This window comes from Paenibacillus wulumuqiensis (genome assembly GCF_000971965.1).
GTDB lineage: Bacteria > Bacillota > Bacilli > Paenibacillales > Paenibacillaceae > Saccharibacillus > Saccharibacillus wulumuqiensis.
This window is the reverse complement of sequence record NZ_KQ040794.1, coordinates 2,235-59,400: the sequence shown is the minus strand read 5'-3', so window position 1 is coordinate 59,400 and position 57,166 is coordinate 2,235. Positions and strand designations below refer to the sequence as shown.

Below are 57,166 nucleotides of genomic sequence, written 5' to 3'. Positions count from 1 at the left end.
GGCGTTTTGGCTGCAGTTCCTGTTACAAGACATTTGATGACAAGCTGGACCCGCTGCTCAAGCGAGTACACGGCAGTACCGCTCATACCGGCAAACTGCCTGGCCGTGCAGGAGTCCAGATCAAGATCAGACAGCAGATGCATGAGCTCAAGCAGCAGCTGCAGAAGAGCATTGCTGATGAGGAATTTGAACAGGCTGCAGAGCTGAGAGATCAGATCCGCGGACTGGAAAAGCAAATTTCACAGGAGTCGTAAGGAGGAATGTCGTATGCCGAATCTCCGTTTTACCGAGAAGCCTTTGAGTGAATGGATGAAAGAAGGCGGAGATCATTCGGATGTTGTGATCAGCAGCAGGGTGCGTATTGCACGCAATCTGGTTCAGCACCCGTTTCCCATCGTAGCTTCTGCCGAACAGGCGGAAGAAGTACAGGGGCAGCTTATTGGAGCATTAAGCAGCGAGCCCGTACAGAGTGTCGGCCCGTTTGAGCCGATTATACTCAAGGAACTGGACGATGTGGATAAGGAAGTACTGATGGAAAAGCATCTGATCAGTCCGAGCCTTATTAATGACTCCAGAGCAGGAGCCGTGCTGTTGGCCGAGGATGAGTCGGTAAGCATCATGCTGAATGAAGAGGATCATCTGCGGATTCAGTGTCTGTATCCGGGATTTCAGCTTCAGGAAGCGTGGGAGCGTGCCTCAGCAATTGACGATGCTTTTGAAAAGGCCGTTAACTATGCGTTTGATACTCACCGCGGATACATGACCAGCTGTCCTACGAATATGGGAACCGGGCTGCGCGCTTCGGTGATGCTGCATCTGCCGGCGCTGGCAATCATGAATCAGGTGGGCCGCATATTGTCGGCAGTCTCGCAGGTCGGACTTGCCGTACGGGGGTTGTATGGTGAAGGCAGTGAGGCGATCGGTAATATTTTTCAGATTTCCAACCAGATTACACTGGGGCTGTCCGAAGAAGAGATTATTGATAACCTGCGCAGCGTAGTACTTCAAATTATCGAGTACGAGCAGCATGCCCGCAACCGTCTGCTGACCGAGTCAAGATTGCGTATTACGGACCGGATCATGCGCTCTTACGGAATTCTCTGTTATGCGACCATGATGGATTCCAAGGAAGCTTTTCAGCGTATCTCCGATGTCCGTCTCGGGGTGGATCTCGGACTGATTGATAAAACATCGGTTACGCAGATGAACGAGTTAATGATTATGACACAACCGGGTTTCCTTCAGAAAACTTTCGGTGTTAAAATGGGATCAGGAGAACGCGATATGTACCGGGCGCAGCTGATCCGCGATAAATTGGGTAATATACACGTAGAAGACTAAACCGTGGAGGTGCTTGAATATGATGTTTGGTAGATTTACGGAGCGAGCTCAAAAAGTTCTGGCTTTGGCTCAGGAAGAAGCAGTTCGTCTCGGTCACAATAACATCGGTACAGAGCATATTTTGCTTGGATTGATTCGTGAAGGTGAAGGCATCGCTGCCAAAGCACTGATCGGTCTGGGTCTTGGACTTGAAAAAATTCAGGATGAAGTGGAATCCCTGATTGGCAGAGGGCAGGAGCAGCCTACCAATATTGCGTACACTCCCCGTGCCAAAAAAGTGATCGAGCTGTCTATGGACGAAGCGCGCAAGCTTGGTCACACCTATGTAGGCACAGAGCATATTCTGCTCGGTCTGATCCGTGAAGGAGAAGGCGTCGCAGCCAGAGTGCTCAACAATCTGGGTATCAGCCTGAACAAGGCACGTCAGCAGGTACTGCAGCTGCTCGGCAGCAATGAAGCGGTATCCAGCCACCATGGTACACCTGCTAATGTTAGCACACCTACACTGGACAGCCTGGCGCGCGATCTGACTGCCATTGCCAAGGATAGCAATCTGGATCCGGTAATTGGCCGTAGCAAGGAAATTGAGCGTGTTATTCAGGTACTGAGCCGTCGTACCAAGAACAATCCGGTACTGATCGGTGAGCCGGGTGTTGGTAAAACGGCCATCGCCGAAGGTCTTGCCCAAAAAATTATCAACAACGAGATTCCGGAGACACTTCGTGACAAGCGTGTTATGACGCTGGATATGGGTTCTGTCGTAGCCGGAACCAAATACCGCGGTGAGTTCGAAGACCGCCTCAAAAAAATCATGGACGAGATTCGTCAGGCAGGCAATATCGTACTGTTCATTGATGAGCTGCATACATTGATCGGTGCCGGTGGAGCGGAAGGTGCAATTGATGCATCCAACATCCTCAAACCGTCTCTGGCCCGTGGCGAGCTGCAATGTATCGGTGCGACTACACTGGACGAATATCGTAAATATATCGAAAAAGATGCGGCTCTGGAACGTCGTTTCCAACCAATCACGGTAGATCAGCCTTCTCCAAGTGAAGCTGTACAGATTCTTATGGGTCTGCGTGATCGTTATGAAGCCCATCACCGCGTGAAAATTACGGATGAAGCGATCGAACAGGCAGTCAAGCTGTCCGACCGTTATATTACGGACCGCTTCCTGCCGGATAAAGCGATTGACCTGATCGATGAAGCGGGTTCCAAAGTAAGGCTGAACTCTTACACCGTGCCGCCTAATCTGAAGCAGCTGGAAAGCCGTCTGGAAGACATCCGCAAGGAAAAAGACGCTGCTGTTCAAAGCCAGGAATTCGAAAAAGCGGCTGCTCTGCGTGATACCGAGCAGAAAATCCGTGAAGAGCTGGATACTACCAAAAACCAATGGAAAGAAAAACAGGGTCGTACCGACTCTGAAGTAACACCGGAGGATATTGCGGATATCGTAGCCAACTGGACAGGTATCCCGGTAACCAAACTCAAGGAAGAAGAGACCGACCGCCTGCTCAATATGGAAAGTCTGCTGCATGAGCGTGTAATCGGCCAGGACGAAGCTGTTGTGGCTGTCAGCCGTGCGATCCGCCGTGCCCGTGCCGGCCTCAAAGATCCAAAGCGTCCAATGGGTTCCTTTATCTTCCTCGGTCCTACAGGGGTTGGTAAAACCGAGCTTGCCCGTGCGCTTGCAGAATCCATGTTCGGTGACGAAAATGCCATTATCCGGATCGATATGTCCGAATACATGGAGAAACATTCCACGTCCCGTCTGGTCGGAGCGCCTCCAGGATATGTGGGTTATGAAGAAGGCGGCCAGCTGACCGAGAAAGTTCGCCGTAAACCATACTCTGTTGTCCTGCTGGATGAGATCGAGAAAGCTCACCCGGAAGTATTTAACATCCTGCTGCAGGTGTTGGAAGATGGTCGTCTGACCGATTCCAAAGGCCGTGTTGTCGATTTCCGTAATACGCTGATCATTCTGACTTCCAACGTCGGTGCTGAAGCGATCCGCCGGAACACTACACTCGGCTTTACCGCAACACTCGATTCGGGTGCAGAGTACAACAACATGAAGGGCAAAGTGACGGATGAACTGAAACGCCACTTCCGTCCAGAGTTCCTGAACCGTATTGATGATGTGATCGTATTCCACTCTCTGGAAGAGAAACACATCGCCGAGATCGTAACACTCATGTCCGAAGAGCTGCGCAAGCGTCTGCGTGAGTATGAGATCGACTTTACCTTGACTGCGAGTGCCAAAGCATTCCTGGCCAAAGAAGGATTCGATCCTGCCTACGGTGCACGTCCGCTTCGCCGGGCGATCCAGAAGCATATCGAGGACCGTCTATCCGAAGAACTGCTGACCGGCAGCGTCACCAAAGGCGATACTCTGCTGATCGACGAGAAAGACGGCGCATTGACTGTAAACAAGGTAGATCCTGCCACTCAGGCGGACAGTGTATCTGCCAACGAAGCTAATTTATAAGTAGTGCAGGTGTCCATTTTTCGATGAAATGGAATTCTGCAGACGGATATAGCGTATAAATAAAGGTTGATTCCAAAGGCAAAATCGCCCGCGGAATCAACCTTTTTAATGTTATAATAGAATAGAATGTAAAATTCAAAACATTGCAATACGATAAAAAGATATGAGATGTTAACTGTACGGTTAACGTATATATAGAAAGGGACGTTCATGGCTAAGGTAAAAACGAAATTTTTCTGTACGGATTGTGGATATGAATCTCCAAAATGGTATGGCAAGTGTCCGGGATGCCAGGCCTGGAACACCATGGTTGAAGAAAAGGAAAGCGCTGCGGTAAAGACGCAGGGAATGAATTCCTCCCTGTTCCAGACCAAGCAAAAACCGCAGGCTATCACAGAGATTGAATCCGGCAAAGAGCCGCGGATTCAAACGGGAATCCAGGAGCTGAACCGGGTGCTGGGTGGCGGTGTTGTACCGGGCTCACTCGTGCTCGTAGGTGGCGATCCGGGTATCGGTAAATCCACACTGCTGCTGCAGACGTCTCATGCACTAACCCAGAAAGGGCTGCGGGTACTGTATGTGTCCGGTGAGGAATCCGTACGGCAGACCAAGCTGCGTGCCGAGCGGCTGGATGCGCTGTCGGATGAGCTTTTTGTACTTTGTGAAAGTAATATGGATCTGATCGAAGAAGCGATCGATAACCTGAATCCCAATTTCCTGGTCATCGACTCCATTCAGACAGTGTATCAGCCGGAAGTGACCAGTGCACCCGGCAGTGTATCGCAGGTGCGTGAATGTACTTCACGATTTATGCGGGTAGCCAAAATACGCGGTATTGCCACGGTTCTCGTAGGTCATGTGACCAAGGAAGGCGCGATTGCCGGTCCGCGGATGCTGGAGCATATGGTGGACTGCGTGCTGTATTTTGAAGGCGAACGTCATCATACGTACCGGATTTTGCGTGCGGTGAAGAACCGATTTGGTTCGACGAACGAGATGGGTATTTTTGAAATGCATGAAGAAGGATTGACGGAAGTATCCAATCCTTCGGAATTGTTTCTGTCGGAACGGGCAATGGGCGCAGCCGGTTCGACAGTGGTGGCCAGCATGGAAGGTACACGCCCAATGCTGGTCGAGCTGCAGGCGCTGGTTGCCGCGACCCATTTCCCGTCACCACGGCGGATGGGTACAGGCGTGGATAATAACCGACTCGCGCTGATTATCGCTGTACTGGAAAAGCGGATGGGTATGTTCCTGCAAAACCAGGATGCCTATCTCAATGTGGCCGGCGGTGTCAAACTGGATGAACCGGCTGTTGATTTGGCAATTGCGGTCAGTCTTGCTTCCAGTTTCCGGGATGCGCCTACCAAGCCGGATGACGTGATTTTTGGAGAAATTGGTCTGACTGGTGAGGTACGGGCTGTATCCAGAGCGGAGCAGCGGGTCAAGGAAGCGGCCAAGCTGGGATTCAAACGGGTTATTTTACCGGAGAAAAGCCTCAAGGGATGGAAGCATCCCAAAGACATTCAATTAATCGGTGTAAATACGGTAGCGGAAGCATTAAAGGCTGCGTTGGATTAGGGGGAACAGAGAATGAAGGAAATCAGTCAAGCAGAGAAAATTAATCGCCTGCTGAAAATGGTAGCGCCGGGAACGGCTTTCCGGGACGGACTCGACAACGTGCTTCGTGCCAAAACAGGCGGACTTATCGTAGTTGGTTCAACTTCTCAGTTAATGGAAGTGGTGGATGGCGGTTTTTCCATCGATTGCGAATTTTCTCCCAACTATTTGTACGAGCTGGCCAAGATGGACGGCGCTATTATTCTAAGTAGTGATTTAAAGCGAATCCTGTATGCGAATACGCAGCTGATTCCTGATTCTTCGATCTCCTCGATCGAGACGGGGATTCGCCACCGTACGGCAGAGCGGGTAGCCAAACAGACGGGAGAGCTGGTCATTTCCATCTCGCAGCGCCGTAACATTATTACTTTGTATAAAGGCAATTTGCGTTATGCGCTCAAGGAGATCGGCGTCATCCTGACCAAGGCCAACCAGGCGATTCAGACACTGGATCGTTATCAGGTAGTACTGGGTCAGGCGCTGACGAACCTGACCGCTTCCGAATTCGAACAGATGGTCACCATTTCCGAAGTGGCTGGTGTGATTCAGCGGGTGGAGATGGTACTGCGTATTCAGACGGAGATCAGCCGCTATATTACAGAGCTCGGAACCGAAGGCCGGTTGATCTCCATGCAGATGGAAGAGATGGTCGGCAATACGGAAGAAGAATTCCGCCTGCTGCTCAAGGACTATGGACGCGACTGCAGTGAAGACAAGCTGAATGATATTGTGAATAACCTTAAGCGGATTACCGATAATGAACTGATGGATGTCACGCAGGTTGTCAAAATGCTGGGTTATCCCGTGGCGATTGCACAGTCCGAAGAAGTGGTACATGCTCGCGGATATCGTGTGCTGAGCAAAATTCCACGCTTGCCAAATGTAATTATCAATAATTTGGTCGAACGTTTTGAGGCATTGCATCAGGTCATCGGTGCAAGTATTGAAGAACTGGACGAAGTGGATGGCATTGGTGAAGTACGGGCAAGAACGATACGTGCAGGCCTGGAGCGCATTCAGGAGCAAGTATTTATTGACAGACAAATCTAAACACGTTAGAATCGTAAAGTTAATTGGTTAATATATCCATCTTTGAGGTGACAAAATGATAACAAAATCAATTCCAAACCTGTGTACGCTGTTTAACCTGGGACTTGGAATGGTGGCTATTTTACTGTCGTTGAATGAGAACTATAGTCTGGCAGCGATCATGGTAATTGTAGCAATGTTAATGGACGGTCTTGATGGCCGTATGGCAAGAGCGCTGAATGCCCAGAGTGAGCTGGGAAAAGAGCTTGATTCGCTGTCTGATCTTGTATCATTCGGTGTAGCGCCTATTATTATCATGTACAGTATTTCCTTTCATGATATTAATCCGGTGCTCGCAGTCTCTGCTTCGCTGATTTTCCCGATGTGCGGCGCGATGCGTCTGGCACGATTCAATGTAAAAGCAGGGGTGCCCGGCTATTTCACCGGTTTGCCGATTCCGGCAGCAGGTGGCGTACTGGCGACCTTATCACTATTTCATAATGAAGTCTCTACACCGTATATGGTGATCAGTACATTAATCCTGTCCTATCTGATGGTCAGCCGGGTCAAATACCCGAATTTCAAAAAAGTCGGTATTCCGCGCAAAGCACTATGGCTGGCACCTTTTGTGGTCGCAGCAGCAGTCATCATTGCGATCATGTTCCCGGATCAGGTCTCCAAACTGATCTTTGTACCGCTCGCAGTGTATGCGTTATACGGATTTCAACAAAATATTCGTCGGCTGATCCGCCGTCGCAATCATCAGGACGATGATAATTCTTCCAAAGAATCACTTCGTTAAGATGATCGCATGATATGATGAATAAAGAAGCATTTATTTCTCTGGTTTACCGGGGGATAAATGCTTTTTTTTATGCCTGAATCACTATAAAACGATCAAAAGGAGAGAGAGATATGCTGGAGCAATGGATGCAACAGGGCGGCAGTTTATTTTACAATGAAGGGCAGCCAGCCCAGACGGCAGCTAACCTGATTATACTGGCAAGCGTCATTGCCGGATTGTGCTGGGGAGCACGAAGGCTGCTAATTCGGGTCAGCAGTAGACCTGCATCCGGAGAGAGAATATCGACCATACAGCTTGTCCTGATGACAACAGGTCTGCTGATCGGCTGGACAACAGGCGTGTTGGGTTCGTTTCTTGTCTCCTGGTGGGAGCCCGGTTATGAGATCATCCGCTCTCTGCTGATGCTGGTATTTGGCTATGTCGGACTGCGGATAGGCAGTGACAGAGCGGCAGAAGTAACACAGGGGCTGCATAATATAATGCTCATCAGGTCATTGCAGCCTGAACCCACTGAATCCACAGAACCGAAGACGCAGCAGGTACAGCAGAAACAGTTGAGCAGCCTCATTCCTGCCAAAATCACGGATACCAATATCATAATCGACGGCAGAATCGAGCATATTATTCAGGCGGGATTTCTGGAAGGTAAGCTGCTGATCCCTGATTTTGTTCTGTATGAGCTGCAGCTGCTTGCCGATTCTGCCGATATCCTGCGGCGCCAGCGAGGCAAAAGGGGACTGGATATGCTCAATCGCCTGCGTCAGATAGGCGGAATCGAGATGGAGATGACTGCCACTGATTTTCCGGATAATCTGGGTGTGGATGATCGGCTCGTCCAGCTGGCGCTTACCCGGCAGGCCGTATTATTGACCAATGATATCAACCTGCAAAAGATCTGTGAGCTGCATCAGATCCGCGTACTCAATGTGAACCAGCTGGCTTCCCTGCTCAAGCAGCAGCTCGTCGCCGGTGAGCTGCTGCTGGTCCATGTGACCAAAGCGGGCAAGGAACAGGGACAGGGGATCGCTTATCTGGATGATGGCACCATGATTGTCGTAGAGCATGGGCGTGAATATATAGGGAATACTGTCGAAGTGGTCGTTACCAGCGCCCTGCAGACAGCCAATGGTAAAATGATATTTGCCAAACCACATATTTCGGGCCAGTAGTTGCACAGGACTCTTGTCCCTATCGGTACCGGGGGGTATAGCGCTCCCATTCCTAATAATTGTTGTGCTGCGAGTGCAGACGGGTATATTATTAAGAAATGGGATTTGAGACGCCTGGCATCGATGCAGCAGGTGGCGGACTGGAAGGATAAGGATGGGGATTATGACGAATAAGGCTGGTGTAGTAGTTGTAGCAGCGGGCAAAGGCTCACGTATGGGCACGACAGAGAGCAAGCAGTACCTGAGACTTCAGGAAAAGCCGATTATCATACATACGCTGGAGGTTTTTGAACGTTCATCCGTAGTGGATGAGATCGTCATGGTTACAGGTACAGAGGATGTTCAGCGCTGCGAGGATTGGATCAGACAGTACAAATTGAGCAAGGTGGTCCATGTGACAGCAGGAGGCCATGATCGCCAGGAATCTGTCCTGCGCGGCCTCCAGCATCTGACCACCGAGTGGGTGATGGTACATGATGGTGTACGTCCTTTTATAACGGAGGAACATATCCGTCAGTGTTATGATACGGCAGTGTCAGCAGGAGCTTCGGTACTGGCAGTGCCAGTCAAGGACACGATCAAGCAGGTGAATGCAGACAGGCATATTACCGGTACACCGGATCGCAGCAGTCTGTGGGCGATTCAGACACCGCAGACTTTCCGCCGCAGTCAGCTGCTGGAGGCTCATCAGCAGGCTGAACAGCAGGGATTCCGTGGAACGGATGACTCGATGCTGGTGGAACGTCTGGGAGTGACGGTAGCTGTCGTGGAAGGCAGCTATACGAATATGAAGATTACCACGCCGGATGATCTGGATTATGCTGCTTATTTACTGGAACGCAAGGGAGAGGGACAGATATGATTCGTATAGGACAGGGATTTGATGTACACCAACTGGTGGAGGGAAGACCGTGCATCATCGGCGGTGTAACAATCCCTTATGAAAAAGGACTGCTCGGTCATTCGGATGCGGATGTACTGCTGCATACGATTACCGATGCGATTCTGGGTGCACTCGCCATGGGCGATATCGGCAAGCATTTTCCCGATACCGATCCGGAATTCAAGGATGCGGACAGCCTCGAGCTGCTGCTTCATATCTGGCAAATGATCCGTGAACGCGGTTATCGCCTGGGCAATGTGGATGCTACGATTATTGCCCAGAAGCCCAAAATGGCACCTTATATTCCGCAGATGGTCGAAGTGATCGCCAAAGCACTGGATGCAGAGATCGACCAGGTGAATGTCAAGGCAACAACAACCGAACAGCTGGGCTTCACCGGTCGTGGTGAAGGAATCGCTGCCCAGGCGGTTGTTTGTCTGATCAAAGAGTAATCAAGCAAAAGCTATCAAGCTTAAGGAGGAATACTATTATGTCTACTGAAGTTCGCGTACGTTATGCGCCGAGTCCAACCGGACATTTGCATATCGGTAACGCTCGTACCGCATTGTTCAATTATCTGTTTGCCCGCAGTCAGGGTGGTAAATTTGTGATCCGGATTGAGGATACGGATGTAAAACGCAACGTGGCCGGCGGTGAAGAGAACCAGCTGTCCTATCTGAAATGGCTCGGTATCGACTGGGATGAAAGTATTGATATCGGCGGCGAATACGGACCTTACCGCCAGACCGAGCGTCTGGATATCTACCGTCAGTACTGGCAGGATCTGCTGGATCGCGGTCTGGCCTACAAATGTTACTGCACCGAGGAAGAGCTGGAGCAGGAACGCGAAGAGCAGATCGCCCGTGGCGAGACGCCGCGTTATTCCGGCAAGCATCGCGATCTGACACCGGAGCAGTGCGCTGCTTTTGAAGCGGAAGGCCGTGTACCGAGCGTGCGTTTCCGTGTACCGGAGAACAAAACGTATACGTTCAACGATATCGTCAAAGGCGAGATCTCCTTTACTACGGAAGATACCGGAGACTTTGTTATCGTGAAGAAAGATGGCATCCCGACATACAACTTTGCCGTTGTACTAGACGATTATCTGATGAAAATCTCGCATGTACTACGCGGGGAAGATCATGTATCCAATACTCCTCGTCAGCTGATGATCTATGAAGCGCTTGGCTGGGAACCGCCGCAGTTCGGTCATATGACCCTGATCGTCAATGAGAATCACAAAAAGCTCAGCAAACGCGACGAATCCATTATCCAGTTTATCGAGCAGTATGATCAGCTGGGCTACCTGCCGGAAGCACTGTTTAACTTTATCGTGCTGCTGGGCTGGTCTCCGGAAGGCGAAGAAGAAATCTTCTCCCGCGAAGAACTGATCAAGATCTTTGATGCCAAGCGTCTGTCCAAGAGCCCGGCGGTATTCGATACCAACAAGCTGGCTCATCTGAACAACGTGTACATCAAAAAAGCCGATACCGACCGTATCGCAGCGATGGCTATCCCGCATCTGCAAAAAGCAGGACGCCTGCCGGCAGAGCTGAGCGAAGAGCAGCAGCAGTGGGCGCATGATCTGGTTGCCCTTTATCAGGAACAGATGGTATCGGCTTCCGATATTGTGGAACTGTCCGAAATGTTCTTCCGTACACACGTGGAACTCGGCCAAGAAGAACAGCAGATTCTGGCTGAAGAGCATGTCAAAACCGTTCTGGAAGCCCTGCTGAATAAAATTCGTTCTTCCAGCGAATTCAGCCCTTCCCACGCCGCTGCCATGATCAAGGAAGTGCAAAAAGAGACCGGCTATAAAGGCAAGCAGCTGTTCATGCCGATCCGTGTGGCACTGACAGGCGAAATGCATGGACGTGACCTGAATCATACCGTATATCTGCTGGGCCGCGACCGGGTGATCGAGCGTCTGGAATCCCAGATCAAAGGATCATAATTTCCAAATGGCATCAAGCCGCCGCAATAATTCATATTGTTTAATCAGGTAGAGTCCGTTATAATGATCACCTGACAGATAATTTAAAACTTAAATGTATAACATATGGATATAACGGCATTGAGCAGGAAAAGTAAGCCTGAATATGAAGTCCCAGAGAGGATGACCCTGTGAGCAAGAACATTCACGGGTGGCTGGAAATCATCCACTTCAAACAGGCTGAACATGCACCTGTGAGCTGCAAAGTCGAACCTTTTCCGCTTGCTTTCATTCAATTTGAACGAAAGCATAGGGATAGCAGTAGATTTTGCCGTCTGGTCTTACGTTACAGACTGCACAAGTTGGACGATTCTGCCTGGCCTTTTCCGGTTCGGGAGTACAGATTCTGCCCAAGCAGAGTGGAACCGCGTAAGAAGACGCCTCTGCAGCCTTAACTGGCTGTGGAGGCGTTTTTTAATGAGGCGCAAGCAAAGAGGGGAAGAATTCATGCTGAAAAATATGAGGTCCGATATTCGCGCTGTATTCGATAATGATCCGGCAGCGCGCAGCTGGTTTGAGGTCATATTCACCTATTCGGGATTGCATGCGATTTGGGCCCACCGTTTGGCCCACTGGTTTTACTGTAAAAGATGGTTTACCGTCGCTCGTATCATTTCCCAGGGAAGCCGATTTATGACGGGGATTGAGATTCACCCGGGTGCAACCATTGGCAGTCGTCTGTTTATCGATCATGGCATGGGGGTCGTGATTGGAGAGACCTGCGAGATTGGAGACGATGTGCTTATTTATCAGGGTGTCACACTCGGGGGTACAGGCAAGGAAAAAGGCAAGCGTCACCCGACGATCGGCAATAACGTCGTAATCGGCTCCGGCGCCAAGGTGCTCGGTTCCTTTACCGTCGGCTCCAATTCCAATATCGGCTCCAATTCGGTGGTTCTGCGGGAAGTGCCGCCCAATAGCACGGTAGTCGGAATCCCCGGCAAAATCGTGATCCAGGACGGCAAAAAAGCCGACCGGCTCAGCCACCAGATGCCCGATCCGGTAGCCGCCAGACTGGCTGAGCTGCAGATCGAGATCGAACAGCTCAAAAAGCAGCTGGAACCGGAAAATGGAATCAAGCCGAATAGCAGCAGACATTCTTCGTAATCATTGCAATATACATGGACACAGAGAAGGGATGAGAGTATGCCATTGCAAATTTATAACACAATGACTCGCATGAAAGAACAGTTCGTCAGCCTCACACCAGGTGAGGTCAAAATGTACGTGTGCGGACCGACCGTATATGACTACATCCATATCGGTAATGCCCGTCCGATGATCTTCTTTGATGTAGTGCGCAGCTACCTGGAGAACCAGCAGTACAAAGTGGATTATGTAGTCAACTTCACCGATGTGGATGACAAGCTGATCCGCAAAGCGGAAGAAATGAACACAACCGTGCCCGAAGTGGCAGAGCGCTTTATTGCAGCTTATTTTGAAGATCTGGAAGGTCTCGGTATCCGCCGTGCCACCATTCATCCGCGTGTAACGGAGAACATGGATATTATTATCCAGTTTATCGATAAGCTGGTCGAACTCGGCTATGCCTATCCAAAAGAAGGCGATGTATACTTCCGTACCCGCAAATTTGCTTCCTACGGCAAACTGTCTCATCAGAAGCTGGATGAACTGCAATTTGGTATCCGGATCGAAGTCGACAAGCGCAAAGAAAATCCGGAAGACTTTGTACTGTGGAAAGCGGCCAAGCCGGGCGAGATCTTCTGGGAAAGTCCTTGGGGCCAAGGGCGTCCGGGCTGGCATATCGAGTGCTCCGCGATGGCACGCCACTATCTGGGAGATACGCTTGATATTCACGGTGGCGGACAGGATCTTCAGTTCCCCCATCATGAGTGCGAATGCGCCCAGTCGGAATCCGTTACCGGCAAGCCTTTGTCCAACTATTGGATGCATAACGGCTTTATCCGGATTGACGACGAGAAAATGTCCAAGTCGCTGGGCAACGGGATTCTTGTCAAAGACCTGCGCAGAGACCACAAGCCCGCTGCGATCCGCTATCTGATGCTGTCCACCCATTATCGCAATCCGCTCAACTATACGGACGATACGATGACACAGGCCGAGAATAGCATTGAGCGTATCGCTAACGCAGTCAGCAATGTGAAGCACCGTCTGTCCGCATCCGATACTTCTTCTCCGGCAGATGCTGAACTGATCAGCCGCATAGAGAAAATCCGCGGTCTGTTCCATGAGAAAATGCAGGATGACTTCAATACACCGGATGCGATTACGGCAATTTTTGAATGGGTCAACGAAGCAAACCTGCTGCTGCAGCGTGAAGTCGTACAAAAAGCTTCTCTGGAAGCCCTGCTTCAGGCATTTGACGAAATGAATGAAGTGCTGCGTCTGTACTGGGAAGAAGAACAGCTTCTCGACGAAGAAGTGGAACAGCTGATTGCCGAGCGCATCGAAGCGCGCAGCAGCAAAAACTGGGCAAGAGCCGATGAGATCCGCGATTTGCTGTCTGCACAGGGCATTGTTCTGGAAGACACGCCGCAGGGCATGAGATGGCGTCGTAAATGAACAGGAGGCAATATCTATGAATCCTCCAGAAAATGATTATCAACACGGATGGTTTCCGTTCGCTCCGTCCAAGCCGGCGGAGCAGCTGCCACCGCTGGCACTTGCGTATATGGGAGATGCAATCCATGAAGTGGCTGTCCGGCAGTACCTGATTTCCGGTAAAAATCTGCGTCCAAACCATTTGCACCGCATGTCCACCGGATTCGTCTCGGCGGGTGCACAGGCGCGAATGCTGCAGCATTTGGAACCCGAACTTACCGAAGAAGAGGCCAATGTCGTCCGTCATGGACGCAATGCCAAATCCGGCAGCGTACCCAAAAACGCCAGTGTTATCGATTACCGGTATGCCACTGCCTGGGAATGCCTGCTCGGCTACCTGTATTACAAAGGCGAACAAGCACGAATTGAAGAACTGATTACCCGAGGCATTCAACATCTGGAGCAGAAGACTTAAACTGCTGCATTCATCTATTCAGACAGGAACCCTATGATACAGAAGCAATTCCCTCCAAAAAGGGTAATGGACATGTAGGCATAATGCGTTCTACAGGAGGAAACACAATGGAAGAAGAATACATCGCCGGCAAGCACTCGGTTACCGAAGCGCTTCGGGCCGGCAGAAGCATTAATAAAATCTGGATCGCCGAAGGCTCCCAGAAAAATCTCGTACAGCCGATTCTCGCAGAAGCCAAGCAGCGCGGAATCGTAGTCCAGTACGTCGACAAGCGCAAGCTGGATACTTTCGTACCGGGTGTACAGCATCAGGGCGTTATCGCCCAGGCTGCTCCTTACGAATATGCAGAGGTAGAGGATATCCTGGCAGCGGCAGCGGCCAAGGGAGAACCTCCGTTCATCCTGCTGCTGGACGAGATCGAAGATCCGCATAACCTCGGTTCGATACTGCGTACGGCAGATTGTACGGGTGTTCACGGCGTGATTATTCCCAAGCGGCGTTCAGCAGGTATCACAGCAACGGTATCCAAAACATCTGCCGGTGCTGTGGAGTATGTGCCTGTAGCCCGTGTAACCAATATCGGCCAGACGATCGACCGTCTCAAGGAACAGGGAGTATGGGTAGCCGGAACCGATGTGGATACCGACAGCAGTCTGTACGAGGCGGATATCTTCAATGGACCGGTAGCGATTGTGATCGGTAACGAAGGCAAAGGCATGGGCCGATTGATCCGGGAGAAGTGCGATGTACTCGTTCAACTGCCGATGAAGGGTAAGATCAACTCGCTTAATGCTTCAGTAGCTGCAGGAGTGGTCATGTACGAAGTACTGCGCCGCCGGCAGTCGCTCGGTTAGACCGTATGGCCGATCTGCGGGATGTTCTTCTGGTCGATGGTTATAATATGATCGGTTCCTGGCCTGAACTTGTGGAATTGTCGGAGATCGGGCTGAACGAAGCACGCAACCGGCTGCTGGAACGTCTGGCTAATTATCAGGCCTACTCGGGAAGAAGAGTCATCGCGGTTTTTGATGCCTACCGTGTTCCGGGGCTGGGCAAATCGTATGAGCAGGGTAAAGTCGAGATGTACTTTACCAAGGAAAAGGAAACCGCCGATGAAGCGATTGAACGTTTTGTCGGCGAGTTGTCCCACCGCCGCCGGCAGATCTATGTCGCTACCAGCGATCTGGCTGAACAGCACGTCGTATTTGGACAGGGAGCGCTGCGGGTGTCTGCCAGAGAGCTGCTGATTGAAGTGCAGATCAGCGAAAGGGAAATTGCCCAGCGAATTCGGGAACAGCGGGAGCAGGGTTCACGCAATACACTGGATGGAAAACTCAGTCCGCAGCAGCGGTATTTGTTTGAAAAATGGCGCAGGGGAGAGTGAGTTGTCACCGCAATGACAGCTTACTTGCGAACCTGCGTTCTCTTTTATCAAAAAAAGATGAAAAATGCTGCTGCTACAGCGTTACAGGCGACAAATACGGTTGACTATGTGAGGTTACATAATATATACTTGGGCTATATTTTATAGGGTAACGGAGACCTTGCGTTGCAACCGGAGGGATTGTTTGTGAGTGTCGACCTCAAAGATATTATGGTGTCACCATACGATTACCAGAGCGATGAAGATCTTGTAGAAGCCGTCCGGCAAGGCGATTCCGAAGCCTTGGAGTACTTGATTACCAAGTACAAAAATTTTGTGCGTGCAAAAGCCCGATCTTATTTTCTTATTGGTGCGGATCGCGAGGATATTGTACAGGAAGGCATGATCGGCCTGTATAAATCCATCCGCGACTTCAAGAATGACAAGATGTCTTCGTTCAAGGTGTTTGCCGAGCTGTGCATTACCCGTCAGATCATTACGGCAATCAAGACGGCTACACGGCAAAAGCATATCCCGCTGAACTCGTATGTGTCCCTGGACAAACCGATCTATGACGAAGATTCCGACCGTACGCTGCTTGACGTCATTTGTGGCTCACAGGTATCCGATCCGGAAGAACTGGTTATCAACAAAGAGGAATTCACCGGTCTCGAGGACAAAATGTCCGAAATTCTGAGTGAGCTGGAACGCAAAGTTCTGATGCTTTATCTCGATGGACGCTCCTATCAGGAGATTGCTGTCGATCTCTGCAGACATGTCAAATCTATCGATAATGCACTTCAGCGTGTCAAACGCAAGCTTGAGCGTTACCTCGAAGTACGTGATAACTAGACTCCTGGCAACCAAGTGAAGACTCTGCACATAGAGTCTTTTTTATTTTGTGCAGTCTGTCGTTTACCCTATAATCCGGCAAGAAACAACGATCAGCAAAGTATTCGATCATGTCCGGAAAAGCTGCCGAAAAGAATTGTTATTTTTTTGCAAAACATCATGAATATTCGTTGACACGGTCAGGGGCCTATGATAAAGTGTTTTAGGTAGGCCTAAAATCGCCTGTTCTTAGGTGTGTCAATCTTTATGGCGATCAAGGCAGCTATATGAGCAAGTGTAACCACCCTGACCGCATGGGGATGAAGAATGGAACAGGCTCTTGGTCTGAAGCCTTTTCTTCGTTTAACCAGATCGTCTTTTGGAGGTGTAGTCGTGGCACGAAGCTTTAAGTCTATGTTTTCCTTTTTCTCCGAAAGCTGGGCTGAACTTAAAAAGGTTCGCTGGCCTAATCGTAAAGAGCTGACCAACTATACTCTTATCGTTATCGGTACGATATTGTTTGTCGCCGTTTATTTTTGGGTTCTAGACATCGGCATTTCCGCTGTGATCGAAGCGATAATTTAAGAAGGGTTCCAGGTGGCTTGATATGGAAAAAAGATGGTACGTAGTTCATACTTATTCAGGGTATGAAAACAAGGTCAAGGCCAATTTGGAAAAACGCGTTGAGTCGATGGGCATGGAAGACAAGATCTTCCGCGTTCTTGTTCCTATGGAAGAAGAACTGGTAAACAAAGACGGCAAGAAAAAGACCGTCATGCGTAAAGTTTACCCGGGATACGTTCTTGTTGAAATGATCCAGACCGATGATTCGTGGTATGTAGTTCGCAATACGCCTGGCGTAACCGGCTTTGTCGGTTCAACAGGTTCAGGCTCCAAGCCGACTGCGCTGCTGCCCGAAGAAGTCGAACAGATTCTCAAACACATGGGTATGGAAGAACCGAAGGAGCATATCGACTTCGAGGTCAAAGAATCCGTACGCATCAAAGTTGGACCGTTTGCGAATTTTGTGGGCTCCGTGGAAGAAATCTTGGTAGACAAGAGCAAGCTCAGAGTACATGTTAACATGTTCGGACGGGAAACCCCGCTTGAGCTGGATTATACTCAAGTGGAAAAGATATAGCAGGTTTCTAGGATGACACGGGGATTTGGAGTGAGCAATCATTTCAGATTCTAACCGGTGCTTCCGGTTTCACCGCATAGGCTGAAGACAGATGTTTTGAGTCATATGCGTCGTTTTACGTGGGAGGGCAGCGATGTCCGTCTACCACTATTCGCAAGGAGGTGTTTTACATGGCTAAAAAGGTAATCAAAATGGTAAAACTGCAAATCCCGGCTGGTAAAGCGAATCCGGCTCCTCCAGTAGGTCCGGCATTGGGTCAAGCAGGTGTCAACATCATGGCATTCTGTAAAGAGTTCAACGCTCGTACAGCAGATCAAGCAGGTTTGATCATTCCGGTTGAGATCACAGTGTTTGAAGATCGTTCTTTCACTTTCATCACAAAAACTCCACCGGCTGCAGTTCTTCTGAAAGTTGCTGCTAAGATCGAAAAAGGATCTGGCGAACCGAACAAGAAGAAAGTCGCAGTTGTTAAACGTTCCGCAGTTCGTGAAATTGCAGAACAAAAAATGCCTGACCTGAACGCAGCTTCTATCGAAGCAGCAATGCTGATGGTTGAAGGTACAGCACGTAGCATGGGTATCACAATCGAAGACTAATTTTTATTAGTTTTTACTGGTATCCGCCAGGAACCAGTCTATGCAGAATCGTGAGATTCTGTATATGTGGGAGGAATATCCGCTAATACCACAAAGGAGGAATAACAAATGGCTAAACATGGTAAAAAATATTTGGAAGCTGTTAAGCTGATTGACAGCGAAGCAACTTACGAGCCGGCTGAAGCAGTTGCTTTGGTTAAAAAAGCAGCTACTGCAAAATTCGACGAAACTGTTGAAGCAGCAGTACGTCTGGGTGTAGACCCTCGTAAACAAGATCAGGCTGTTCGTGGTGTCGTAGTACTGCCACACGGTACTGGTAAAACTCAACGTGTTCTCGTATTCGCAAAAGGCGAAAAAGCAAAAGAAGCGGAAGCTGCTGGTGCTGACTTCGTTGGCGATCAGGACATGATCAACAAAATCCAACAAGGATGGTTCGAGTTCGATGTCTGCGTAGCTACGCCTGACATGATGAGCGAAGTTGGTAAACTGGGTCGTCTGCTTGGTGGTAAAGGTCTGATGCCTAACCCTAAAGCAGGTACAGTTACTTTCGACGTTACCAAAGCTGTTCAAGAAATCAAAGCTGGTAAAATCGAATACCGTCTGGACAAAGCAGGACAAATTCACGCTCCTATCGGTAAAGTATCTTTCTCTGAAGAGCAATTGAACGAGAACCTGCAAGCTCTGGTTGAAGCTCTTAACCGTGCTAAACCAGCTGCAGCAAAAGGTATCTACCTGAAAAACATTGCGGTATCTTCCACAATGGGACCAAGCGCACGCGTAAACGCAGCAACTTACAGATAATTAAGGGTTGACAACAACCTTTAGATTTGATAATCTGTGAAAGTTGTAATTACGTTTGAACTTTGTACTTGCAATTACACTTGAATATGTTTAACCGTAGACAGTAGGTGCCTTTACCGGCTTAATTTCCTACCGAGGTGTTATGATAGAATATCGGATACTCAGTGCGCAGCTTGCTGCGCCTGCTGAATCCGCTCCGTCAAGCCTTCGTCATTCTGCGGGGGCTTTTTTAATGCCCGTAGGAACTCTTTTCTCCCGAATCCCGAGAGGACGGAGAAAAGCAAGAATACGATCAGGAGGTGTCCAATTTGGCAAACGCAAAAGTAATCCAGGCAAAACAGGAAGCGGTAGAAGTGGTTGCAACGAAACTGCGCGAGAGCGTAACTACAGTTGTTGCTGACTATCGTGGTCTGAATGTAGCTCAAGTTACAGAACTGCGCAAGCAACTGCGTGAAGCTGGTATCGAGTTCCAAGTATTGAAAAATACACTGGTTCGTCGTGCCACTGAGTCTGCTGACCTGACTGAACTGAACGAAGTACTTAGCGGTCCTACCGCTATTGCTTTCAGTAAAGACGATGCAGTAGCACCGGCTAAAATTCTGAACGATTTCGCTAAAACGAATGACGCTCTGGAATTGAAAGGCGGCGTTGTTGAAGGACGCGTAGTAAGCGCAGAAGAAATCAAAGCACTGGCAGCTCTGCCATCCCGCGAAGGTCTCTTGTCCATGCTGCTTAGCGTACTTCAAGCTCCAGTTCGCAACTTTGCACTGGCAGTTAAAGCAGTATCCGAGAAAGAAGAGCAAAGCGCGTAAGCGACTAGCCCATTCTGCTCACGCCCATGCGGCGTAAAAAAATGGCTGTGATCAGCCAAAACCAAAATACAACCAATTATGGAGGGTTTATAAATGAGTCAAGAGCAAATCCTTGAAGCCATCAAAGGCATGACTGTACTGGAACTGAACGATCTGGTAAAAGCAATCGAAGAAGAATTCGGCGTAACTGCAGCAGCTCCAGTAGCAGCAGCGGCAGCAGGCGGCGCAGCTGCAGAAGCTGAGCAAACTGAATTTGACGTAGTACTGACATCCGCTGGTGCTTCCAAAATCAACGTAATCAAAGCTGTTCGTGAAGTAACTGGTCTGGGTCTGAAAGAAGCTAAAGAAGTAGTGGACAACGCTCCTAAAGCAATCAAAGAAGGCGTTGCTAAAGAAGAAGCTGAATCCATCAAAGCAAAACTGGAAGAAGCAGGCGCATCTGTAGAATTGAAATAAGAGATTTTCTCTTCTTTCTTACAAACCCCTTGAATCCGTTCAAGGGGTTTGTTTTATAAAAAAGACAGTAATTTAGGTGAATTCAAGAAAGGGTGAAGGAATGATATGGGAGATCATTATTATTCCAGCCAGCCTGGCGCGGCGCACGAACGCCGAACGATCGAAGCGGAGTTGCGCGGCAAAACTTTCAAATTCATAAGCGATGCCGGTGTCTTTTCCAAAACCGGAGTGGACTATGGCAGCAGAGTACTTATTGATGCTCTGACACTGAATGAAGATTCCAACGTGCTGGATGTAGGATGTGGCTATGGGCCGATCGGTTTGTCGGCAGCGTACCTTGCTGCAAAAGGCCATGTGACGATGGTTGATGTGAATGCACGGGCAGTACAGCTTGCCAGAGAGAATGCCAAACTTAACCAGATTGAGAATATTACGATCCTGGAAAGTGATTTGTTTGCAGCGGTGCAGGGGCAGATGTTTGACGTTATACTGACCAATCCGCCGATCCGGGCAGGTAAAGCGACTGTACATGCGATCTTCGAACAGGCAGCAGCCCATTTGAAAGAAGGAGGCTCGCTCTGGGTCGTTATTCAAAAGAAGCAGGGTGCACCTTCAGCCAAAGCCAGATTGGAAGAACTGTTTACCAGCGTGGAAGAGGTTACCAAGGACAAAGGATATCGTATCTTCCAGGCGATCAAATAAAAAAGGCCTATTCATCGGCGAGGATGAACAGACCTTGACGTAAAATGAAATAGATGAAATCGGTGAATACGCCTGTTGACTTAAATAGGCTAACGTGTTATTATTACAAAATGTCAGTATTAAGATGCCCTTTTTGGCTTTAGTTTTCTGTGAATTACGAAAATTATGTACCATAAGGGTGTTTAATCTTGTCCTTAAACGTATAATAATCGGTATTTCAGTTAATTTCAACTGAAATATGAGTCTGAGCTGCTGGGTCACATCCGTTGATAGCTGATGGTGCTCTTTTTTCGAGAAGATTCGATAAGAGCTTTTCTCTATTTGTGGGTGTGCACTTCTATGTATGGACCTATTATACGTGATCCAAACAGCAGTTCGCAATGAAATTTTTAAGTGAGTAGACATTAAGGGGTGAGTATAAGTTGGCAGGACATCTTGTTCAATATGGTCGACGCACTCGGCGAAGTTATGCACGAATTAACGAAGTTCTTGAAGTACCTAACCTGATCGAAATCCAACAGAAATCTTATCAGTGGTTTTTGGATGAAGGATTGCGTGAAATGTTCCAGGATATCTCGCCAATTCAAGATTTTACAGGGAATCTGGTACTCGAGTTCATCGACTACAGCCTTGGTGAGCCGAAATACACAGTAGACGATGCGAAAGAGCGTGACGTTACGTATTCAGCTCCATTGCGAGTAAAAGTCCGTCTCATCAATAAGGAAACGGGTGAAGTCAAAGAGCAGGAAGTATTCATGGGTGATTTCCCGCTGATGACGGAAACCGGCACCTTCATTATCAATGGTGCAGAACGGGTTATTGTCAGCCAGTTGGTTCGCTCTCCCAGCGTCTATTTCAGCACTAAAGTCGATAAAAATGGTAAAACATCATATACTGCTACCGTTATTCCTAACCGTGGCGCATGGCTGGAACTGGAGATGGATGCGAAAGATATCGTCTATGTACGTATCGACCGTACCCGTAAGATCCCGGTAACCGTACTGCTACGTGCTCTCGGATTCGGCAGCGACGCTGAAATTCTGGACCTGCTTGGCAATGACGAATATATCCGTAATACATTAGATAAAGATAACACCGACTCTACCGAGAAAGCGCTGATCGAGATTTACGAGCGTCTTCGTCCGGGCGAGCCACCAACACTCGATAACGCCAAAAGCTTGCTCGTAGCACGTTTCTTCGATCCAAAACGCTATGATCTCGCGAATGTAGGTCGTTACAAAATCAACAAAAAGCTGCATATCAAAAACCGTCTCTTTAACCAGCGCCTTGCTGAGACGCTGATTGATACCAATACAGGTGAGATTGTTGCCGAAGCTGGACAGGTAGTGGATCGTCGTCTCCTTGATGAGATCATGCCTTACCTTGAAGGTGATCTGAACTTCAAAACTTACCATGTAGCTGGCGGCGTACTGGATGCCAATGATATTCCAATGCAGACGATTAATGTCTTCTCTCCACTGGAAGATGGCAAAGTCGTATCGGTGATTGCCAACGGCACCATTGATAAATCTGTTAAGAACATTACACCGGCTGATATTATCGCATCGATCAGTTACTTCCTGAACTTGCTTCAGGGTATCGGCGATACTGATGATATTGATCATCTGGGTAACCGTCGTCTGCGTTCCGTAGGAGAGCTGCTGCAGAACCAGTTCCGTATCGGTTTGTCCCGTATGGAACGTGTAGTACGCGAGAGAATGTCCATCCAGGATGCGAATGTTATTACTCCACAGGCACTGATCAACATACGTCCTGTTATTGCATCCATCAAGGAGTTCTTTGGTAGCTCCCAGCTGTCCCAGTTTATGGACCAGACCAACCCGCTTGGCGAACTGACGCACAAACGTCGTCTGTCTGCCCTCGGACCCGGCGGTCTGACCCGTGAGCGCGCAGGCTTTGAAGTCCGTGACGTACATCCGAGTCACTATGGCCGTATGTGTCCTATCGAGACTCCAGAGGGACCGAACATCGGTCTGATCAACTCCCTGTCCACGTTCGCACGCATCAATGAGTATGGCTTCATCGAAGCACCATACCGTCGTGTAGATCCGAACACCAACCGGGTAACCGATCAGATTGATTACCTGACTGCGGATGAAGAAGATAACTATGTAGTAGCACAGGCGAATGCAGTCCTGAACGAAGACGGTACTTTTGCAGAAGAAATGGTAATCAGCCGTTATAACAAACAGGCTGATAACATTCTCCCTATGCCAAGAGAACGTGTTGATTACATGGACGTATCTCCAAAACAGGTCGTATCCGTTGCAACAGCGCTGATTCCGTTCCTGGAGAATGATGACTCCAACCGTGCGCTGATGGGTTCCAACATGCAGCGTCAGGCGGTACCTTTGCTTATTCCAAAGGCACCACTGGTTGGTACAGGTATGGAACACAAAGCTGCTAAGGATTCCGGTGTATGTATCGTAACCAAATACGATGGTATTATCGAACGCTCTACAGCAAGCGAGATTACACTGCGCCGTATCGAGACTGTAGACGGCAAAGAAGTTAAAGGTGATCTCGTTAAGTATAAATTACACAAATTCATGAGATCTAACCAAGGTACTGCCATCAACCAGCGTCCAATCGTGAAAACGGGCGACGTTGTGAAGAAAGGCGATATCCTGGCAGATGGTCCATCCACTGAAATGGGTGAGATCGCTCTGGGCCGTAACGTAGTCGTAGCATTTATGACCTGGGAAGGTTATAACTACGAGGATGCGATCCTACTGAGTGAAAAGCTCGTTAAGGAAGATGTGTACACTTCCATTCATATTGAAGAATATGAATCCGAAGCTCGTGATACGAAGCTCGGTCCGGAAGAAATCACACGCGATATTCCTAACGTGGGTGAAGATGCACTGAAAAATCTCGACGAGCGCGGTATTATCCGTATCGGTGCCGAGATTGCTGCTGGTGATATCCTCGTTGGTAAAGTAACACCAAAAGGTGTAACCGAGCTGACAGCAGAAGAACGCCTGCTGCACGCCATCTTTGGTGAAAAAGCACGTGAAGTTCGCGACACCAGCCTGCGCGTACCTCATGGTACAGACGGTATTGTCGTAGACGTCAAAGTGTTCACCAGAGAAAATGGCGATGAATTGCCACCGGGTGTAAATCATCTGGTACGTGTGTACATCGCGCAAAAACGTAAAATCTCCGAAGGCGATAAAATGGCGGGACGCCACGGTAACAAGGGTGTCGTTGCACGTATTCTGCCGGAAGAAGATATGCCGTTTATGCCGGATGGCACACCGGTACAGGTTGTACTGAACCCTCTGGGCGTACCTTCCCGTATGAACATCGGTCAGATTCTCGAAGTCCATATCGGTATGGCAGCGATGAAGCTTGGTATTCACGTCGCTACACCGGTATTTGATGGAGCGAATGAGTATGATGTATTCGATACGATGGAAGAAGCCGGCATGCAGCGTAACGGTAAGACGATCCTTTACGATGGAAGAACCGGTGACGAGTTCGAACGTGAAGTTACAGTCGGCGTTATGCACATGATCAAACTGGCGCACATGGTTGATGATAAAATCCATGCTCGTTCCACAGGTCCTTACTCTCTCGTTACACAGCAGCCGCTGGGTGGTAAAGCTCAGTTCGGTGGTCAGCGTTTCGGGGAGATGGAAGTATGGGCGCTGGAAGCTTATGGCGCTGCTTACACCCTGCAAGAGATCCTTACTGTCAAATCCGATGATGTCGTTGGCCGTGTGAAAACGTACGAATCCATCGTGAAAGGCGAAAACGTTCCTGAACCGGGCGTTCCTGAATCTTTCAAAGTATTGATCAAGGAGCTGCAAAGCTTGGGTATGGACGTTAAGATTCTCAATGAGGACGAAAACGAAATTGAGATGAGAGAGCTGGATGACGAGGAAGAGAACACCAATGATAAACTGAGCCTCAACCTTGAAGGTTCAGAAGTCGGCGTAGATTAATACACTTATTCATGATTCCCAACATTGTCTGATGAAGGTAGACCGGAGCTTTTCCGGTCTATCCTCATTCATCAGACGGTGCGTTGGGATTTGTGCGGAATACAGAGCTTTACAATAAATAGGATTTGGCCTTAGGAGGGGTGTCTCTTGATAGACGTTAACAATTTCGAATTTATGAAAATTGGGCTTGCTTCCCCAGACAAAATTCGTTCTTGGTCCCGCGGAGAAGTTAAAAAACCGGAGACAATCAACTACCGTACGCTTAAACCAGAGAAAGACGGTCTGTTCTGTGAACGTATTTTTGGACCAACCAAAGACTGGGAATGTCATTGCGGTAAATATAAGCGCGTACGTTACAAAGGTGTAGTCTGTGACCGTTGTGGCGTTGAAGTAACACGTGCCAAAGTACGTCGTGAACGTATGGGACATATTGAGCTGGCAGCTCCTGTATCCCACATTTGGTATTTCAAAGGTATCCCGAGCCGTATGGGTCTTGCACTCGATATGTCTCCACGATCCCTGGAAGAAGTTATCTACTTCGCATCTTATGTTGTTACAGATCCAGGCGAGACACCACTGGAGAAGAAACAACTTCTCTCTGAAAAAGAATACCGCAGCTACCGTGAGAAATACGGCTACGGATTCCATGCAGGCATGGGTGCGGAAGCGATCAAAAGACTGCTTCAGGATCTTGATCTGGACAAAGAACTGGAATTCCTGCGTGAAGAGCTGCGTACCGCTCAAGGCCAACGTCGTAACCGTGCGATCAAACGTCTTGAAGTTATCGAAGCTTTCCGTAATTCCGGCAATTCTCCGGATTGGATGATCATGGACGTTCTGCCGGTTATCCCGCCAGAAATTCGTCCAATGGTTCAGCTGGATGGCGGACGTTTTGCAACATCCGACCTGAATGACCTGTACCGTCGTGTCATCAACCGGAATAACCGTCTGAAGCGCCTGCTGGATTTGGGTGCTCCTGATATTATCGTACAGAACGAGAAACGTATGCTGCAGGAAGCAGTAGATGCTCTGATCGATAACGGTCGTCGCGGACGTCCGGTAACCGGTCCTGGTAACCGTCCTCTGAAATCCCTCAGCCACATGCTGAAAGGTAAACAAGGTCGTTTCCGTCAGAACTTGCTCGGTAAACGCGTCGATTACTCTGGTCGTTCCGTTATCGTCGTAGGTCCTTACCTGAAAATGTACCAGTGCGGTCTGCCAAAAGAAATGGCACTGGAACTGTTCAAGCCATTCGTAATGAAAGAGCTGGTTAACAAAGGCCTTGCTCATAACATTAAGAGTGCAAAACGCAAAGTTGAACGTGTAAGTCCGGAAGTATGGGATGTACTGGAAGAAGTAATCAAGGAACACCCAGTTCTTCTGAACCGTGCACCGACGCTGCACAGACTCGGTATCCAGGCATTCGAACCAATTCTAGTTGAAGGCCGTGCGATCCGTCTGCATCCGCTCGTATGTACAGCGTACAACGCTGACTTTGACGGTGACCAGATGGCCGTTCACGTACCATTGTCTGCTGAAGCACAAGCGGAAGCACGCCTGCTAATGCTGGCATCCGGTAACATCTTGAACCCTAAAGATGGCAAGCCGGTTGTTACACCTTCCCAGGATATGGTCCTCGGCTCCTACTATCTGACTATGGATAACATGGAAGCCAAAGGTTCGGGCATGATCCTGCGTACAGTCAACGAAGCCGTATCCGCTTATCAGCGTGGCACAGCTTCTCTGCATGCACGTGTAGCGATCCCTGCCAAAGCTCTGGGCAAAACCAGCTTCACCGAAAAACAACAATCCGGTATGTTGATCACAACTGTCGGACGGATTATCTTTAACGAGATTTTCCCTGAATCTTTCCCTTATATTAATGAACCGACTCGTGCCAACCTGTATCAGGGTATCCCGGATCACTACTTCATTTATGAAAAAGGTACCAACGTACTTGAATTCATGAAGGCTGTTCCGCAAACCGGTGCGATCGGTAAAGAATATCTTGGTACGATCATTGCACGCTGTTTCGAAGTCTACCATACAACACTGACTTCCATGATTCTGGATAAAATCAAGCAGCTGGGCTTTACGTATTCCACTCGTGCGGGTATTACCGTTGGTGTGGCAGACGTTGTGGTTCCACCGGAGAAAACAGCACTGCTGGCTGAATCCGACAAAAAAGTTGCAGTTATCACGAATCAGTACCGTCGTGGTCTGATTACCAACGAAGAGCGTTATGATCGTGTTATCGAGATCTGGTCCCGTACAAAGGACGAGCTGACGGACATTCTGATGAAATCGATGGATCGTTACAACTCCATCATGCTCATGGTTGATTCCAAAGCGCGGGGTAACAAATCCCAGATTACTCAGCTGGGCGGTATGCGTGGTCTGATGGCCAACCCATCCGGTCGTATCATCGAGCTCCCAATCAAATCGAACTTCCGTGAAGGTCTGACAGTCCTCGAGTACTTCCTGTCTACTCACGGAGCGCGTAAAGGTCTGGCGGATACAGCACTTCGTACCGCTGACTCCGGTTATCTGACTCGTCGTCTCGTTGACGTAGCCCAGGACGTAATCGTACGTGAAGATGATTGTGGAACCGACAAAGGATTTATCGTTAGCCGTATCCAGGATGGTAAGGAAGTTATCGAAGATCTGTACGATCGTCTGGAAGGACGCTACTGCTTCGAGACTGTTCGTCATCCGGAGACTGGCGAGATCCTCGCTAGCCGTAATGAACTGATTGATTCTGACAAGGCTGAAGCTATCGTGGCTGCTGGCGTCAACAAAGTACAGATCCGTTCCGTACTGAGCTGCCGTACAAGACACGGGGTATGTAAGAAATGTTATGGTCGTAACCTGGCGACTGGTAAACACGTTGAGATCGGTGAAGCGGTTGGTATTATCGCTGCTCAATCCATCGGTGAGCCAGGAACACAGCTGACGATGCGTACGTTCCATACCGGTGGTGTAGCCGGAGACGATATCACTCAAGGTTTGCCGCGTATTCAGGAGCTGTTTGAGGCCCGTAACCCTAAAGGTCAGGCTACAATCAGTGAAATTGATGGTGTCATCAAAGAAATCCGTGAAGCCAAAGACCGTCGTGAAATCGAAGTCGAAGGTGAAGCGGAAACCAAAGTCTACTCCGTTACCTACGGTTCCCGCCTGCGCGTAAGAGAAGGCATGGAAATCGAAGCAGGGGACGAGCTGACAGATGGTTCCATTGATCCGAAAGAAATGCTGCGTATCAAAGGTATCCGTGGTGTACAGAACTACATTCTGCAGGAAGTACAGCGCGTATACCGTAACCAGGGTGTAGAAATCAACGATAAGCACGTTGAAGTTATGATCAGACAAATGCTGCGCAAAATCCGCATTGTGGACAACGGCGAGACTACGCTGCTGCCAGGTTCATTTGTGGACATCTACGAATACGAAGATGCCAACAAAGTGGCCATTATGGGAGACCGTGAGCCTGCTGTTGCCAAACCGGTACTGCTCGGTATTACCAAAGCATCCCTGGAGACAGATTCCTTCCTGTCTGCTGCATCCTTCCAGGAGACTACTCGTGTCCTGACCGATGCTGCAATCAAAGGTAAAGTCGACAAATTGCTGGGTCTGAAAGAGAACGTTATTATCGGTAAACTAATCCCTGCAGGTACAGGTATGAACCGTTACCGCAGCGTGAAATTTGAAGAGCCGGAAGCAGTGGAAGGGAACGAAGAGAACCTGGAGACTGTGACGGTAGAGTAGCATCCAAATGCTTTAAAAAGATTGACTGCGAGAGCAGTGAATTGATATGATATAAAGTAGGGTTCATACCGGGAGAGTTGTACTTTCCCGGGTGGACTGCTGCTTTATCCATACACTTATCCACATAATTTTTTATTCAACATTCAACTTATCTATTGACACTGGCTTATGGTAATGCTAATATAGCAAAGGTGCGTGAATAGAGCGCTGATCCCTGATCTTTTGGAGGGAATCGGAAGATGACTAATGATAAAGGATTACAGGATGCCCGTATCAAGATCGGCACCAAGCAGACAATGCGAATGGTCGAAGCGGGGCAAGCCACTGAAGTCTATGTTGCGCAGGATGCAGAGCAGCATCTCATTTCAAAGATCGTGCAATTATGTTCCAAGCACTCTGTCAGAATCACTTATGTAGATACGATGAAGGAACTGGGCAAAGCATGTGGAATCGAAGTGGGAAGTGCAATGGCTGTTGTCCTTAAATAATGCAATAAGGAACGTTTTTGCTAGTCAGAACGGCAGGCAAAAACTTTTCATTTGTTCTTTTATGAACCGCCTGGGTCTGTGGGCTTAACAAACGGTTTACAAAAGAACTGAAAATATGGGAAGGGGGTGGCAATACAATGCCAACTATCAATCAATTGGTCCGTAAAGGACGTCAAGCGAAAATCGAGAAATCGAAATCTCCTGCACTGCAAAAAGGGTTTAACGCTCTGAAACGTCAAGAGACAAACCTGAGTGCTCCACAAAAACGTGGTGTATGTACTCGTGTAGGTACGATGACTCCGAAAAAACCGAACTCCGCGCTTCGTAAGTATGCTCGTGTACGTTTAACTAACCGTATCGAGGTTACTGCTTACATTCCAGGTATCGGTCATAACCTTCAAGAGCACAGCGTAGTACTCGTACGTGGTGGCCGGGTTAAAGACTTACCAGGGGTTCGTTATCATATCGTTCGTGGCGCGCTGGATACAGCAGGCGTTAACAACCGTATGCAAGGTCGTTCCAAATATGGTACAAAACGTCCTAAAGAGAAAAAGTAATTCGATAGTGCAGAAATCTGCACTGCACATTTAAGAAAGGGGGATAACCATGCCAAGAAAAGGTCCAGTTACCAAAAGAGACGTGCTGCCTGATCCGGTGTATAACAGCAAACTTGTTACTCGCTTGATCAACCGCATCATGATCGACGGAAAACGTGGAGTTGCTCAAAGCATTCTTTATAACGCGTTCAACCTGATTCAAGAACGTACAGGAAATGATCCTATGGAAGTATTCGAGGCGGCAATCAAGAACATTATGCCGGTTCTCGAAGTTAAAGCTCGCCGTGTCGGTGGTGCTAACTATCAAGTACCTATCGAAGTTAAGCCGGAGAGACGTACTTCCCTTGGTCTGCGTTGGCTCGTTAACTACTCCCGCAACCGCGGCGAGAAGACAATGGAAGAGCGTTTAGCAGCTGAAATCATCGATGCATCCAATAACACTGGCGCATCTGTGAAGAAACGTGAAGATACACACAAAATGGCTGAAGCGAACAAAGCGTTTGCTCACTACCGCTGGTAGGATTCAAGCCAATTTTCAAAAATTCCTATTTTTGAAGGGAGCACCTATTCATGGCAAGAGAGTTCTCCTTGAAAAATACACGTAATATTGGTATCATGGCACACATTGATGCCGGTAAAACAACCACTACAGAACGTATCTTGTTCTACACAGGCCGTACGCACAAAATCGGTGAAGTTCACGAAGGCGCTGCGACAATGGACTGGATGGAGCAAGAACAAGAGCGCGGTATTACGATTACATCCGCGGCTACGACTGCTCAGTGGAAGGGCCACCGCGTTAATATCATTGATACTCCAGGTCACGTTGACTTCACTGTTGAAGTTGAACGTTCCCTGCGTGTATTGGACGGGGCCGTAGGCGTATTTAGTGCGAAAGAGGGCGTTGAGCCACAATCCGAGACTGTTTGGAGACAAGCAGACCGTTATGGTGTACCTCGTATCGCTTATGTCAATAAGATGGATATTATCGGTGCTGATTACCTGAACGTAGTTAAAGACATGCGCGATCGTCTGCAAGCGAACGCAGTAGCGATTCAATTGCCGATCGGTGCAGAGAACGACTTCGTAGGTATCATCGATATTATCGAAATGAAAGCCATCCAGTACAAAGATGATCTGGGTAAAGATCCGGTAGATATCGAGATCCCAGCCGATCTGAAAGATACTGTTGATGAGCTTCGTATGGAATTGGTAGAGAAAGTATCAGAACTGGACGAAGAACTGATGATGAAATACCTTGAAGGAGAAGAGCTGACGGTTGATGAAATCAAAGCTGCTCTGCGTAAAGGTGTTTGTGATGTTAAGATCTTCCCTGTAATCTGTGGTTCCTCTTACCGCAACAAAGGTGTTCAGCCGATGTTGGATGCTGTTATCGACTACCTGCCGTCTCCACTGGATGTACCGGCGATCAATGGTCAGCTCGAAGACGGTACAGAAGAAATTCGTCATTCTTCGGATGAAGAACCATTCTCTGCACTGGCATTCAAAATCATGACTGACCCTTATGTTGGTAAACTGACATTCTTCCGTGTATACTCTGGTGTACTGCAATCCGGTTCTTACGTTCTGAATGCCACTAAAGGCAAACGCGAACGTATCGGTCGTATCCTGCAGATGCACGCTAACAGTCGTGAAGAAATCAGCGTAGTATACGCTGGTGACATCGCAGCAGCTGTTGGTTTGAAAGATACAGGAACTGGTGATACACTGTGTGATGAGAAGAATCCGGTTATCTTGGAGTCCATGAACTTCCCTGATCCGGTTATCGAAATCGCAGTTGAACCAAAAACCAAAGCAGACCAAGATAAAATGGCAACTGCTCTGGGTAAATTGACGGAAGAAGATCCTACTCTGCGCGCTTCTACTAACGAAGAAACAGGACAAACCATCCTGGCAGGTATGGGTGAGCTTCACCTTGATATCATTATCGACCGTATGCGTCGTGAATTTAAGGTGGAAACTAACGTAGGTCAACCACAGGTTGCTTATCGTGAAACATTCCGTCAACCAGCTCGCGTCGAAGGTAAATTCGTACGTCAGTCCGGTGGTCGTGGTCAATACGGTCACGTCTGGGTTGAATTCGAACCTCTCGAAGCAGGTACTGGTAACCAATTCGAAAGCAAAATCGTCGGTGGTTCCGTACCAAGAGAATACGTTGGTCCTGCACTGCAAGGTATCGAGGAGCAAATGAAGAACGGTGTTCTCGCAGGCTTCCCGGTTGTAGACGTAAAAGCTACAATTGTAGATGGATCTTATCATGATGTCGATTCCAACGAAATGGCGTTCAAAATCGCCGGTTCGATGGCATTGAAATCCGCAAAAGACAAGTGTAAGCCTGTCCTGCTGGAGCCAATCATGAAAGTTGAAGTTACAGTACCAGAAGAGTACATGGGTGACGTAATGGGTATGCTGAACTCCCGTCGCGGCCGTATCGAAGGTATGGATTCCCGCAGCGGTACTCAAATTATCCGTGCAAAAGTACCTCTGTCCGAAATGTTTGGATATTCCACTACACTTCGTTCCGGTACACAAGGACGCGGCGTGTTCTCCATGGAACTTTCTCATTATGAAGAAGTACCTAAGAGCATTGCTGAAGCAGTTAGTGCAAAAGCTAACGGCTAAGTCCAATATTCGTTTTCACCTATGGGGTATGCAGGAGGCGGTCTGACCGCTTTCTGAACCATGCTCCATACCAAAAATAAACAACACTACCTTCAAGGAGGAACTGTTTAAAATGGCAAAGGCTAAATTTGAACGTAATAAACCGCACGTTAACATCGGTACTATCGGTCACGTCGATCATGGTAAAACAACTCTGACTGCTGCAATCACAACTGTACTGTCCAAAACTTACGGTGGTGCTGCTGTAGCATTCGATCAAATCGATAAAGCTCCTGAAGAGCGCGAGCGCGGTATCACTATCTCTACTGCACACGTTGAGTACGAAACTCCTAACCGTCACTATGCACACGTTGACTGCCCAGGTCACGCTGACTATGTTAAAAACATGATCACTGGTGCTGCACAAATGGACGGAGCGATCCTGGTTGTATCCGCAGCTGATGGCCCTATGCCACAGACTCGTGAGCACATCCTGCTGTCCCGCCAAGTAGGCGTACCTTACATCGTAGTATTCCTGAACAAATGTGATATGGTTGAAGACGAAGAGCTTCTGGAACTGGTTGAAATGGAAGTTCGCGATCTGCTGAGCGAATACGATTTCCCAGGCGACGACACTCCAATCACTCGCGGTTCTGCTCGTGAAGCATTGGCTAACCCTGATGGCGACTGGGCTAAGAAAATCGTTGAAATGTTCGAAACAATCGATACTTACATCCCAACTCCAGAGCGCGACACAGATCGTCCTTTCCTGATGCCTGTCGAGGACGTATTCTCCATCACTGGTCGTGGTACAGTTGCTACTGGCCGTATCGAGCGTGGTACTGTTAAAGTCGGCGATGAAATCGAAATCGTTGGTATCCAAGAAGAAACTAAGAAATCCGTTGTTACGGGCGTAGAAATGTTCCGTAAACTGATGGATTCCGCTCAAGCTGGTGACAACATTGGCGCCCTGCTGCGTGGTGTTGATCGTACTCAAATCGAGCGTGGACAAGTACTGTCCAAGCCAGGTTCTGTTAACCCGCATACTGAGTTTTCCGCTCAAGTATACGTTCTGACAAAAGAAGAAGGTGGCCGTCACAAGCCTTTCTTCACTGGTTACCGTCCACAGTTCTACTTCCGTACAACTGACGTAACTGGCGTTATCTCCCTGCCAGAAGGTACTGAGATGGTTATGCCTGGTGATAACATCACTGTTAGCGTATCCCTGATCAACCCAATCGCGATTGAAGAAGGTACTCGCTTTGCGATCCGTGAAGGCGGACGTACAGTAGGCGCTGGCGCGGTTGCTACTATCTCCAAATAATTAATCTTCCTGCGTGATCTTCAGGATCCGGAAGATTTAAATAAGCAACATTGTATTGTAACGAAGCAACATTGTATCCTAATCGAAAGTTAAGATAAGGCCTGCTTCCTTTGCAAAAGGAGACAGGTCTTATTTTATTATGGAAAAGTTTCAAAAAAGACTTGCACATCTACCAGCTTATCATATATAATAACTAATGTTGTGCTGAGACGTTGCGATGATGTGAGAGGTTACTGACACACCCGGCTCCTTTGCCATGAGCGGTGAGTCGGAAAATTTTCACGGAGTATGTCCGATAATAAATTGGGCGATAAAAGGAGGGACTAAAATGGCAAAGCAAAAGATTCGTATTCGCTTGAAAGCTTACGATCACAGAATTCTTGATCAATCCGCAGAGAAAATCGTTGAAACGGCTAAACGTTCCGGCGCAGGAGTATCCGGGCCGATCCCGCTTCCGACTGAGAAACAAATCATCACTATTCTCCGTGCGGTGCATAAATACAAAGATTCTCGTGAACAATTCGAACAACGTACACATAAACGTTTGATCGACATTGTTAACCCAACTCCACAAACTGTGGATGCTCTGATGCGTCTGGACTTACCGTCTGGCGTAGATATCGAAATTAAATTGTAATCCACATAGATGTGGTAACACGTAAAATGAAAAGAGGTGTCAACATGAAAGGTATCTTAGGAAGAAAACTGGGTATGACTCAAGTCTTTACCGCGGAAGGTAACGTAATTCCTGTAACGGTTATCGAAGCTGGACCATGTGTGGTTCTGCAGAAGAAAGACCTGGAAAATGACGGATACGAAGCGGTACAAATCGGTTTTGCTGATAAAAAAGCAAGCAGATCTAACAAACCGGAAGCAGGACACGCTACTAAAGCGAATACTGTGCCTAAGCGCTACGTTCGCGAAATTCGCGGTGTTGACCTCGCAAATGTCGAGGTTGGCCAGGAACTCAAAGCAGACTTGTTTGCTGAAGGTGAGTTCGTTGACGTAACGGGTATTTCCAAAGGTAAAGGTTTTGCCGGCGTTATCAAACGTTGGGGCCAAAGCCGCGGACCAATGTCTCACGGTTCCCGTTATCATCGCAGACCAGGTTCCATGGGTTCTATCCAAGCGAACCGTGTACCGAAAGGTAAACGTCTGCCAGGTCACATGGGTCATGATACAGTAACGATCCAACGCCTCGAAGTTATCCGCGTGGATGCTGAGCGTAACGTAATCCTCGTTAAAGGCTCTATTCCAGGCCCTAAAAATAGCTTCGTTAAAGTTAAAGAAACGGTGAAAAAATAATCAAAAAAGAAAGGAGGAACATGAAATGCCCAAAGTAGCACTTTATAGTATCGATGGTAGCCAGGTTGGCGAAATCGAATTGAGCGATTCCGTATTCGGTATCGAACCTAATACTAGCGTGCTCCACGATGCAGTAGTTATGCAACGCGCTTCCCTTCGTCAAGGTACTCACAAAGTAAAAGGACGTTCTGAAGTACGCGGTGGTGGACGCAAACCATGGAAACAAAAAGGAACTGGACGTGCTCGTCAAGGTTCTATTCGTTCTCCACAATGGAAAGGCGGCGGCGTAGTATTTGGACCAACTCCACGTAGCTATGCTTTCAAACTGCCTAAAAAAGTTCGTCGTCTGGCGATCAAATCTGCTTTGTCTTCCAAAGTAGTAGCCAACGAAATTATCGTTCTGGATACTCTGACTCTGAACAGTCCAAAAACTAAAGAGTTTGCAGCAATCCTGAACAACCTGAAAGTAGACCGTAAAGCATTGATCGTGGCTTCCGAGTACGACAATAACGTAGCTCTTTCTGCTCGTAACATTCCAGGTATCAAATTTGTTGCAGCTGACGGTGTGAATGTTCTAGACGTGCTTGTGCACGATAAACTGATTCTGACGAAGGAAGCAGTTCAGAAGGTAGAGGAGGTGTTCGCGTAATGAAGGATCCACGCGATATAATCAAGCGTCCGGTAATTACTGAGCGTACTGCTGACTACATGAGCGAACTGAAATATGCTTTCGAAGTTGACATTCGTTCCAATAAAACGGAAATCAAAAAGGCAATTGAAGAAATCTTCAAAGTGAAAGTGTCTAAAGTTAACACTCTTCGCATGCCAGCTAAACCAAAACGTTATGGACGTTACAGTGGCTATACTTCCGAATGGAAGAAAGCAATCGTAACATTGGCTCCAGAGAGCAAACCGCTCGAGTTTTTTGAATCTGTAGAGTAAGGAGGACAAACCGTGCCTATTAAAAAGTATAAACCGACATCCCCGGCTCGTCGTAATATGAGTGTTTCTACATTCGAAGAGATTACAACGAATCAACCGGAGAAAACGTTGCTGGCTCCGCTTTTCAAAAAAGCAGGCCGTAACAACCAAGGTAAAATTACTGTTCGTCACCATGGCGGCGGACACAAACGTAAGTACCGTATTATCGACTTCAAGCGTAACAAAGATGGAATACCAGGTCGCGTTGCTACAATCGAGTACGATCCAAACCGTACTTCCAACATCGCGCTGCTCCACTACGCTGATGGCGAAAAACGCTACATCATCGCTCCAAAAGGACTGAAAGTTGGAGATCAAGTATTCTCCGGTCCAGAATCCGATATCAAGATTGGTAACTCACTGCCACTGGAAAACATTCCTGTAGGTACAGTTATCCACAATATCGAACTTAGACCAGGTAAAGGTGGTCAGCTCGTTCGCGCAGCTGGTACGGAAGCCCAATTGCTTGGTAAAGAAGAAAAATACGTGTCTATCCGCCTGTCTTCCGGTGAAGTACGTCGTGTACTCAAAGTATGCCGCGCTACAATCGGTTCTGTAGGTAACGAAGATCACGAATTGATCAAAATCGGTAAAGCTGGTCGTAACCGCTGGTTGGGCAAGCGTCCACAAGTTCGAGGCGTAGTTATGAACCCTAACGATCACCCACACGGTGGTGGTGAAGGTAAAGCTCCTATCGGTCGTAAATCTCCAATGTCACCTTGGGGTAAACCAACTCTGGGTTACAAAACTCGTAAAAAAGGTAAAGCTTCCGATCAATACATCATTCGCCGCCGCACGAAGTAAGATTTGTGCTTGAATGCTTGTAAAGTATGAAGTGACGAAAAGATGAAGGGAGGATTCAACCTATGAGCCGTAGTCTTAAAAAAGGTCCTTTCGTGGATGGATACTTGCTGAAAAAAGTGGAAGTTCTGGATGCTGACAACAAAAAAACAGTGATCAAAACTTGGTCCCGTCGCTCCACAATTTTCCCGCAATTCATCGGACACACTTTCGCTGTCTATGATGGACGCAAACATGTACCTGTATACGTAACGGAAGATATGGTCGGACACAAGCTTGGTGAGTTCGCACCAACTCGTACGTACAAAGGTCATACTGACGATGACAGAAAAACAAGACGTTAATATAGTGTTGTAAAAGTAAGAGAGGAGGTCACGCAATGCAAGCGAAAGCACATGCAAAGTTTGTACGCATCGCTCCGCGCAAAGTTCAACTGGTTGTTGACCTGATCCGCGGAAAGCAGGTTGGTGAGGCGATCGCAATTCTGCGTCACACACCAAAGTCTGCATCTCCGGTAGTTGAGAAGCTTCTTAACTCCGCAATCGCCAATGCTGAGTTCATCAGCACTGAGAAAAACGAATCTCTGGACGTGAACAGCCTGTTCATTTCTGAAGCTTACGTTAACCAAGGTCCTACTTTGAAACGGTTCCGCCCTCGTGCAATGGGACGTGCAAGTAAGATCAACAAACGCACCAGCCACATTTCTTTGGTGGTAACTGAAAAATAAAAGGAGGGAAAACGTGTGGGCCAAAAGGTAAATCCCATCGGATTGCGTGTAGGTATTATCCGTGACTGGGAATCTAAATGGTATGCTGGTAAAGACTTCGGCGATCTTCTTCTGGAAGACGTTCGAATCCGTGAATACCTGAAGACGAAACTGAAGGAGTCCGCTGTCTCCCGAATCGAAATCGAGAGAGCGGCTAATCGCGTGAACGTTACAATCAACACTGCGAAACCTGGTATGGTTATCGGACGCGGTGGTTCTGAGGTTGAAGTACTTCGTAACGAAGTTACTAAAATCGCAGGCGGTAAAAAAGTTCACATCAACATTTCCGAAATCAAAAATCAGGAACTGGATGCTATCCTCGTTGCTGAAAGCATTGCACAACAACTGGAACGTCGCGTTTCTTTCCGTCGTGCTCTGAAACAATCGATTCAAAGAACTATGCGCTCTGGCGCAAAAGGAATTAAAACAGCCGTTAGCGGACGTCTTGGCGGAGCTGAAATCGCCCGTTCCGAAGGTTACAGCGAAGGAACTGTTCCACTGCATACACTTCGTGCTGATATCGATTATGGTACAGCTGAAGCTCATACAACTTACGGCCGTATCGGCGTAAAAGTATGGATCTATCGTGGCGAGGTTCTTCCTACGGCTAAGAAACAAGCTGCTCAGGAAGGAGGCAACTAATCATGTTGGTACCTAAACGTGTAAAACACCGTAAACAGCATCGTCCAGGAATGGCTGGTCGCGCTAAAGGCGGTACTGAACTGAACTTCGGCGAATTTGGCCTGCAAGCTACTGAGCCTGCTTGGATCACGAACCGTCAAATCGAAGCTGCCCGTATTGCTATGACTCGTTATATCAAACGTGGTGGTAAAGTATGGATTAAAATTTTCCCGGATAAGCCAATCACTCAAAAGCCTCTCGAGGTTCGTATGGGTAGTGGTAAAGGTAACGTAGAAAAATGGGTTGCCATCGTTAAACCAGGAAAAATTATGTTTGAACTTGCTGGCGTATCTGAAGAGATCGCACGTGAAGCGATGCGTCTGGCTTCTCATAAATTGCCGGTAAAAACTAAGTTTGTGAAACGTGAAGAATTGGGTGGTGAAGCAAATGAAGGCTAATGAATTGCGCAACCTTACCACTGCTGAAATCGAGCAAAAGATTGCTGGTTTTAAAGAGGAACTCTTTAACCTGCGCTTTCAACTTGCTACCGGTCAATTGGATAACCCTACTCGTATTAGCGCAGTCCGTAAGCAAATCGCGCGTGCTAAAACAGTAGTTCGTGAAAGAGAACTCGGAATTACTTCATAATCCAATATTTGACGAGCTTGTGATTGCCGTCAGCTGAGGGAGGAGGCCCACTATGAGCGAACGTAATGCCCGTAAAGTACAGGTAGGCAAAGTTGTCAGCGACAAAATGGATAAAACTATTGTAGTTGCTGTAGAAACTTACAAAAAGCATGATCTGTATCACAAACGCATTAAGTACACTAAGAAATTCAAAGCTCATGATGAAAACAACACTGCGAAAATCGGTGATATTGTTAAAATCATGGAAACTCGTCCACTGTCCAAAGACAAAAACTGGAGACTGGTGGAAGTTGTAGAAGAAGCAATCATCATTTGATGATTTGATATAAGTTGCCTGGAAGGAGGAACTAGAAATGATTCAACCATTTACACGTTTGGCTGTAGCCGATAACTCCGGCGCAAAAGAACTGATGTGTATCCGCGTATTGGGTGGTACTGGACGTCGTACAGCTGCTATCGGCGATACAATCGTTTGTTCTGTAAAACAAGCAACACCAGGCGGCGTTGTCAAAAAAGGTGATGTAGTTAAAGCAGTAGTTGTTCGTACGAAGAGCTCTGTACGTCGTAAAGACGGTTCTTACATCGCATTTGATGAAAATGCAGCAGTGGTAATCAAAGACGATAAAGGCCCTCGTGGTACTCGTATCTTTGGACCAGTTGCTCGTGAACTGCGTGATCGCGATTACATGAAAATCGTTTCCCTGGCTCCGGAAGTCATCTAAACGATACCGATATAAGGCCCTGTGCCTGAGTGAGTTATAGGAGGTGTACAGAAATGGCGAAAGTGAAAAAAGTGTTGGAGTCTCACAACAACAAACTGCACGTGAAAAAAGATGATACGGTTATCGTAATCAGCGGTAAGGACAAAGGTAAAAAAGGTCGTGTAATCGCTGCGTATCCTCGTGAAAACCGCGTGCTGGTTGAAGGCGTGAATATGATTACCAAGCATCAAAAACCGACTCAGCTGAACCCGCAAGGTGGACGTATTGAGCAAGAAGCACCTATCCACGTTTCGAACGTAATGCACGTTGATCCTAAGGACGGAAAAAAAGTAACCCGCGTTGGTTACAAAACACTGGATAACGGCAAAAAAGTTCGCGTAGCTAAGCGCTCCGGAGATACAATCGATTAATACTAATTGTTAAGGAAAGGAGGACCTTCCACAATGGCTTCAAGAATGAAAGAGATGTACCTGAACGAAATCGTTCCTTCCCTGACTACGAAATTCAACTATACGACTGTTATGCAAGTCCCTAAAGTTGAAAAAATCGTTATCAACATGGGTGTGGGCGAAGCGGTATCGAACTCCAAAGTATTGGATTCTGCTGTAAACGATCTGCAACTGATCTCTGGTCAAAAACCAGTTATCACTCGCGCTAAAAAATCCATCGCTGGATTCAAACTGCGTGAAAACATGCCAATCGGTGTTAAAGTAACACTGCGCGGCGATCGTATGTACTACTTCCTGGACAAACTGGTTAACATTACACTGCCTCGCGTACGTGACTTCCGCGGTGTATCTTCCAAAGCGTTCGACGGTCGTGGTAACTACACACTGGGTCTGAAAGAGCAGCTGATCTTCCCAGAGATCGAGTACGATAAAGTTGATAAAGTACGTGGTATGGATATCGTTATCGTTACTACAGCTAAAACGGACGAAGAGTCCCGTGAACTGCTGACTCAACTCGGAATGCCTTTCGTAAAATAAGTTGTGAAATGTACGGGGTTCGAATATAAGCCCCTTTTTCTCCGAAAATCTTTAGGAGGTGTCAGGCGAAGTGGCTAAAACTTCAATGAAAGTTAAACAACAACGTACACCGAAGTTCAAAGTACGTGCTTACACTCGTTGCGAACGTTGTGGTCGTCCACATTCCGTTTTGCAAAAGTTTAAAATTTGCCGTATTTGCTTCCGTGAATTGGCATACAAAGGCCAGATTCCTGGCGTGAAAAAAGCAAGCTGGTAAACCATTGATTAACAGGAAGGAGGTTCACACACATGTCTATGTCAGATCCAATTGCTGATATGCTTACTCGTATTCGTAACGCCAACACTGTGCGTCACGAAACGGTAGAAGTTCCAGCTTCTAAAATGAAGAAGCAAATTGCTGATATCCTGAAACGTGAAGGTTTCATTCGTGATGCTGAAATGGTTGAGGATAACAAACAAGGAATTATCCGTATTTTCCTGAAATACGGTCAAAATAACGAGCGTGTAATTACTGGCCTGAAACGTATCAGTAAACCAGGACTTCGCGTTTACACAAAGAGCAATGAAATCCCACGCGTATTGGGTGGACTCGGAATCGCGATTATCTCTACTTCTAACGGAGTGGTAACCGATAAAGAGGCTCGTCAATCTAAAAGCGGCGGCGAAGTTATTTGCTACGTTTGGTAATTAACGTCATAAAATAAGGAGGTGCAACGCAATGTCCCGTATTGGTCGTAAACCAATTGAAGTACCTAGTGGTGTAGAAATCACTTTGGATAACACTACTCTGACGGTAAAAGGTCCGAAAGGAACCCTGTCCCGTGAGCTTCACAAAGATATGAAAGTAAACGTTGAAGGTAACGTGATCACGATTGAGCGTCCTTCTGACAATAAACTTCACCGTTCCCTGCACGGAACAACTCGCAGTGTTGTGAGTAACATGGTGAGTGGAGTAACTACTGGTTTCTCCAAAGCTCTGGAACTGGTTGGTGTCGGATACCGCGCAAGCAAATCTGGCGATAAAATCGTTCTGAACGTAGGTTACTCTCACCCGGTAGAAATTACTCCGGAAGCAGGCATCGATTTCGATGTACCTACTAACACTCGTATCGTAGTTAACGGTATCGATAAAGAGCGCGTAGGTGCTTACGCAGCTAAGATCCGCTCCGTACGTGAACCAGAACCTTATAAAGGTAAAGGTATCAAGTATGAAGGCGAACGTATCCTTCGTAAAGAAGGTAAAGCTGGTAAGAAAAAATAAGCTAGGGGATAATGGCTCATTACCCCAAGCAAGCTAGCATGAAGCTGGCTCAGGTAAAATGAAGGGAGTGAAATATACAGTCATGATTACTAAAGCTGATAAAAATAAAGCTCGTCTGAAAAGACATCTGCGTGTTCGCAAGAACATTACTGGTACTGCTCAGCGTCCTCGTCTGAACGTATTCCGTTCTTCCAAACATATCTACGCTCAACTAATCGACGACGTGGCTGGTGTAACTTTGGTATCTGCATCCACTAAGGATAAAGAACTGACGGACATCAAAAACGGCGCTAGCGTTGAAGCTGCTGCTAAAGTTGGACAGCTGATCGCAAAACGTGCGGTTGAACAAGGACACGAGTCTGTTGTATTTGACCGCGGAGGCTATTTGTATCACGGACGGATTCAAGCCCTGGCAGATGCAGCTCGTGAAGCGGGTCTTCAATTCTAAAACATTGTAAAAAAGGAGGTAAACGACTTGCGTATTGATCCAAATACTTTAGAACTTACTGAAAGAGTAGTTCATATTAATCGTGTAGCTAAAGTAGTTAAGGGCGGACGTCGTTTTAGCTTTAGCGCGCTGGTAGTAGTAGGCGACGGTAAAGGCTGGGTTGGTGCTGGTCTCGGTAAAGCCGGTGAAGTACCTGATGCGATTCGTAAAGGTATCGAAGATGCTAAGAAAAACCTGGTACACGTTCCACTCGTAGGAACTACAATTCCTCACCTCGTAAACGGTAAATTCGGAGCAGGCCGCGTAATGCTGAAGCCAGCATCTGAAGGTACTGGAGTAATCGCTGGTGGTCCAGTTCGTGCCGTTCTGGAACTTGCTGGTGTAGGTGACATCTTGACAAAATCCCTGGGTTCTTCGAACTCCATGAATATGGTTAATGCTACGCTGGAAGGCTTGTCTCGCCTGAAACGTGCTGAAGATGTAGCTAAACTGCGTGGAAAAACAATCGAAGAACTGCTCGGTTAAGGAGGGAATCACATGGCTAAATTGGAAATTACCCTCGTCCGTAGCGTGATCGGTCGTCCAGAAAACCAACGCGTCACTGTAAAAACTTTGGGACTGCGTAAACTGAACCATTCGGTCATTCAAGAAGACAATGCTGCAATCCGCGGCATGGTTAACCAAGTACAACACTTGGTATCTGTAAAAGAAATTCAAGGCTAATTGATCGAAAGATTAGCCTATTATCAATAAGGAGGTGCAACGAACGATGAAATTGCATGAACTTTCTCCAGCACCTGGTTCCCGTAAAGAGCGTAAGCGCGTTGGTCGCGGAACTAGTAGTGGTACTGGTAAAACATCGGGTCGTGGTCACAAAGGACAAAATTCACGCTCTGGCGGCGGTGTTCGTCCAGGATTTGAAGGCGGTCAAAACCCACTGTATCGTCGTTTGCCGAAACGTGGATTTGTTAACCCAACCCGTAAAGAGTATGCACTGGTTAACGTAGCTGAACTGAACAGTCTGGCTGCTGACACTGAAGTGACTCCTGAATTCTTGATGGAGCAAGGCATTGTAAAAAGTGCGAAAAGCGGAATCAAGATTCTGGGTAATGGCGAACTGTCTGTAAAACTGACTGTAAAAGCGAATAAGTTCTCTCAATCTGCGGTAGAGAAGATCGAGGCTGCCGGCGGTAAAACCGAGGTGATCTAATGTTCAAGACCCTGACGAATATATGGCGGGTGGAGGATCTTAGAAATCGGATACTATTTACCCTGCTGGTACTGATTGTCTACCGTATCGGTTCGTTCGTACCAGTACCTGGAGTAAACACGGAAGTTTTCACTGCCACAAATAACCAGGGGCAAGAATTATTCGGTCTTTTAAACACCTTCTCCGGAGGAGCATTGTCTCGATTCTCGATCTTTGCTCTCGGAATTATGCCGTATATCACAGCGTCCATCATCGTACAGTTACTGTCGATGGATGTCATTCCGAAATTTGCGGAATGGGCAAAACAAGGGGAACACGGTAAAAAGAAGTTAGCACAGATTACTCGCTACGGTACAGTTATTCTGGGTCTCATTCAGGCCTTTGGTACATCGATCGGCTTTAACCGTCTGTACAACACAGAAATGATTCCAGGTGCTACTATCTGGAGCTATATTCTGATTGCGCTTGTATTGACGGCGGGTACATCTTTCCTGATGTGGCTCGGTGAGCAGATCACTGAAAAAGGAATTGGTAACGGGATCTCGATTATCATCTTCGCGGGGATCGTGGCAGCAATTCCACAGCATATCCGTGATATGGTTCAATCAGATTTCCTGGCACCAGGTCAGACGTTCATGAACGTTGTGAAGCTGGTTGTCGTTGTTATTGTCGTGATTTTGATTGTTATCGGTGTTATCTTTATTCAACAAGGGATTCGGAAAATTCCGGTACAATATGCAAAACGCGTTGTAGGTAACAAAATGTATGGCGGTCAGAATACACATATTCCACTGAAGATCAATTCAGCTGGTGTTATCCCTGTAATCTTCGCTGTATCCCTGCTTCAATTCCCGATCATTATAGCAAGCTTTTGGTCTACACATCTCTGGGCTAAATGGGTTACCGATAATCTTTGGTACGACAAGCCGCTCGGTATGGTGCTGTATGTTATAATGATTATAGGCTTTACTTTCTTCTATACATTTGTGCAAATGAATCCTACACAAATGGCAGATAATATGAAGAAGAATGGCGGTTACATTCCAGGCGTTCGTCCAGGTAAGCCTACGGCTACGTACTTGACTCGTGTTATGACTCGTTTGACCATGACCGGCTCTTTGTTCCTGGCGATCATCTCTGTACTTCCAGTATTCTTGGGCGCCATTTCCGGTTTGCCTCAATCGGTTCAAATCGGTGGTACATCGCTTCTTATCGTTATCGGTGTTGCATTGGATACGATGAAAACGATCGAAAGCCAACTTATCAAACGCCATTACAAGGGTTTTATCAATAAATAGACGGCAGGTTCCGGCTGAATGGGGAGTCCCATTCATACCCGGCACCTTTCCGTGCTGTTCTTGCAAGAGTAGTTTTAGGGGGAGTGACGAAGCGTGAACATTATATTCATGGGACCTCCGGGAGCAGGAAAAGGAACACAGGCCGCTGTGATTGTGAAAGAACTGGGCATTCCTCATATTTCTACAGGCGATGCATTTCGTCTGGCGATCAAACAGGAGACTCCTATCGGAGTTAAAGCCAAAGAGTTCATTGATCAGGGGTTACTGGTACCGGATGATGTAACCAATGGAATTGTGGAAGAGCGACTCGCTCAACCTGACTGTGAAAAAGGTTTTTTGCTTGACGGTTATCCAAGAACTTTGGCTCAGGCTGAAGCACTGGATAAAATGCTGGCAGCAATGGACCGGAAGCTGGACCACGTAATCAATCTTAAAGTAGACCGTGACAAGCTGCTCGTTCGTATTACCGGACGACGCATTTGCAAAACTTGCGGCGCTACTTACCACATCGTATTCAATCCGCCGAAGCAAGAAGGCGTATGTGATATCGATGGCGGTGAACTCTACCAGAGAGCTGATGATAACGAAGAAAGTGTAGCAACCCGACTTGACGAGTACGGTAACAAGACGGCGCCTCTGCTCGCTTACTACGGAGATCGCAACCTTCTGAGAGATATTGATGGCGAACAGGGCATTGACGTAGTATCACAGGATATTGTGTCATTGCTGAGAGGTTAAGCGGAATGATCATTTGCAAATCCGAAACAGAACTTGGCTTTATGCGAGAAGCAGGGCGAATCGTAGCGGAAACACACGCTTTGATCAAACAGTCTATCGAGCCAGGGATTACAACGGAAGAGCTCGATCAACTTGCGGACCGTTATATTCGCAGCCAGAATGCCTTGCCATCGTTCAAAGGATACAATGGTTTTCCTGCCAGTATTTGTGCTTCGGTGAATGAGCAGCTTGTTCATGGATTCCCAAGCAAACGCAAACTGCAAGAAGGCGACATCGTTACTTTTGATATTGGAGCTCAGTATCAGGGGTATCACGGTGATTCGGCGTGGACCTATCCGGTAGGACAAATTTCTGACGAAGCGAAGCGTCTTTTGGAAGTTACAGAAGGGGCTTTATTTGCCGGACTTGACCTGGTAAAACCGGATGTGCGTCTGTTTACAATATCGCATGCGATACAGCGTTTTATTGAAGATGCCGGGATGTCTGTCGTACGAGAGTATGTCGGACACGGGATCGGAACCAAACTGCACGAAGATCCGAAAATTCCGAATTACGGAATCGCCGATCGGGGTCCAAGGCTTAAACCCGGAATGGTTCTCGCAATAGAACCGATGGTGAATGCCGGCGGACGGCAAGTGAAAACGTTGGAAGACAAATGGACAGTAGTTACGGTTGATGGCTCACTGTGTGCCCATTTTGAACATACAGTTGCGGTTACACCGGACGGTATGGAAATTTTCACAAAACTTAACGCGTAGGTGATTGTTTTGAAACCAGGGACATCCCCGCAGGTCGGTCAAGTTGTGAGAGTTTCAAAAGGTAAGGGAGCTGGCCAACCTGCTGTAATCATTGCAATATCGGATGAGAAATTCGTGTATATCGCCGACGGAAACAAACGCAAGTTTGATCAGCCGAAGAAGAAGAATCTGCTTCATCTGGAGCTGATGCCGGTGGTAAGCAGCGAAGTCGTAGACAGTTTGCAAGAAAGCGGACGGGTCACAAACGGAAAGTTGCGTCATGCAGTTGCCAAGTTTGTTGAATCTGCCGAAAAAAATACGGTTTAAGGAGGAACTCATTGTGGCTAAAGAGGATGTTATTGAGGTAGAAGGCGTGGTTCTTGAACCATTGCCGAATGCAACGTTCAAAGTTGAGCTGGAAAATGGTCATCAGATTCTTGCTCATGTTTCTGGTAAGCTGCGGATGCACTTTATCCGTATTCTGACTGGAGATAAGGTGGTTGTTCAACTTTCACCTTATGATTTGACAAAAGGTCGTATAACTTATCGTAAATAGAACACAAATGCATAAATCTATGGTATAATAGATACTTATGTGATATAAATTTGTGGTGCAGATAACATGCTGACGAAATAAGTTTTACGGTAGTAAAACTTGAGGAGGTAATTAACATGAAGGTAAGACCTTCTGTAAAGCCCATCTGCGAAAAATGCAAAGTCATTCGCCGCAAAGGGAATGTAATGGTAATTTGTGAAAACCCTAAGCACAAACAAAAGCAAGGTTAATTAATCGAGGAGGTGTAGCGTAATGGCACGTATAGCTGGTGTAGATTTACCACGTGATAAGCGCGTTGAGATCGCCTTGACATATATTTTCGGAATCGGTAAAACGACTTCCCAGAAAATTCTGAGTGGTACAGGTATTGACTTTAACACTCGTGTCCGCGATCTAACTGAAGATGAAGTAGGAAAACTGCGTGAAGCAATTGAAAGTACAAAAGTTGAAGGTGATCTTCGTCGTGAGATCTCTCTGAACATTAAACGTCTGATTGAAATCGGATGCTACCGTGGTGTACGTCACCGTCGTGGTCTGCCGGTTCGTGGACAACGTACTAAAACAAATGCTCGTACACGTAAGGGTCCTCGTCGTACAGTAGCGAACAAGAAGAAGTAAGGGAGGTTAATGAGCAATGGCTAAAGCTAAAAAAGTCGTACGTACTAAGCGTCGCGACCGTAAAAATATCGAATCTGGCGTGGCACACATTCGTTCCACGTTTAACAATACGATCGTTACTATTACGGATCCTCATGGTAATGCCATTTCCTGGGCTAGCTCCGGCGGTCTTGGATTTAGAGGTTCCCGTAAGTCCACTCCATTCGCAGCACAACTGGCAGCTGAAACAGCAGCTAAAGCAGCTATGGAACACGGCATGAAAGCTGTTGAAGTTATGGTTAAAGGTCCAGGTGCTGGACGTGAAGCAGCAATTCGTTCCCTGCAAGCAGCTGGTCTGGAAGTTAACCTGATTAAGGATGTAACTCCAATCCCGCATAACGGATGCCGTCCACCAAAACGTCGTCGCGTATAATCGAAGCATGTCTCTTCAATGTGGTCATCCTCCCGGAGAATACATTTTATGTATGCCGGGGACTACTGCATGTCTATTGAATAAAGTTTTAGCGACAGTTTCACCGAAGCGACGTTTTGAAGGAGGGATATTGCAGTGATAGAAATCGAAAAGCCGAAAATTGAGACCGTAGATGTAAATGATGAAGGAACCTATGGCAAATTCATCGTAGAACCTCTCGAACGTGGTTACGGCACAACACTTGGCAATTCACTTCGCCGGATCTTGCTTTCTTCTCTTCCGGGAGCAGCGGTAACATCCGTACAAATCGATGGTGTATTGCACGAGTTCTCAACGGTTCAAGGAGTAATGGAAGACGTTACGGAAATTATTTTGAACCTCAAGGCCCTTTCTCTGAAAATCCACTCTGATGAAGAAAAATTGTTGGAGATTGATGCAGAAGGAGATGGAGTGGTCACTGCAGGGGATATCCGTGCTGACAGTGATGTGGAAATCCTTAATCCGGATCTTCATATTGCCACTCTGGCTCCAGGTTCAAGACTCCACATGCGTATTTTTGCAAATCGTGGTCGCGGTTATGTATCGGCAGATAAAAACAAACGTTCTGATCAGCCAATCGGCGTGATTCCGATCGATTCTATTTATACTCCGATCTCCCGTGTTAACTATGGTATCGAAAATACTCGTGTTGGTCAGGTTACGAACTATGACAAGCTGACTATCGAAATCTGGACGGATGGAAGCATTCGCCCGGAAGAAGCAGTTAGCCTGGGTGCCAAAATTCTGACCGAGCATCTGATGCTGTTTGTTGGTCTGACTGACGAAGCAAAAGACGCTGAAATCATGGTCGAAAAAGAAGAGGACAAAAAAGAGAAAGTGCTTGAGATGACTATCGAAGAGCTCGACCTCTCTGTACGTTCTTACAACTGCTTGAAACGTGCCGGCATTAATACGGTACAAGAACTGACTACTAAATCCGAAGACGATATGATGAAAGTCCGTAACCTGGGCCGCAAATCTCTCGAAGAAGTTCAAGAGAAACTGCAGGAACTGGGACTGGGTCTACGTCAGGAAGAATAGTCATTTAATCATGTGATGAAGGAGGGAAAACAATATGGCATATCAAAAATTGGGTCGCAACTCCAGCGCTCGTAAAGCACTGTTCCGTGATATGGTAACTGACCTGTTCTTATATGAGCGTATTCAAACGACAGAAGCAAAAGCGAAAGAACTTCGTTCTATCGCTGAAAAGCTGATCACCCTGTCCAAGCGTGGAGATCTGCATGCTCGTCGTCAAGTTGCTGCTTATGTACGTCGTGAATCTCTCGATGGTGGACAAGATGCAATTCAAAAATTGTTCTCTGAACTGGCAACTCGTTATGCAGAGCGTCCAGGTGGATACACTCGTATCCTGAAACTGGGACCTCGTCGTGGCGACGCTGCACCTATGGTTTACCTTGAGCTGGTAGACCGCGCGTAACATGCAGATAAAGAAGGGTGGACAGGGTCATTGGATTCTGACAAAGCCCTTTTTTTCTCTGTCTGGATAAGTTATGGTATCAAGATGAAGGGAGGGGGCTCCACTAGGGGCTCCCTCGCTTTGTATGTGTATATAAAGGTGTGAGATACATGCGTAATCTATGTATGACCGTAAACTATGATGGGAGCCGCTATAACGGCTTTCAGACACAGCCGGACGGGAATACCGTACAGGACCATCTGGAGAAGGCAATAGCCTCCATAATCGGTGAGAAGCCCAAGATTCATGGTTCAGGGCGTACAGACGCTGGAGTACATGCAGTCGGCCAGGTGTTTAACTTTATAACCGAATCTCCCGTACCTGCGGATCGCTGGCCTCTGGCCCTTAATGGCCGTCTGCCCAGAGATATTATTGTTACAGGGTCCAGGGAAGTTCCGTTAGAGTTTCATTCCAGGCGTTCTGCCAAACGTAAAACCTACCGATATACGATTAATGCCAATCAATATCCGGATGTGTTTTTACGGCATATGCAGCTGCATCATCCGGGAAAGTTGGACGTACAGGCCATGGAAGAGGCTTTTCATCATTTTGTAGGAACCTATGACTTTACTTCGTTTGCTTCCCGTTATTCCCAAAAGCAGAGCCATATTCGTACGGTGCTTGAGACAAGACTGGAGATCGATTATTCACAGACGCGTCCTCATACAAGAGACCAGGGTATCCTGCATTTTTATATTACGGGTAATGGCTTTTTACAGCATATGGTACGGATTATTATAGGAACACTCATTCAGGTAGGAGAGGGCAAGCATAAGCCTGATGCCATACCTGGGATGATTGCAGCATGTGATCGCAGCGCTGCAGGTCCTACAGCCGTCAGTAAGGCGTTAACCATGTGGGGAGTCCACTATGATGACATTACTTTTGAAGATTAATGATCCAATAAAAAAAGTCTTGAAAAAGGTTAAATAGTGCTTGCTTAACGTTCATTCATCCTGTAAAATAAAAGTTGTGTTTTCTTAGAGCTATCCCACAGCCCCCTAAGGGAATTACATTACCATTGATATAACCATTAACTATTACAAATGTAACATTGTGTATTAACAACACAAACAAAGAACGATCATATATGAAAATGTAAATTTTCAAAAGCAGACTAAGGAGGAACTTCTCATGCGCACGACCTATATTGCGAAGCCAAGTGAAGTAGAACGCAATTGGCACATTATTGATGCTGAAGGTAAAACACTTGGCCGTCTGGCAAGTGAAGCCGCAGCACTGATCCGCGGTAAACATAAACCATCTTTCACACCTCACGTGGATGGCGGAGATTTCGTTATCGTAATCAACGCTGAAAAAATTCACCTGACTGGTAAAAAGCTGCAAGACAAAAAATACTATCGTCATTCCATGCACCCAGGTGGTCTGAAAGTGACGAATGCTCAAGAACTGCTCGCTAACAAACCAGAACGTGTAATTGAGGCTGCTGTACACGGTATGCTTCCAAAAACTCGTCAAGGTAACGCAATGAAGCTGCGTCTGAAAGCATACGCTGGCGCAGAACATCCACATGCAGCACAAAAACCAGAAGTTTACGAACTTCGCGGATAATTAAAAGGAGGACAGTTTCATGGCACAAGTACAATACTATGGGACAGGTCGTCGTAAACATTCGGTAGCACGTGTTCGCCTTGTACCGGGTGAAGGACGCATTGTCATCAACAAACGCGACATCAATGAATATTTCGGTTTGGAAACACTCAAACTGATCGTTAAACAACCACTGAACCTGACAGAAACTGTGGGAAGCTACGATGTAATCGTACTGACTCATGGTGGCGGTATCTCTGGTCAAGCAGGCGCAATTCGTCACGGTATCTCCCGTGCATTGCTGAAAGCTGATCCAGAACTGCGCGGTTCCCTGAAAAAAGCTGGATTCCTGACTCGTGACCCTCGTATGAAAGAGCGTAAAAAATACGGTCTTAAAGCAGCACGTCGCGCACCTCAGTTCTCCAAACGTTAATTCGTTATTCAAAAGCCTTTTCTCTCTCGCAGAGGAAAGGCTTTTTTATTTGTTTAGATGATCTTATGCTGGAGCATAACGCTTATCTAAACAACTACCAAAAAATCTAAAATGAACAGTGTATTGTGTACAAACTATGGAAAGGAACTTAAGCCAGAGAGCAAGCTGAATAAAACTTAAAAGAACATGTGCATAATCCTGTGAATAATAAATTATTAAATACAACAACAAAGCTGCAACATACAATTATCCACAGGTACTCTAGTTATAGAAAAGCTCTTACACAAAATAATCTGTCATACAAATAAGCCCATAACAATATTTTTGGTAAAATCTTAAAGATCCTCTTGAAGATAAAGAAATAAGGACCTATAATATACATATAATTCATAGCAGTTTAGTTGGTTTTATTTATGTTTTAATTATCCTTTTTGTACTACTTTGAAGTAGTTCAGTAAATGTCCTGTACTCACTGTTTATGCGTCAAGTCCGGTTAAGCTATCTTTTTATACAGGTAGATCAATGACACATGAGTACTTTTTTTCAAATTGAAAAAAACTAACTTTAAAGATGGGGGAATACACATGAATCTTTTGGAAAAGGAAGAGTTGGCCAGAATTAAAGCGGAAGAATTGGAGCATGCTTCAGCAGAGCAGGTTATACGCTGGGCTGTTGATAATTTTGAAAGTCTCACTTTTGCCTGCAGCTTTGGAGCAGAGGATGTAGTGATCGTGGATATGCTGCAGACGATCAGCCCATCCACTGATATTTTTTACCTGGACACCGATTTTCATTTCCAGGAAACGTATGAGACGCGCGATCGTATGGTTGAACGCTACGGAATCAACTTTGTAAAAGTGGCACCGAAGCTGACTCCGGAAGAGCAAGCAGCTGCTCATGGAGAGTCTCTCTGGACAGTAGATCCGAATGCATGCTGCAATATCCGTAAAGTAGAACCGCTCACTCGTATTCTTTCACAATATGATTCATGGATCACAGGTATCCGCCGGGATCAGGCGCCTACCCGTGCCAATGCCAAAAAGATCGAATATGACTACAAATTCGGTCTGATGAAGTTTAATCCTATTGCGGATTGGACTTCGGAGGATGTATGGCAGTATATTCGGGACAATGATATCATTTATAATCCTTTGCATGACCGTCATTATCCAAGTATTGGATGTGAACAATGCACCCGGCAGGTTATGCCTGGAGAAGATCCACGAGCAGGGCGCTGGGCCGGTTCGGCAAAGACAGAGTGCGGTCTGCATAAATAAGGAGCATAGCGGATAAGGCTAAATTTTTGTCGCTGTTCATTATCTGCATTCCATCCTATCCGTTATAGGTGGACAGCGACTTACACATAAGTAATACATTATTCTTTGTAGAAAAAGTACTGTTAATGCTTGCTTTACCGGTTTGGAAGATCCGTATAGACCGAGGTAGCGCTGCAGGTACTCATCACATAATAAGGGAGAGACCCAGATGACGACGATTTTACCGCATGGTGGCAAGCTGATTAACCGACTCGTGGAAGGACAGGAAAAGGAACAACTGCTACAGCAGGCCAAGCAGTGGAAGCAGGTACCTATCAATACATGGACGATATCAGACCTGGATCTGATCGCAATAGGTGCATTCTCTCCTTTGGAAGGATTTATGGAGGAACAGGATTATCATTCTGTCCTGCAGGATATGAGACTTGCGAGTGGCCTGGTATGGAGTATTCCGATTACTCTGGCTCTTGAAGAATCAATCACTTCCACCCTTGCGATCGGTGAGAAAGTAGCTCTGGTAGGAGAGGATGATCAGATTACCTACGGTATTCTGGAAGTTCGCAGCATTTATCAGGTGAATCAGCAGGAGGAAGCGTTACAGGTATTCCGTACAAACGATACGGAGCATCCAGGTGTACAAAAGCTGCTTGGCAGATCTTCCACCTATGTAGGCGGACCTGTTCAGGTGCTGCAGCGGCCGGTACCCGAGAAATTTGGTGAATTCTATTATGATCCGGCACAGACCCGCCAGATTTTTGCAGATAAAGGCTGGAATACGGTAGTAGGCTTCCAGACTCGTAATCCGGTACACCGTGCACATGAATACATTCAGAAGAGTGCTATGGAGACGGTAGATGCCTTATTTTTAAATCCGCTGGTAGGCGAGACCAAGTCGGATGATGTGCCGGCAGATGTGCGTATGCGCAGTTATCTGGTACTGCTGGAAAATTATTATCCACAGCATCGCGCCTTTCTGGGAGTTTTCCCGGCAGCAATGCGTTATGCTGGACCAAGAGAAGCGATATTCCATGCAATGGTCCGTAAAAACTATGGCTGCACCCATTTTATTGTCGGACGGGATCATGCAGGTGTAGGCGATTATTATGGCACATATGAAGCACAGGAGATATTCTCTAACTTTACTCCAGAAGAGCTCGTTATTACGCCTCTTTTCTTTGAACACAGCTTTTTCTGCACCAAGTGCGGTAATATGGCATCCAGTAAAACCTGTCCTCATCCAAAAGAGCAGCATTTAACATTATCCGGTACCAAGGTAAGGGCGCTGCTCAGAGATGGTCAATGCCCTCCACCTGAATTTACACGTCCGGAAGTAGCGGAGATTTTGATCGAAGGAATGGCTGAACGCATTCCACAATAAGTACTCTGGATTATTTTATTTCCCTGATAACCTGCCCATGTGCAGGCTATCAGGGTTTTTTAATCCATTTTTGTTTCAGCTCTAATCATACTGAAGCCAATAAACCGTAGAGATGCAATCCTTATTAAAATTAGTATTATATTTCCATTATATCCTGTAGACACCTGAATCATTCGCTAAGCAAGCGGATACAATGCTATAATGGCAATGATTATGGGTACGCTGTATATAGAGGTATATTAAATTGATCTGATAAGGAGTGCGCCATTAATGCTATCCAGAGAATATGTACTTGAACTATTGAGCCACGTCAAAGACCCACAGTATGATTTCCCACTCCTGGAAATGCAATTGATCCGTGATGTGATGGTCAAGGAAACCAGAATATCACTGACTGTAGTCAGCATCGAGCTGGGACAGGAGTATAAGGACACAGTAGAGCAGGCCGTACGTCGGGCTCTTCAGATTGTACAGCCTATTGATATTCATATCCGCTTCAGAGAGCCGTCAGATCTCGAAATGGAAGCGGTCAGACGGTTGTTATCCCCTGAAGAGGCATCTTCTCCTACAGACGAAGAGATCGAGCAAAAAGGTCATGCAGCAGGTCTCGAGAACCTCTCGATTATCAGTGAGAATTCCGGTGTTCGCTTTATTGCCGTAGCCAGTGGTAAAGGCGGAGTGGGCAAATCCACCGTAACCGTCAATCTGGCGGCAGCTCTCGCTCAGCTGGGTAAACGAGTTGGCGTGATCGATGCGGACATTTACGGTTTCAGTGTACCCGACATGATGGGAATAGAAGAAGGCCCTACAGTCGAAGAAGGACGCATTCAACCGGTAGAACGCTTTGGTGTAAAAGTAATGTCGATGGGCTTCTTCATCCGTGAAAATAACCCGGTGATCTGGCGCGGACCGATGCTGGGCAAAATGCTGCGTCAATTTTTCGCAGACGTTGATTGGGGAGAGCTGGACTATATGCTGCTGGATCTGCCGCCGGGTACAGGAGATGTGGCACTTGATGTGCATCAAATGCTCCCACAAAGTAAAGAGATCCTGGTCACTACACCACATGCGACAGCTGCTTTTGTTGCTGCCCGAGCCGGAGCCATGGCCCTGCAGACCAACCATGAAATTCTGGGAGTTGTAGAAAACATGGCATATTACCAGACCCGTGATGGACAGAAAGACTATGTATTCGGCAGAGGTGGCGGCGGTATGCTGGCCGAGAATCTGCATACGGAGCTGCTTGCTCAGATTCCGCTTGGCGCGCCGGATAATTTGCCAACCGATCCGGACTTCTCTCCTTCCGTATACAATAACGAGAGTGAGATCGGCCAGCTCTATGAAGAACTGGCGAATCGCGTCATTCAGAAATATGAGCAGTAATCATGTTTGAATAACGAGGTAACACTGTTAATTGAATAGTAAGGAGGAGAGACAGGGGCACAGGAATCCATCCTATATACCCTGTCTTTCTATCTATATCCATTACACCGGGTGGGTGACCAGAGGAAGGAGTAACCATGTTTTCAATACGTACATTCTGGAATGATCTTCGCAATAATAGAACAATGCTGCTTGTATCGATTGCCCTATTCGTTATAGGGATTGTCGCAGGCGTATGGCTGGCCGTACCGTTGGGGCAATACTTGGAGAAACAGCTTGAACAGCTGAGCGTAGTTACCGAGCAGCTGCAGCAAAGTAACCATGTAGAGCTCAGCTACTTTATACTGATCTTCTTCAATAATGCCATCAAAAGTATACTGATTATCTATCTCGGAGCATTGTTGGGAATTCTACCGGTTATTTTTCTGGTAATGAACGGCATGATGATCGGCTTCCTGGTATATACACGTAGTACAGAGGGAGTAGACCTGGTAACTCTTATTGTAAAAGGCTTATTACCGCATGGCATTATTGAAATCCCCGCAATTTTGATTGCAGCTGCCTATGGCCTAAAGTTTGGCAAGCTGGTACTGGATAGTCTTACAACCTGGGACAGTGCTGCAAGATATAGATTAAAAACAGAACGTAGGCAATTTATGAAATCCACGGTTACAGCGGCTTTTTGGATCGTAATAATGCTGCTCGTAGCAGCGGGAATAGAGAGTACAATCACCTATTGGCTGGTACGTGGGTAGAAACCATTCGCTTTTTAATTAAATGTAGTTACAAGCATACGGAATTAGGTTAAATCATCACTATCCAGACAGCTATGGTGCAATTGGCGAAAATACCAATAACCAAACATCCATTAGCAAAGGTTAAGATATAAAGTGAAGGGTTACTAGGGAGGATTTCGTATGCTTGGAATGTTATTAAATGAAAAAGAGTGCAAGGAAATGGCTTATGTCCTGAGAAAAGAACTGGACGAGATGCTATTTGATCTTAGTGACCAACGGCTTAATCACGATATCCGCCAGGCAATTGATAAACGCTATAAAACCATCTTCAATATGTACGCCAGATTTGCCCCACAAAAAGAGCTGGCAAAATACGTTCGCAGCGCAAGATATCCTCAGGCAGAAAATTAATAACTGATCTTGACGGTACTCAATTATTTATGATAAATTGTATTTCGCACCAATTGAATACGGCTGTATTCAGGAGAGTAGTTAGTCAAAACTCTCCTTTTCAATCGCCGGTTTTAAATTTCAAAAAAAGTATTGACGGTTTTTATCTCACATGATATATTATAAAAGTTGTCACGAACGAGTGGTGATGAGAGCTAAAATGTCATGAACATTGATTTGGTAAGTCACCATCTAAGAAAACTTCTTAAAAAAAAGTGCTTGCCAAGTAAAATCGAACATGATATGATATAAGAGTTGCTGCGAGAGACACAGCGGTGACAAAAAAAGACTTTGATCTTTGAAAACTGAACAACGAGTGAGTGAAGAACTTCGGTTCTTCAAATATAGAGAACAGCAATGTTCTCGTCAGCAAGGAATGAGCAAGTCAAACACTTTATGGAGAGTTTGATCCTGGCTCAGGACGAACGCTGGCGGCGTGCCTAATACATGCAAGTCGAGCGGAGTTAATAGAGTGCTTGCACTCTTGAGACTTAGCGGCGGACGGGTGAGTAACACGTAGGCAACCTGCCCCTCAGACTGGGATAACTACCGGAAACGGTAGCTAATACCGGATAATC

69 protein-coding genes and 1 other annotated feature (1 of these 70 running past the window's edge) are annotated in these 57,166 nt (G+C 47.0%); all 69 genes read left to right on the top strand.

Going from position 1 to position 57,166, the window contains the following annotated elements; all coding sequences use genetic code 11:
* A protein-coding gene (locus WH45_RS05300; RefSeq protein ID WP_046213369.1) for a UvrB/UvrC motif-containing protein crosses the window boundary here: on the top strand, nt 1-254 show its end. 271 nt of this gene lie to the left of the window's left edge; only the last 254 of its 525 coding nucleotides appear in the window; its start codon lies beyond the left edge, outside the window; it ends in the stop codon at nt 252-254.
* Nucleotides 255-267: 13 nt separating this feature from the next.
* Nucleotides 268-1,341, top strand: a complete 1,074-nt coding sequence (locus WH45_RS05295; protein ID WP_046213368.1) for a protein arginine kinase — start codon at nt 268-270, stop codon at nt 1,339-1,341.
* A 19-nt stretch (nt 1,342-1,360) separates the two neighbouring features.
* Nucleotides 1,361-3,832: an ATP-dependent protease ATP-binding subunit ClpC gene (gene clpC / locus WH45_RS05290; RefSeq protein ID WP_046213367.1), complete on the top strand. Its 2,472-nt coding sequence runs from the start codon at nt 1,361-1,363 to the stop codon at nt 3,830-3,832.
* Between the two features lie 210 nt (nt 3,833-4,042).
* Nucleotides 4,043-5,413 carry a DNA repair protein RadA gene (gene radA, locus WH45_RS05285; protein ID WP_046213366.1) on the top strand — a complete coding sequence of 457 codons (1,371 nt, stop codon included), beginning with the start codon at nt 4,043-4,045 and terminating at the stop codon, nt 5,411-5,413.
* Between the two features lie 12 nt (nt 5,414-5,425).
* A complete protein-coding gene (disA, locus tag WH45_RS05280) occupies nt 5,426-6,502 on the top strand; it encodes a DNA integrity scanning diadenylate cyclase DisA (RefSeq protein WP_046213365.1) in 1,077 nt (358 codons plus the stop codon).
* Nucleotides 6,503-6,557: 55 nt separating this feature from the next.
* Complete coding sequence (gene pssA, locus WH45_RS05275) at nt 6,558-7,283, top strand: CDP-diacylglycerol--serine O-phosphatidyltransferase (protein ID WP_046213364.1); 726 nt, start codon at nt 6,558-6,560, stop codon at nt 7,281-7,283.
* Nucleotides 7,284-7,396: 113 nt separating this feature from the next.
* Nucleotides 7,397-8,455 carry a PIN/TRAM domain-containing protein gene (locus tag WH45_RS05270; RefSeq protein ID WP_052723627.1) on the top strand — a complete coding sequence of 353 codons (1,059 nt, stop codon included), beginning with the start codon at nt 7,397-7,399 and terminating at the stop codon, nt 8,453-8,455.
* A 163-nt stretch (nt 8,456-8,618) separates the two neighbouring features.
* Nucleotides 8,619-9,317, top strand: coding sequence for a 2-C-methyl-D-erythritol 4-phosphate cytidylyltransferase (gene ispD / locus WH45_RS05265; protein ID WP_046213632.1), 699 nt, complete (start codon nt 8,619-8,621; stop codon nt 9,315-9,317).
* On the top strand, nt 9,314-9,790 hold the full coding sequence (gene ispF, locus WH45_RS05260; RefSeq protein WP_046213363.1) for a 2-C-methyl-D-erythritol 2,4-cyclodiphosphate synthase: 477 nt from the start codon (nt 9,314-9,316) through the stop codon (nt 9,788-9,790). Before ispD ends, ispF begins: the two co-directional genes overlap by 4 nt.
* A gap of 38 nt (nt 9,791-9,828) precedes the next feature.
* Entirely contained in the window at nt 9,829-11,292 is a 1,464-nt protein-coding gene (gene gltX / locus WH45_RS05255) for a glutamate--tRNA ligase (RefSeq protein WP_046213362.1), read from the top strand.
* A 486-nt stretch (nt 11,293-11,778) separates the two neighbouring features.
* A complete protein-coding gene (cysE, locus tag WH45_RS05250; protein WP_046213631.1) occupies nt 11,779-12,438 on the top strand; it encodes a serine O-acetyltransferase in 660 nt (219 codons plus the stop codon).
* Between the two features lie 39 nt (nt 12,439-12,477).
* Complete coding sequence (gene cysS / locus WH45_RS05245; RefSeq protein ID WP_046213361.1) at nt 12,478-13,875, top strand: cysteine--tRNA ligase; 1,398 nt, start codon at nt 12,478-12,480, stop codon at nt 13,873-13,875.
* Between the two features lie 16 nt (nt 13,876-13,891).
* A complete protein-coding gene (locus tag WH45_RS05240) occupies nt 13,892-14,329 on the top strand; it encodes a Mini-ribonuclease 3 (protein ID WP_046213360.1) in 438 nt (145 codons plus the stop codon).
* A 107-nt stretch (nt 14,330-14,436) separates the two neighbouring features.
* Nucleotides 14,437-15,183 carry a 23S rRNA (guanosine(2251)-2'-O)-methyltransferase RlmB gene (gene rlmB, locus WH45_RS05235; RefSeq protein WP_046213359.1) on the top strand — a complete coding sequence of 249 codons (747 nt, stop codon included), beginning with the start codon at nt 14,437-14,439 and terminating at the stop codon, nt 15,181-15,183.
* A gap of 5 nt (nt 15,184-15,188) precedes the next feature.
* Entirely contained in the window at nt 15,189-15,713 is a 525-nt protein-coding gene (locus tag WH45_RS05230; protein WP_046213358.1) for an NYN domain-containing protein, read from the top strand.
* Between the two features lie 186 nt (nt 15,714-15,899).
* Nucleotides 15,900-16,544 carry an RNA polymerase sporulation sigma factor SigH gene (gene sigH / locus WH45_RS05225; protein WP_046213357.1) on the top strand — a complete coding sequence of 215 codons (645 nt, stop codon included), beginning with the start codon at nt 15,900-15,902 and terminating at the stop codon, nt 16,542-16,544.
* A 372-nt stretch (nt 16,545-16,916) separates the two neighbouring features.
* Nucleotides 16,917-17,108 (top strand): preprotein translocase subunit SecE, encoded by a 192-nt coding sequence (gene secE, locus WH45_RS05220; RefSeq protein WP_046213630.1) that lies wholly within the window; start codon nt 16,917-16,919, stop codon nt 17,106-17,108.
* Nucleotides 17,109-17,130: 22 nt separating this feature from the next.
* A complete protein-coding gene (gene nusG, locus WH45_RS05215; RefSeq protein WP_017815349.1) occupies nt 17,131-17,664 on the top strand; it encodes a transcription termination/antitermination protein NusG in 534 nt (177 codons plus the stop codon).
* Between the two features lie 170 nt (nt 17,665-17,834).
* On the top strand, nt 17,835-18,260 hold the full coding sequence (gene rplK, locus WH45_RS05210) for a 50S ribosomal protein L11 (RefSeq protein ID WP_026136396.1): 426 nt from the start codon (nt 17,835-17,837) through the stop codon (nt 18,258-18,260).
* Nucleotides 18,261-18,368: 108 nt separating this feature from the next.
* Nucleotides 18,369-19,061: a 50S ribosomal protein L1 gene (rplA, locus tag WH45_RS05205; RefSeq protein ID WP_046213356.1), complete on the top strand. Its 693-nt coding sequence runs from the start codon at nt 18,369-18,371 to the stop codon at nt 19,059-19,061.
* A gap of 76 nt (nt 19,062-19,137) precedes the next feature.
* Nucleotides 19,138-19,301 (top strand) — a sequence feature (ribosomal protein L10 leader region).
* Between the two features lie 68 nt (nt 19,302-19,369).
* Entirely contained in the window at nt 19,370-19,873 is a 504-nt protein-coding gene (rplJ, locus tag WH45_RS05200; RefSeq protein ID WP_046213355.1) for a 50S ribosomal protein L10, read from the top strand.
* Between the two features lie 93 nt (nt 19,874-19,966).
* The gene (rplL, locus tag WH45_RS05195; RefSeq protein ID WP_046213354.1) at nt 19,967-20,329 is read left to right on the top strand and encodes a 50S ribosomal protein L7/L12; all 363 of its coding nucleotides are present in this window, start codon (nt 19,967-19,969) and stop codon (nt 20,327-20,329) included.
* A gap of 105 nt (nt 20,330-20,434) precedes the next feature.
* Nucleotides 20,435-21,031 (top strand): class I SAM-dependent methyltransferase, encoded by a 597-nt coding sequence (locus WH45_RS05190; RefSeq protein WP_046213353.1) that lies wholly within the window; start codon nt 20,435-20,437, stop codon nt 21,029-21,031.
* Nucleotides 21,032-21,453: 422 nt separating this feature from the next.
* Complete coding sequence (gene rpoB / locus WH45_RS05185; protein ID WP_046213352.1) at nt 21,454-24,999, top strand: DNA-directed RNA polymerase subunit beta; 3,546 nt, start codon at nt 21,454-21,456, stop codon at nt 24,997-24,999.
* 147 nt (nt 25,000-25,146) lie between these two features.
* Nucleotides 25,147-28,761 (top strand): DNA-directed RNA polymerase subunit beta', encoded by a 3,615-nt coding sequence (rpoC, locus tag WH45_RS05180; protein ID WP_046213351.1) that lies wholly within the window; start codon nt 25,147-25,149, stop codon nt 28,759-28,761.
* A 239-nt stretch (nt 28,762-29,000) separates the two neighbouring features.
* The gene (locus WH45_RS05175) at nt 29,001-29,249 is read left to right on the top strand and encodes a ribosomal L7Ae/L30e/S12e/Gadd45 family protein (protein WP_046213350.1); all 249 of its coding nucleotides are present in this window, start codon (nt 29,001-29,003) and stop codon (nt 29,247-29,249) included.
* 137 nt (nt 29,250-29,386) lie between these two features.
* Nucleotides 29,387-29,806, top strand: a complete 420-nt coding sequence (rpsL, locus tag WH45_RS05170; protein ID WP_017815358.1) for a 30S ribosomal protein S12 — start codon at nt 29,387-29,389, stop codon at nt 29,804-29,806.
* Between the two features lie 49 nt (nt 29,807-29,855).
* Nucleotides 29,856-30,326 carry a 30S ribosomal protein S7 gene (gene rpsG / locus WH45_RS05165; protein WP_017815359.1) on the top strand — a complete coding sequence of 157 codons (471 nt, stop codon included), beginning with the start codon at nt 29,856-29,858 and terminating at the stop codon, nt 30,324-30,326.
* Nucleotides 30,327-30,376: 50 nt separating this feature from the next.
* Entirely contained in the window at nt 30,377-32,449 is a 2,073-nt protein-coding gene (gene fusA, locus WH45_RS05160; protein WP_046213349.1) for an elongation factor G, read from the top strand.
* A gap of 112 nt (nt 32,450-32,561) precedes the next feature.
* A complete protein-coding gene (gene tuf / locus WH45_RS05155) occupies nt 32,562-33,752 on the top strand; it encodes an elongation factor Tu (RefSeq protein WP_046213348.1) in 1,191 nt (396 codons plus the stop codon).
* Nucleotides 33,753-34,080: 328 nt separating this feature from the next.
* Nucleotides 34,081-34,389: a 30S ribosomal protein S10 gene (gene rpsJ, locus WH45_RS05150; protein WP_017692074.1), complete on the top strand. Its 309-nt coding sequence runs from the start codon at nt 34,081-34,083 to the stop codon at nt 34,387-34,389.
* 44 nt (nt 34,390-34,433) lie between these two features.
* Nucleotides 34,434-35,057 carry a 50S ribosomal protein L3 gene (gene rplC, locus WH45_RS05145; RefSeq protein WP_017815362.1) on the top strand — a complete coding sequence of 208 codons (624 nt, stop codon included), beginning with the start codon at nt 34,434-34,436 and terminating at the stop codon, nt 35,055-35,057.
* 25 nt (nt 35,058-35,082) lie between these two features.
* The gene (gene rplD / locus WH45_RS05140) at nt 35,083-35,706 is read left to right on the top strand and encodes a 50S ribosomal protein L4 (RefSeq protein ID WP_046213347.1); all 624 of its coding nucleotides are present in this window, start codon (nt 35,083-35,085) and stop codon (nt 35,704-35,706) included.
* Nucleotides 35,706-35,999, top strand: a complete 294-nt coding sequence (gene rplW, locus WH45_RS05135) for a 50S ribosomal protein L23 (RefSeq protein ID WP_017815364.1) — start codon at nt 35,706-35,708, stop codon at nt 35,997-35,999. Before rplD ends, rplW begins: the two co-directional genes overlap by 1 nt.
* A 12-nt stretch (nt 36,000-36,011) precedes the next feature.
* On the top strand, nt 36,012-36,842 hold the full coding sequence (gene rplB, locus WH45_RS05130; protein WP_046213346.1) for a 50S ribosomal protein L2: 831 nt from the start codon (nt 36,012-36,014) through the stop codon (nt 36,840-36,842).
* Between the two features lie 62 nt (nt 36,843-36,904).
* Nucleotides 36,905-37,183: a 30S ribosomal protein S19 gene (gene rpsS / locus WH45_RS05125; RefSeq protein WP_017815366.1), complete on the top strand. Its 279-nt coding sequence runs from the start codon at nt 36,905-36,907 to the stop codon at nt 37,181-37,183.
* 35 nt (nt 37,184-37,218) lie between these two features.
* Nucleotides 37,219-37,566 (top strand): 50S ribosomal protein L22, encoded by a 348-nt coding sequence (gene rplV, locus WH45_RS05120; RefSeq protein WP_046213345.1) that lies wholly within the window; start codon nt 37,219-37,221, stop codon nt 37,564-37,566.
* Nucleotides 37,567-37,581: 15 nt separating this feature from the next.
* Nucleotides 37,582-38,247: a 30S ribosomal protein S3 gene (rpsC, locus tag WH45_RS05115; protein ID WP_017815368.1), complete on the top strand. Its 666-nt coding sequence runs from the start codon at nt 37,582-37,584 to the stop codon at nt 38,245-38,247.
* Nucleotides 38,248-38,249: 2 nt separating this feature from the next.
* Nucleotides 38,250-38,684, top strand: a complete 435-nt coding sequence (gene rplP / locus WH45_RS05110) for a 50S ribosomal protein L16 (protein WP_017815369.1) — start codon at nt 38,250-38,252, stop codon at nt 38,682-38,684.
* Nucleotides 38,674-38,874, top strand: a complete 201-nt coding sequence (gene rpmC / locus WH45_RS05105) for a 50S ribosomal protein L29 (RefSeq protein WP_017815370.1) — start codon at nt 38,674-38,676, stop codon at nt 38,872-38,874. The genes rplP and rpmC overlap by 11 nt, the downstream gene beginning before the upstream one ends.
* Nucleotides 38,875-38,926: 52 nt before the next feature.
* Nucleotides 38,927-39,190 (top strand): 30S ribosomal protein S17, encoded by a 264-nt coding sequence (rpsQ, locus tag WH45_RS05100; RefSeq protein ID WP_046213344.1) that lies wholly within the window; start codon nt 38,927-38,929, stop codon nt 39,188-39,190.
* 37 nt (nt 39,191-39,227) lie between these two features.
* Complete coding sequence (gene rplN / locus WH45_RS05095; RefSeq protein WP_017815372.1) at nt 39,228-39,596, top strand: 50S ribosomal protein L14; 369 nt, start codon at nt 39,228-39,230, stop codon at nt 39,594-39,596.
* Nucleotides 39,597-39,649: 53 nt separating this feature from the next.
* Nucleotides 39,650-40,006: a 50S ribosomal protein L24 gene (gene rplX / locus WH45_RS05090; protein WP_082096552.1), complete on the top strand. Its 357-nt coding sequence runs from the start codon at nt 39,650-39,652 to the stop codon at nt 40,004-40,006.
* Nucleotides 40,007-40,039: 33 nt separating this feature from the next.
* A complete protein-coding gene (rplE, locus tag WH45_RS05085; protein WP_046213343.1) occupies nt 40,040-40,582 on the top strand; it encodes a 50S ribosomal protein L5 in 543 nt (180 codons plus the stop codon).
* A gap of 70 nt (nt 40,583-40,652) precedes the next feature.
* On the top strand, nt 40,653-40,838 hold the full coding sequence (locus WH45_RS23095; protein ID WP_013312154.1) for a type Z 30S ribosomal protein S14: 186 nt from the start codon (nt 40,653-40,655) through the stop codon (nt 40,836-40,838).
* A gap of 32 nt (nt 40,839-40,870) precedes the next feature.
* A complete protein-coding gene (gene rpsH, locus WH45_RS05080; protein WP_017815375.1) occupies nt 40,871-41,269 on the top strand; it encodes a 30S ribosomal protein S8 in 399 nt (132 codons plus the stop codon).
* A 31-nt stretch (nt 41,270-41,300) separates the two neighbouring features.
* Nucleotides 41,301-41,843 (top strand): 50S ribosomal protein L6, encoded by a 543-nt coding sequence (gene rplF, locus WH45_RS05075; protein ID WP_046213342.1) that lies wholly within the window; start codon nt 41,301-41,303, stop codon nt 41,841-41,843.
* An 82-nt stretch (nt 41,844-41,925) separates the two neighbouring features.
* Nucleotides 41,926-42,291: a 50S ribosomal protein L18 gene (rplR, locus tag WH45_RS05070; protein ID WP_046213341.1), complete on the top strand. Its 366-nt coding sequence runs from the start codon at nt 41,926-41,928 to the stop codon at nt 42,289-42,291.
* A gap of 27 nt (nt 42,292-42,318) precedes the next feature.
* Nucleotides 42,319-42,816: a 30S ribosomal protein S5 gene (rpsE, locus tag WH45_RS05065; protein ID WP_017815378.1), complete on the top strand. Its 498-nt coding sequence runs from the start codon at nt 42,319-42,321 to the stop codon at nt 42,814-42,816.
* Between the two features lie 12 nt (nt 42,817-42,828).
* Nucleotides 42,829-43,014, top strand: a complete 186-nt coding sequence (gene rpmD, locus WH45_RS05060; RefSeq protein ID WP_017815379.1) for a 50S ribosomal protein L30 — start codon at nt 42,829-42,831, stop codon at nt 43,012-43,014.
* 46 nt (nt 43,015-43,060) lie between these two features.
* On the top strand, nt 43,061-43,501 hold the full coding sequence (gene rplO / locus WH45_RS05055; protein WP_017815380.1) for a 50S ribosomal protein L15: 441 nt from the start codon (nt 43,061-43,063) through the stop codon (nt 43,499-43,501).
* The gene (gene secY, locus WH45_RS05050; protein WP_046213340.1) at nt 43,501-44,799 is read left to right on the top strand and encodes a preprotein translocase subunit SecY; all 1,299 of its coding nucleotides are present in this window, start codon (nt 43,501-43,503) and stop codon (nt 44,797-44,799) included. Before rplO ends, secY begins: the two co-directional genes overlap by 1 nt.
* A gap of 93 nt (nt 44,800-44,892) precedes the next feature.
* Entirely contained in the window at nt 44,893-45,537 is a 645-nt protein-coding gene (locus tag WH45_RS05045; protein WP_046213339.1) for an adenylate kinase, read from the top strand.
* Nucleotides 45,538-45,542: 5 nt separating this feature from the next.
* The gene (gene map, locus WH45_RS05040) at nt 45,543-46,295 is read left to right on the top strand and encodes a type I methionyl aminopeptidase (protein ID WP_046213338.1); all 753 of its coding nucleotides are present in this window, start codon (nt 45,543-45,545) and stop codon (nt 46,293-46,295) included.
* 9 nt (nt 46,296-46,304) lie between these two features.
* A complete protein-coding gene (locus tag WH45_RS05035) occupies nt 46,305-46,601 on the top strand; it encodes a KOW domain-containing RNA-binding protein (protein WP_174703758.1) in 297 nt (98 codons plus the stop codon).
* A 13-nt stretch (nt 46,602-46,614) separates the two neighbouring features.
* A complete protein-coding gene (gene infA, locus WH45_RS05030; protein WP_017815385.1) occupies nt 46,615-46,830 on the top strand; it encodes a translation initiation factor IF-1 in 216 nt (71 codons plus the stop codon).
* A gap of 116 nt (nt 46,831-46,946) precedes the next feature.
* Nucleotides 46,947-47,060, top strand: coding sequence for a 50S ribosomal protein L36 (gene rpmJ, locus WH45_RS05025; RefSeq protein WP_003333770.1), 114 nt, complete (start codon nt 46,947-46,949; stop codon nt 47,058-47,060).
* A gap of 22 nt (nt 47,061-47,082) precedes the next feature.
* Entirely contained in the window at nt 47,083-47,448 is a 366-nt protein-coding gene (gene rpsM, locus WH45_RS05020) for a 30S ribosomal protein S13 (RefSeq protein WP_017815386.1), read from the top strand.
* Between the two features lie 16 nt (nt 47,449-47,464).
* Nucleotides 47,465-47,860 carry a 30S ribosomal protein S11 gene (gene rpsK, locus WH45_RS05015; RefSeq protein WP_017815387.1) on the top strand — a complete coding sequence of 132 codons (396 nt, stop codon included), beginning with the start codon at nt 47,465-47,467 and terminating at the stop codon, nt 47,858-47,860.
* A gap of 135 nt (nt 47,861-47,995) precedes the next feature.
* Complete coding sequence (locus tag WH45_RS05010; RefSeq protein ID WP_046213337.1) at nt 47,996-48,940, top strand: DNA-directed RNA polymerase subunit alpha; 945 nt, start codon at nt 47,996-47,998, stop codon at nt 48,938-48,940.
* Between the two features lie 34 nt (nt 48,941-48,974).
* The gene (gene rplQ / locus WH45_RS05005; RefSeq protein WP_017815389.1) at nt 48,975-49,340 is read left to right on the top strand and encodes a 50S ribosomal protein L17; all 366 of its coding nucleotides are present in this window, start codon (nt 48,975-48,977) and stop codon (nt 49,338-49,340) included.
* 149 nt (nt 49,341-49,489) lie between these two features.
* Entirely contained in the window at nt 49,490-50,275 is a 786-nt protein-coding gene (gene truA / locus WH45_RS05000) for a tRNA pseudouridine(38-40) synthase TruA (protein WP_046213336.1), read from the top strand.
* Between the two features lie 238 nt (nt 50,276-50,513).
* Complete coding sequence (gene rplM, locus WH45_RS04995; protein ID WP_017815391.1) at nt 50,514-50,951, top strand: 50S ribosomal protein L13; 438 nt, start codon at nt 50,514-50,516, stop codon at nt 50,949-50,951.
* A 19-nt stretch (nt 50,952-50,970) separates the two neighbouring features.
* Complete coding sequence (rpsI, locus tag WH45_RS04990) at nt 50,971-51,363, top strand: 30S ribosomal protein S9 (RefSeq protein ID WP_046213335.1); 393 nt, start codon at nt 50,971-50,973, stop codon at nt 51,361-51,363.
* A gap of 584 nt (nt 51,364-51,947) precedes the next feature.
* Entirely contained in the window at nt 51,948-52,640 is a 693-nt protein-coding gene (locus WH45_RS04985; protein ID WP_046213334.1) for a phosphoadenylyl-sulfate reductase, read from the top strand.
* Nucleotides 52,641-52,848: 208 nt separating this feature from the next.
* Nucleotides 52,849-54,018 (top strand): sulfate adenylyltransferase, encoded by a 1,170-nt coding sequence (sat, locus tag WH45_RS04980; RefSeq protein WP_046213333.1) that lies wholly within the window; start codon nt 52,849-52,851, stop codon nt 54,016-54,018.
* 270 nt (nt 54,019-54,288) lie between these two features.
* On the top strand, nt 54,289-55,401 hold the full coding sequence (locus WH45_RS04975) for an Mrp/NBP35 family ATP-binding protein (protein WP_046213332.1): 1,113 nt from the start codon (nt 54,289-54,291) through the stop codon (nt 55,399-55,401).
* Between the two features lie 137 nt (nt 55,402-55,538).
* Nucleotides 55,539-56,156: a stage II sporulation protein M gene (locus WH45_RS04970; protein ID WP_046213331.1), complete on the top strand. Its 618-nt coding sequence runs from the start codon at nt 55,539-55,541 to the stop codon at nt 56,154-56,156.
* 162 nt (nt 56,157-56,318) lie between these two features.
* Nucleotides 56,319-56,549, top strand: a complete 231-nt coding sequence (locus WH45_RS04965; protein ID WP_046213330.1) for a hypothetical protein — start codon at nt 56,319-56,321, stop codon at nt 56,547-56,549.
* Nucleotides 56,550-57,166 lie beyond the last annotated feature (617 nt).

Bases quoted from the DNA above. Each gene is read 5' to 3' on its own strand.
- WH45_RS05295 (WP_046213368.1), top strand. From the start codon at position 268: ATGCCGAATCTCCGTTTTACCGAGAAGCCTTTGAGTGAATGGATGAAA.
- clpC (WP_046213367.1), top strand. From the start codon at position 1,361: ATGATGTTTGGTAGATTTACGGAGCGAGCTCAAAAAGTTCTGGCTTTG.
- radA (WP_046213366.1), top strand. From the start codon at position 4,043: ATGGCTAAGGTAAAAACGAAATTTTTCTGTACGGATTGTGGATATGAA.
- disA (WP_046213365.1), top strand. From the start codon at position 5,426: ATGAAGGAAATCAGTCAAGCAGAGAAAATTAATCGCCTGCTGAAAATG.
- pssA (WP_046213364.1), top strand. From the start codon at position 6,558: ATGATAACAAAATCAATTCCAAACCTGTGTACGCTGTTTAACCTGGGA.
- WH45_RS05270 (WP_052723627.1), top strand. From the start codon at position 7,397: ATGCTGGAGCAATGGATGCAACAGGGCGGCAGTTTATTTTACAATGAA.
- ispD (WP_046213632.1), top strand. From the start codon at position 8,619: ATGACGAATAAGGCTGGTGTAGTAGTTGTAGCAGCGGGCAAAGGCTCA.
- ispF (WP_046213363.1), top strand. From the start codon at position 9,314: ATGATTCGTATAGGACAGGGATTTGATGTACACCAACTGGTGGAGGGA.
- gltX (WP_046213362.1), top strand. From the start codon at position 9,829: ATGTCTACTGAAGTTCGCGTACGTTATGCGCCGAGTCCAACCGGACAT.
- cysE (WP_046213631.1), top strand. From the start codon at position 11,779: ATGCTGAAAAATATGAGGTCCGATATTCGCGCTGTATTCGATAATGAT.
- cysS (WP_046213361.1), top strand. From the start codon at position 12,478: ATGCCATTGCAAATTTATAACACAATGACTCGCATGAAAGAACAGTTC.
- WH45_RS05240 (WP_046213360.1), top strand. From the start codon at position 13,892: ATGAATCCTCCAGAAAATGATTATCAACACGGATGGTTTCCGTTCGCT.
- rlmB (WP_046213359.1), top strand. From the start codon at position 14,437: ATGGAAGAAGAATACATCGCCGGCAAGCACTCGGTTACCGAAGCGCTT.
- WH45_RS05230 (WP_046213358.1), top strand. From the start codon at position 15,189: ATGGCCGATCTGCGGGATGTTCTTCTGGTCGATGGTTATAATATGATC.
- nusG (WP_017815349.1), top strand. From the start codon at position 17,131: ATGGAAAAAAGATGGTACGTAGTTCATACTTATTCAGGGTATGAAAAC.
- rplK (WP_026136396.1), top strand. From the start codon at position 17,835: ATGGCTAAAAAGGTAATCAAAATGGTAAAACTGCAAATCCCGGCTGGT.
- rplA (WP_046213356.1), top strand. From the start codon at position 18,369: ATGGCTAAACATGGTAAAAAATATTTGGAAGCTGTTAAGCTGATTGAC.
- rplL (WP_046213354.1), top strand. From the start codon at position 19,967: ATGAGTCAAGAGCAAATCCTTGAAGCCATCAAAGGCATGACTGTACTG.
- WH45_RS05190 (WP_046213353.1), top strand. From the start codon at position 20,435: ATGGGAGATCATTATTATTCCAGCCAGCCTGGCGCGGCGCACGAACGC.
- WH45_RS05175 (WP_046213350.1), top strand. From the start codon at position 29,001: ATGACTAATGATAAAGGATTACAGGATGCCCGTATCAAGATCGGCACC.
- rpsL (WP_017815358.1), top strand. From the start codon at position 29,387: ATGCCAACTATCAATCAATTGGTCCGTAAAGGACGTCAAGCGAAAATC.
- rpsG (WP_017815359.1), top strand. From the start codon at position 29,856: ATGCCAAGAAAAGGTCCAGTTACCAAAAGAGACGTGCTGCCTGATCCG.
- fusA (WP_046213349.1), top strand. From the start codon at position 30,377: ATGGCAAGAGAGTTCTCCTTGAAAAATACACGTAATATTGGTATCATG.
- tuf (WP_046213348.1), top strand. From the start codon at position 32,562: ATGGCAAAGGCTAAATTTGAACGTAATAAACCGCACGTTAACATCGGT.
- rpsJ (WP_017692074.1), top strand. From the start codon at position 34,081: ATGGCAAAGCAAAAGATTCGTATTCGCTTGAAAGCTTACGATCACAGA.
- rplC (WP_017815362.1), top strand. From the start codon at position 34,434: ATGAAAGGTATCTTAGGAAGAAAACTGGGTATGACTCAAGTCTTTACC.
- rplD (WP_046213347.1), top strand. From the start codon at position 35,083: ATGCCCAAAGTAGCACTTTATAGTATCGATGGTAGCCAGGTTGGCGAA.
- rplW (WP_017815364.1), top strand. From the start codon at position 35,706: ATGAAGGATCCACGCGATATAATCAAGCGTCCGGTAATTACTGAGCGT.
- rpsS (WP_017815366.1), top strand. From the start codon at position 36,905: ATGAGCCGTAGTCTTAAAAAAGGTCCTTTCGTGGATGGATACTTGCTG.
- rplV (WP_046213345.1), top strand. From the start codon at position 37,219: ATGCAAGCGAAAGCACATGCAAAGTTTGTACGCATCGCTCCGCGCAAA.
- rplP (WP_017815369.1), top strand. From the start codon at position 38,250: ATGTTGGTACCTAAACGTGTAAAACACCGTAAACAGCATCGTCCAGGA.
- rpmC (WP_017815370.1), top strand. From the start codon at position 38,674: ATGAAGGCTAATGAATTGCGCAACCTTACCACTGCTGAAATCGAGCAA.
- rpsQ (WP_046213344.1), top strand. From the start codon at position 38,927: ATGAGCGAACGTAATGCCCGTAAAGTACAGGTAGGCAAAGTTGTCAGC.
- rplN (WP_017815372.1), top strand. From the start codon at position 39,228: ATGATTCAACCATTTACACGTTTGGCTGTAGCCGATAACTCCGGCGCA.
- rplX (WP_082096552.1), top strand. From the start codon at position 39,650: ATGGCGAAAGTGAAAAAAGTGTTGGAGTCTCACAACAACAAACTGCAC.
- rplE (WP_046213343.1), top strand. From the start codon at position 40,040: ATGGCTTCAAGAATGAAAGAGATGTACCTGAACGAAATCGTTCCTTCC.
- rpsH (WP_017815375.1), top strand. From the start codon at position 40,871: ATGTCTATGTCAGATCCAATTGCTGATATGCTTACTCGTATTCGTAAC.
- rplF (WP_046213342.1), top strand. From the start codon at position 41,301: ATGTCCCGTATTGGTCGTAAACCAATTGAAGTACCTAGTGGTGTAGAA.
- rplR (WP_046213341.1), top strand. From the start codon at position 41,926: ATGATTACTAAAGCTGATAAAAATAAAGCTCGTCTGAAAAGACATCTG.
- rpmD (WP_017815379.1), top strand. From the start codon at position 42,829: ATGGCTAAATTGGAAATTACCCTCGTCCGTAGCGTGATCGGTCGTCCA.
- rplO (WP_017815380.1), top strand. From the start codon at position 43,061: ATGAAATTGCATGAACTTTCTCCAGCACCTGGTTCCCGTAAAGAGCGT.
- secY (WP_046213340.1), top strand. From the start codon at position 43,501: ATGTTCAAGACCCTGACGAATATATGGCGGGTGGAGGATCTTAGAAAT.
- map (WP_046213338.1), top strand. From the start codon at position 45,543: ATGATCATTTGCAAATCCGAAACAGAACTTGGCTTTATGCGAGAAGCA.
- rpmJ (WP_003333770.1), top strand. From the start codon at position 46,947: ATGAAGGTAAGACCTTCTGTAAAGCCCATCTGCGAAAAATGCAAAGTC.
- rpsM (WP_017815386.1), top strand. From the start codon at position 47,083: ATGGCACGTATAGCTGGTGTAGATTTACCACGTGATAAGCGCGTTGAG.
- rpsK (WP_017815387.1), top strand. From the start codon at position 47,465: ATGGCTAAAGCTAAAAAAGTCGTACGTACTAAGCGTCGCGACCGTAAA.
- rplQ (WP_017815389.1), top strand. From the start codon at position 48,975: ATGGCATATCAAAAATTGGGTCGCAACTCCAGCGCTCGTAAAGCACTG.
- truA (WP_046213336.1), top strand. From the start codon at position 49,490: ATGCGTAATCTATGTATGACCGTAAACTATGATGGGAGCCGCTATAAC.
- rplM (WP_017815391.1), top strand. From the start codon at position 50,514: ATGCGCACGACCTATATTGCGAAGCCAAGTGAAGTAGAACGCAATTGG.
- rpsI (WP_046213335.1), top strand. From the start codon at position 50,971: ATGGCACAAGTACAATACTATGGGACAGGTCGTCGTAAACATTCGGTA.
- WH45_RS04985 (WP_046213334.1), top strand. From the start codon at position 51,948: ATGAATCTTTTGGAAAAGGAAGAGTTGGCCAGAATTAAAGCGGAAGAA.
- sat (WP_046213333.1), top strand. From the start codon at position 52,849: ATGACGACGATTTTACCGCATGGTGGCAAGCTGATTAACCGACTCGTG.
- WH45_RS04975 (WP_046213332.1), top strand. From the start codon at position 54,289: ATGCTATCCAGAGAATATGTACTTGAACTATTGAGCCACGTCAAAGAC.
- WH45_RS04970 (WP_046213331.1), top strand. From the start codon at position 55,539: ATGTTTTCAATACGTACATTCTGGAATGATCTTCGCAATAATAGAACA.
- WH45_RS04965 (WP_046213330.1), top strand. From the start codon at position 56,319: ATGCTTGGAATGTTATTAAATGAAAAAGAGTGCAAGGAAATGGCTTAT.